Origin of the sequence: Curtobacterium sp. VKM Ac-2922 (genome assembly GCF_022815645.1) — a bacterium.
Classification (GTDB): domain Bacteria; phylum Actinomycetota; class Actinomycetes; order Actinomycetales; family Microbacteriaceae; genus Curtobacterium.
Map to the genome: position 1 here is coordinate 1 of NZ_JALGRO010000006.1, position 57,061 is coordinate 57,061.

Sequence of the window (57,061 nt, forward strand, 5' to 3'; positions counted from 1 at the left end):
GCGGGTGGTGGGTCGGGAAACCCGACCCCCCACGCGCGGTCCGACTTGCTGCGCGCGATCCGGCTGACTAGCCGATCGACAGCGCCGTCCACGACACGGGCGGCAGCTCGATCGTGACGGTGTCACCCTCGCGGCGAGCGCTGTCGTTCGTGCGCAGCCCCACGCGGGAGGTGTTCGACAGGTCGTTCACGGCGTGCAGGTCGTCGTCCCACACCCCCTCGGCGTGCACGTCGCCCGTGACGTCGAGCCCGGACAGGTCGATGGTGACCGTCGTGCTCTCGGAAGGGTGGCGGTTCACCAGGAACACCGCGGCCTTGCCGTCCTCGATCGTGGCGGCGGAGTCGACCACGGGGACCTGCCCGTAGGTGCCGCCGTCGACCGTGTCGCCCGACGCGATGACCTGCAGCGAGGTGCCGTGTGCCAGGCGCGACGTCAGCGAGAACGGGAAGAACGTGGTCTGGCGCCAGGCCTCGCCACCGGGCTCGGTCATGATCGGGCCGATGACGTTGACGAGCTGCGCGATCGACGCCGAGGCGACCCGGTCCGCGTGACGCAGGAGCGAGATGAGCAGGCCACCGACGACGACGGCGTCCGCGACGGTGTAGATGTCCTCGAGCAGGCGCGGCGCGACGGGCCACTCGTCGATCGTGAACTCCTTCTGCATCTCGTTCCACTTCGAGATGGACCACACGTTCCACTCGTCGAACGAGATGTCGATGCGCTTGTCCGACTTCTTGTGCGCCTGCACGTGGTCGGCGGCGGTGGTGACCGTGTCGATGAAGCGGTCCATGTTGACGCCCGAGGCCAGGAAGGTGGCCAGGTCGTCGCCCTCTTCGTAGTAGGCGTGCGCGGAGATGTAGTCGACGTCGTCGTACGCGTGCTCGAGCACGGTGCGCTCCCACTCGCCGAACGTCGGCATCGACGCACCGGAGGACCCGCAGATGACGAGCTCGAGGTCGGGCTGGATCTGCCGCATGCCCTTGGCGGTCATCGCCGCGAGCTTGCCGTAGTCGTCGGCGTTCTTGTGGCCGAGCTGCCACGGGCCGTCCATCTCGTTGCCGAGGCACCACATCGTGACGCCGAAGGGCTCGTCGCGGCCGTTGCGCTTGCGCTCCTCGGAGCGGGCGGTGCCGCCGGGGATGTTGGCGTACTCGAGCAGCTCGATGGCGGCTTCGGTGCCGCGGGTGCCCAGGTTGACGGCGAGCATCAGCTCGGAGTCGACCGAGTCGAGCCACTGCTGGAACTCGTGCAGGCCGACCTCGTTGGTCTCGGTGGAGTGCCAGGCCAGGTCGAGCCGGCGCGGGCGCTGGTCGACCGGGCCGACGCCGTCCTCCCACTTGTAGCCGGAGACGAAGTTGCCGCCGGGGTAGCGGATGGTGGTGACACCGAGCTCCTTGACGAGCTCGATGACGTCCTTGCGGAAGCCGTGTTCGTCGGCGGTGCTGTGCGTGGGCTCGTGGATGCCGTCGTAGACGTGTCGTCCGAGGTGCTCGACGAACCCGCCGAACAGCCGCCGGCGCACCGGCCCCACGGTGAAGGCGGCGTCGAGGACGAGGTGTGTGCGGGGCATGGATCTCCTTCGATCGGTCGTCGGGTGCCGCCGGGTGGGCCCAGCGGCGACTGCCGGGTCGGACCCGGCGGCTTCGGTGGCACCCCGTCACGAAAAGTGAGCGCTCACCTGACTGCAACGCTACCGGTATCCACACCGCGACGAAAGGGCTGGCGCACGGTGGACACGCGGGCTAATGTGAGCGCTCACGGGACACTGACCCAGGTGTCCCAGCCCGGCCCATCCCGATGGAGTGATGCCATGCCGAACCGACCCGTCCCACCCGTTGCGCAGCTGCGCGGCGCCGGCTTCTCCCGCAGGGGCCTGCTCGCCGCCGGTGCCGCGGCAGCCGCGGTCCTGCCGCTGGCCGCCTGCTCCAGCCCGATCTCCGCCGGCCTGGCCGGCAGTGCCCTCAACCCCGACACCCTCGTCTTCTGGAACCTGTTCGGCGGCGGCGACGGTCTTCGCATGCAGGAGATGGAACGCGGCTACGCCAAGCAGCACGGCGGGTCCAGCTCCCTGCAGGCGACGACGTTCGCCTGGGGCAACCCGTACTACTCCAAGGTCACGCTCGCCACCGTCGGCAACAAGCCGCCGGACGTCGCGATCTCGCACCTGACCCGCGCCAAGCCGCTGTGGGACGGCGACCTGCTCGACCCGATCACGTCCGAGGACCTGGCAGGCGTCGGACTGAGTGCCAGCGACTTCAACCAGAAGGCGTGGACGGCGCAGAAGACCGACGGCAAGAACATCTGTGTGCCGCTCGACACCCACCCGTTCGTGCTCTTCTACAACGTTGACGTCTGCCAGAAGGCGGGCCTGATCGACGGCGACGGCAACCTCAAGGACCTGACCGGTGTCGACGCGTTCGAGAGCGCCCTGGCCGCGGTCGCCAAGGTCACCGGCGGCACGGCCCTCAACGTCGCGAACGTCTCCGAGGTCGCCACCCCGTGGCGCTTCTTCTGGACGATGTACAACCAGATCAACGGTGCGACGCCGTTCATCAGCGACGGTGGCGCGAAGCTCACCGTGAACGAGGACGCCTACACCAAGGTCACCGACATGACCCAGAAGTGGGTGAAGAACGGCTGGCTCAACAAGGGCCTCGACTACGCCACGGCGCAGACGCTGATGTTCACCGGCAAGGCCGGGTTCTTCATGCAGGGCGAGTGGGAGATCAGCACGGCGCAGTCCATCAAGGGGCTGAAGTTCGGCATGGCGCCGATCCCGCAGCTCTTCGACAAGCCGGCCACCCAGGCCGACTCGCACACGTTCATCCTGCCCCGCAAGGACCGCACGCCGGAGCAGAAGAAGGCGGCGATGCTCTTCATCAAGCAGATGCTCGAGCAGAGCCTGACCTGGGCACAGGGCGGTCACGTCCCGGCGTACCTGCCGACGTACGACAGCTCGGCGTACAAGAACCTGACGCCGCAGTCGAACTACGCCTCGGCCGCCGAGAGCGCCGTGTTCGACGACGCCGCCTGGTACGGCGGGTCCGGCTCGACGTTCGAGAACACCGTCGGCGCGCAGCTCGCCCTCGTGCAACAGGGCAGCAGCTCCCCCGCCGCAGCCATGAGCGCGATCAAGTCGCAGCTGTCGACCTACCTCGACACCCCGAGCCCCCTGTGACCGGCGACCACGCGGTCCTGCACACCACGAACACCGTGAACACCCCGCGAAAGGCACGATGACGTGACCACAGCACCAGTCCTCGACCGCGCCTCGGACGCGGCCCTCGTCCCGGGCCGTCTGCGCACCTACCGGACCAGTCTCACGCGCGGCCAGGGTCGCAGCGGGTGGCTCTTCCTCGCCCCCTTCGGCCTGTTCTACGTGGCCTTCCTGCTCGGACCGACGGTCTGGATGATCGTCACGAGCTTCTTCAACACCTCGACCGTCCGCACCGGGCTCGGCAGCTTCGCCGGGTTCGCGAACTACACCGAGATGCTCAGCCGCGCGGACTTCTGGTCGTCGCTCTGGCACACGCTGCAGTTCACGCTCTACACGACGCCGCCGCTCGTGATCCTGGCCTTCGTGTTGGCCGTGCTGACGAACCGGATGAACCGCGGCCAGTGGTTCTTCCGCCTGGCGTTCTTCCTGCCGTTCATCCTGCCGTCCGCGACGATCTCGCTCATCTGGGTGTTCATCTTCACGCCCAGCACGGGCCTGTTCGCCAGCATCCAGTCGCTGCTCGGGATGACCCCGGGTGCCGGCGTGCTGGCCAGCCCGAACACCGCGATGATCGGCGTCGCACTCGCCACGGTCTGGTGGACGCTCGGGTTCAACTTCGTGCTGTACCTGGCTGGCCTGCAGGAGATCCCCCGCGAGCTGTACGAGGCCGCTGCCGTCGACGGCGCGTCGAACTGGCAGCAGATCAAGTCGATCACGCTCCCGCTGCTCGGCCGCACGACGACGCTGGTCATCCTGCTGCAGATCATCGCGAGCCTGAAGATCTTCGACCAGGTCTACCTGATGACGAACGGCGGTCCGGGCATCTCGACGCAGGTCTCGCTGCAGCTCATCACCGGTGTCGGGTTCACCGACAACCGTCTCGGTGCCGCATCGGCCGCGTCGGTGCTCCTGTTCATCGTGATCGTCGCGATCGCAGTCATCCGGCAGCTCGTCGAGCGCGCTGCCGCCAAGCGAGAGATCGGTGCCTGACATGACCACCACCGAGAGCATCACGACCGACCGCCAGAAGTACCGCTCCGGCGTCTCGTCGGCCGCGCCCACCAGCGCCGCCAAGATCGGCGTCAGTGGCCGGGGCTTCACGATCGCGTCGGGCATCATCCTGACGGTGTTCGCGATCATCTGGCTGATCCCGAGCCTGTTCGCGCTCAAGACGTCGTTGTCCGACAACGGTGTCGCGGCGCTCGGCGCCAACTCGATCCTGTCGAACTGGAACCCGACGCTGCACTCGTACGCGTCGCTGTTCCAGGCCGGCGACATCTGGAACTGGTACCTGGCCAGCGGCATCACGAGCGTCATCACGGCCGTGCTGACCGTGTTCTTCGCGTCGATGGCGGCCTTCGCCCTGAGCCGGCTGGTGTTCCGCGGCCGGAACGTCGCGTTCCTGCTGATCATCCTCGGGATCATGATCCCGACGCAGGTCCTGATCATCCCGATCTTCCAAGAGCTCAACTCCGTCAACCTGCTGAACACCTACTGGTCGGTCATCTTCCCGCAGGTGCCCGCCGTGATCGCGGTGTTCATCTTCAAGCAGTTCTTCGACGGCATCCCCCGCGAGCTCGAGGAAGCAGCCCGCATCGACGGCGCGAACATCTGGAAGATCTACTGGTCGGTGATCCTGCCGCTGTCGCGTCCGGTCATCGCCGCGGTGACGATCCTGACGTTCGTCGGCGTGTGGAACAACCTGCTGCTGCCGCTGTTCGTCCTGTCGAACCCGGACCTGATGACCATCCCGGTGGGTCTGGCGACGGTGCAGGGCAGCTTCGGCCAGCGCTACGCCGACATCCAGGCGGGTGCGCTGCTGGCGGCGCTGCCGCTGATCATCCTCTACCTGATCTTCCAGCGGCAGATCGTGGAGGGCGTGACGGGTTCCGGCCTCAAGGGCTGACCGGCCAGATCGACCGCCCTCGCAGGCTCGGTCGGCGCTGGCGTCGCGTGCCGCTGGCGCGTCACATCAGCGGAACGCGCGCGGGAGGCCCGGTGCCAGCTGGCACCGGGCCTCCCGTCCGTCTACGGTGCAGTCCGGGGGCGGTCCGCTCAGGCGAGGACGCGGGCCTTCTCCTGCTTCCAGAACCCGCTGAAGGTGATGCGTGACTTCGGCAGGCCGGAGCGGTGCAGGTGGCGACGGCCCTCGGTGGCCAGGGTCGACTCACCCACGACGAAGGCGTAGCCGCGGTCGTCGGACGGCGTGTGGCGGCGGAGTTCCTCGAGCGCAGCGGCACCAGGGGTCGCGTGCGGGTCCTGCCGGACGAGCCACGTCACGGTGACGCCGGCCGGAGCGTCGAGTTCGCGGATGTCACCGGCAGTCGGGACCTCTTGGATGATCCGCCCGACCGTGTCGCGTGGGAGTGAAGCCGCGATGCCCACGACGCCGGGCAGTCCGGTCTCCTCGGCGACGACCAGCACCTCGGTGGCGTCGTCCGGGCAGTCGAAGATGCACCCCTGGTCGAGGAAGGCGAGCTCGTCGCCCGGTCGTGCCGCACAGGCCCAGAGCGCGGCGCGGCCCTCGGGGGCGCCGTCGGCGTCGGTGTGCACCACGAACTCGATGTCGAGCTCGGCGGGGGTGGACCCGGTCGCGGGACGGAACGCGGCGACCGTGTAGTTCGCGCAGTGCGGGCGGACGTCCTCGGGGATGGCCAGGAACGGCGGCCACCACTTCGCGCCGTCGAGCTCGGGCAGGCGGAAGGTGTCCTGGTGCGGCAGCTGCAGGAACAGGCGGAACCAGTGGTCGAACCCGAGGTACCCGAACTCGTGCAGGTCGTCGCCGGTGACGGTGACGCGGTGCATCGACGGGGTTGCCCGCTCGGTCCGCAGCACGCGTGCACGGAAGAGCCGGGGGTTCGTGGGCATGAGCCGCGGGGTCTTCGCCATGAGGGAAGGCTAACCTAAGATGGTCCGCGTGCCACCCCCCGTTCCCGTCGTGACCGATGCCCGCTCCACGGTCGTCAGCGCTGCCGTCGGCTCGGTCGGCGTCCACCGCGCCACGCTCCGTCGCCGAGCGCTCCTCGTGGTTGCCATGGTGCTCGCATTGGCGGTCACGGTCGTCCTGAGCATGGTGCTCGGCAGCAACCAGATCGGCGCCGGGCGGGTGCTGGCCGGGCTGCTGCACACCGGCAGCAGCACCGACGAGGCGATCGTCTGGGGCTCCCGCGTCCCCCGGACGCTCATCGGTGCGACCGTCGGTGCCGCACTCGGTGTCGCCGGGCTGCTCATGCAGGGCCACACGCGCAACCCGCTCGCCGACCCCGGCCTGTTCGGGGTGTCGGCCGGCGCCGGACTGGCCGTCGTGCTCGGGGTCTACGTCTTCGGCATCACCAGCACGGGCGTCACGGTGTGGTTCGCCCTTGCCGGTGCCGTCGTGGCCAGCGTCGTCGTGTTCTCGGTGACGATCGCGGGCAGCGGGACCGCCAGCCCGGTGCCGCTCGCCCTCGCCGGTGCGGCCGTGTCCGCGCTGCTCGGCGCCGTGACGTCGTTCATCGTGCTCACCGACCAGGACTCGCTCGACGCCTACCGGCTGTGGGTCGTCGGGTCGCTGTCCGGCCGACAGCTCGACGTGCTCGGCGCGACGTGGCCGTTCCTGGTCGTCGGGCTCGTGCTTGCCGTCGCCAACGTGCGCGCCCTCGACGCTTTGGGCCTCGGCGCCGACCTGGCACGGGGCCTCGGCGAGAACCTGCTGGTCGCACGACTGGTCGGCCTGGGCGGCATCACGTTGCTGGCCGCCGGTGCGACCGCCGCCGCCGGCCCGATCGGTTTCGTCGGCCTGACCGTGCCGCACGTCGCCCGTGCCCTGGTCGGCACGGGGCACCGGTGGGCCCTCCCCGCGTCCGCACTGCTCGGCGCGGCACTGGTGCTGCTGGCCGACGTGATCGGGCGGCTGATCGGCGGGTTCGCCGAGGTCGAGGTCGGCATCGTGCTCGCCGTGATCGGCGGCCCGGTGTTCGTGGCCGTGGCACGTCGACGATCGCTGGTGGCGCTGTGAGCGGGCGGACGGGGGCGACCCGAGCGGCCGGGCCGACCACGGCGGACGTGCGGCCCGACGCAGCCGGACGCGGCGTGGCGCCCGGGGCGGCCTCGGCGCGCCAGGGCGTCCGGATCGGGCCCGTCGGACTCGCCTGGCGCCCACGCGTGTTCGGCATGACCATCGGCGCGGTCGTGGTCGCCCTGCTGCTCGTCGTGCTCGGCGTCGCCATCGGGTCGACGTGGATCACACCCGGCGTCGTCATCCGCTCGCTGCTCGGACTCGAGAGCGGTCCGGACGCCTTCATCGTCACCACGCTCCGGTTGCCCCGGGTCCTCACCGGCGCCCTGGTCGGCCTGACCCTGGCGGTCGCCGGCGCCTTGACACAGACCTTCACACGCAACCCGCTCGGGACGCCCGACATCATCGGGGTGACCTCCGGCGCGAGCGTCGGCGCCGTCGCCGCCGTGGTGCTGGGCGGTGGCAGCGCCTCGATCAGCGCGCTGGTGCTCGGCGGCGGGATCCCGGTGGCCGCGACCGTCGGCGCCCTGGTCGCGGCTGCGGTCGTGTACGGACTCGGGTGGCGCGGCGGTGTGCAGAGCTACCGACTGGTCCTGGTCGGCATCGGGGTCAGCGCCACCCTCGACGCGATGACCAGCTACCTGCTCGTGCGCGCGCAGATCACCCAGGCGACCGCGGCCTCGCAGTGGCTGGTCGGCAGCCTGTCGAGCACCTCGTGGTCGGCCTTCTGGCCACTGTTGCTCGTCGCAGCGGTGGCCGTCCCGATCGCCCTCGCGACGAGCGCCGCGCTCGGCATCGGCCAGCTCGGGGACGAGGTCGCGGTCGGCGTCGGACTGGGCATCCAGCGGCACCGGCTGCTCGTGATCGCCCTGGCCGTGGTGCTCACCGCCGCCGCCGTCGCCGCTGCGGGGCCGGTCGGGTTCGTCGCGTTCGTCGTGCCGCAGGTCGCGCTCCGGCTGGCCGGCACGAACCGCCCGCCGCTGCTGCTGTCCGCCGCACTCGGGGCCGTCCTGGTGCTCGGCGCCGACCTGCTCGCACGCTCGGCGTTCCCGTGGCAGGTGCCCGTCGGCATCGTCACGACCGTGATCGGTGCCCCCTACCTGATCTGGCTGCTCGTCCGTCACCGCAAGGAGATGTCCCGATGACCCCGCCCGCACCGGCCCACGCCCCGACCCTCGCGCCGCCCGCGACGACACCGGTCCTGCAGGCCCGCGGCCTGTCCGTCGGCTACGACCGCCACCCGGTACTCCGGGACCTCGACCTGTCGATCGAGCGCGGCACCGTCACGACCTTCCTCGGGGCGAACGGCTGCGGCAAGTCCACGTTGTTGAAGGCCTTCGGTCGTGTCCTCAAGCCCATCGTGGGCGAGGTCCACCTGGACGGCACCCCGATCCGCTCGCAGCCGAACCGCGCCGTCGCCCGGAAGCTCGCGATCCTGCCCCAGTCCCCCGTCGCGCCCGCCGGCACGAGCGTCCTCGACCTGGTGATGCGCGGACGGAACCCGCACCAGTCGTGGGCGAAGCCGTGGACCCCCGAGGACGCTGCCGTCGCCGAGGACGCGATCGCCGCCACCGGGCTGACCGACGTGGCCCACCGCGACGTCGCGAGCCTGTCCGGCGGCCAGCGGCAGCGCGCGTGGATCGCCCTGGTGCTCGCCCAGCACGCCGACACCCTGCTGCTCGACGAACCCACGACGTACCTCGACCTGGCGCACCAGCTCGAGGTGCTGCGGCTGGTGCGGCGGATCAACCGCGACCAGGGCTCGACGGTCGTGATGGTCCTGCACGACCTGACGCTCGCCGCCCGCTACTCGGACCGCCTGGTGGTGCTGCACGACGGCGGCGTCGCGGCCGACGGCGCACCGCGTGACGTCCTGACGCCCGAGGTCCTGGCCCGGGCGTTCGGCCTGCACGCCCGGGTCGTGCCGGATCCGGTGACGGGAGCGCCCATGGTCGTGCCCGAGGCGGACGAGCACGACCTCGATCACCTGTCCGGGCTCGCAGCCGACGCGGACTTAGGTTAGGCTCTCCTAACGTGAAGCTCCGATCCGTACTCCTGACCGCTGTGGCCGCGACGGCCCTCCTCCTGGCCGGCTGCTCGAGCACCGGGACGACCGGCTCGTCCGATGGTGGCGGCGGGTCCACGTCCGTGTCCGACGGCGCCTGGTCCTACAAGGACGCGACCGGCACCACCGTCAAGGTCGACCACACCCCCAAGCGCGTCGTGGTCCTCAACGACATCGCGCTGTCGTTCGTGCACTACGGCCTGCGCCCGGTCGGCACGTTCGGACAGCTGACCATGGCGTCGGACGCCCGCTTCAAGGGCCTCGACACCAAGGGCATCACGCAGCTCGGCACCGGGTACGGCGACATCGACCTCGAGCAGCTCGCGGCACTGAAGCCCGACCTGGTCGTCACCTCGGTCTACCCGACGGACTCGTCGGGCACCCTCGACCCGAAGGCACCGGGCTACGGCTTCAAGGACATCGAGCAGCAGAAGCAGATCGCGGCCATCGCCCCGATCGTCCAGGTCAAGTGGGGCGGTAAGGGCCTCGACGTCATCACGACCATCAGCAAGCTGGCCGAGTCCCTCGGGGCGAAGGAATCGACGGTGACCGCCGCCGAGAAGCGCTTCGACACCGCCAAGCAGAAGCTCACCGCGGCGGCGAAGCAGCAGGACCTGAAGGTCGTGTCGATGTACGCCGACGGTGACGGCGCCTACGTCACCCGCCCCTCCGACGAGCCGACGCTGCAGATGTACAGCGACTTCGGTGTCGACCTGGTCACCCCGAAGCCCAAGGGCTGGTACTGGGGCATCTACAGCTGGGAGAACGCGGGCCAGGTGCGCGGTGACGTGATCCTGCTGTCGCAGCAGGGCTACCAGGTCGCGGATCTCGAGAAGCAGCCGACCTTCGCCGACAACCCGGCCCTGGCCGCCGGCCAGGTCCACAGCTGGACGTTCCCGGCACTCGACTACACGTCGCAGGCGCAGTACATGACCGACCTGGCGGGCTGGCTGCAGGACAGCAAGAAGCTGTCCTGATCCGTCAGTCCTTGGGCAGCAACGGCGCCCAGAAGGCGTCCGGCCCGTCCGCGACGACCGCGTCGGCGTCGAAGCGGAAGCCGTAGTCACCGACGAACTCGGCCGCGCCGGCCACCTCGTCCTGCTCGTCGTCGCGGTCGTGTTCGAACAAGTACACACCGCGCCCCATCGGGACGCCGCTGTCGCTGATGATGGTCAGGTCCCAGCGCCCCGCCTCCGAACGCTCGATCCGGACGACGGCGGCCTGTGCAGCGGTGAAGTCAGCCATGCGGCGGAGCGTACGCCGCGGTGCTCCGGATCACCGCAGCCGCGACAGGTCACCGCAGCGCGGCGATCGCGGCCCGTGCCGCCGCGGCCACCAGGGCGTCGTCGGCGGTGGCGTCCGCCTGGTCCTTGCTCGTCATGACGACGACCACGACCGGCGCCCGTCCCGCCGGGTACACCACGGCGATGTCGTTCCGGACGCCGTACTCCCCCGTGCCGGTCTTGTCGGCGACGGGCCATGCGGGGTCGACACCCGCACGGACCGTCCCGGCGCCCGTGGTGTTGTCGAGCATCGTGTCCCGGAGGAGCGTGCGATCGGTGGCCCCGAGCGTCGTGCCCAGCAACACCTTCCGCAGGTCAGCGCCGAACTGCGCCGGCGTGGTCGTGTCCCGCGGGTCGCCCGGCGTCGCCTCGTTCAGGTCGGGTTCCAGGCGGTCGACGTTCGTCGTCCGGTCACCGGTCCCACGCAGGTACCGCTCGACCGCGTCCGGTCCGCCCACCCGCTCGACGAGCAGGTTCGCCGCGGTGTTGTCGCTGAACCGCATCGCCGCGTCGATGAGCTCGCGGACGGTCATCCCGGTGTGGACGAACCGGCTGGTGATCGGCGCGTAGGACAGCAGGTCGCTCCGGTCGTAGTGCACGACGGTGTCCAGGTCCGCGTCGGACGAGGCCGCCAGCACCGCGGCGACGATGAACGTCTTGTTCGTCGAGGCGAAGGCGAATCGCTCTCCTGCCCGGTACGCGACCTGACGACCGTTGCGGGTGTCGATCGCGGTGACGCCGAGCCGCGCGTGGTGCGCCTGCTCGAGCGCGGCGAACGAGCGCTGGATCGCGCGGTCCGCACTCGACGACGGCTCTCGCGCCGCGACGGACTCCGCTGACGTCGTTGCCGCCGGTCCCGCTGTCTCCCCGAACGGCACCTGCGTGACGACGACCGCTGCCGACGCCGCGGCGACGAGGACGACGGCCCCAGTGATGAGCCTGTTCCTGGTTCGCATGCGGCCAGCCTGCCCGTCACGCCCCATGTGCGCCTGGCCGACGAACTCGAACTCGCCGCTGACCGCGTGATCCGCTCGGGCACGCAGCTCAGTGCCGCACCGACTCCGCAAGCCGTCGGCAGGTCACCACGAAGGTCTGGGCGAGCCGGGTCTCCCCCACGCGAGCGCAGGTCGAGAGCGACTCGCGGAGGGCGAGCACGGTCAACGGCACCGCAAACGGGTCATCCACGGCCCAGGTCCGCCGCAGGTCGGGCACCAAGGCGGCATCGCGGGTCGACATCGCCGCAGACAGCACCGGATCCTCGTCGACGGTCTCGGTGACCCGCATGAGGTGCCGGCGCGGGTGTCCCCGCGTCCGCTCCAACCAGCCGAGGCTCTGTGCGACACCGCTCACCAGGTCCGCGAAGCCCGGCTGCCCGCCGATGCACCAGCCGGCCGCCTCGAGCACCCACTGCACGCCGAAGCGGAACGCGTCGACCTTCGCGGGGCAGTACCGGAAGAACGTGCGCTCGGTCGTGCCCGCGGCCTGCGCGATGTCGCGAGCGGTCGTCTTCGCGTATCCCTGCACCTGCACGAGACTGACCGCCGCCGCCTCGATCGCGCGCTCGGTCGCGATCCGGTTCCGGATCCGCGGCCCCGGATCGAACGACATCAGATGCCCTGCCGTGTGGTCATCGCCATGCCTTGCATCGTGACAGTCACTGACGGTTCGCAAGGGCGCGGAGATCGATCTGTGGACAGCGGCCGCTCCGCTCGCGGCATGACCGTCGAGGACGACATCGCTGCCCTGACGGCGGCGCCACACGCCGGCTCCCGTCCGGTGGGTGGGCGCGTCAGGAACGCGCCAGGCGCTCCACCGTCGCGTGCGCGCCGTCCGCCAGCAGGCCGTCGAGCGCCTCGCGGTACGCGGCGACGAACCGTTCGTCGTCGGCCAGGTCGCCGAACACCGCCCGGTTCTCGATGAAGGCCAGCCGGTCCGCGCGCTGCGTCAGCGCGATCCGGTTGAGCGAGTCGGCCAGCCGGTCGACGATCGTGATCGGTTCGCCGGACTCGTCGGTGCCCTCGGCGTACCGGGCCCACGACGCCACGATGCCGGCAGACAGCGCGACGGGACCGCCGGACGCCAGGTTCTCGCGGACCACGGGCAGCAGCCACTTCGGGATGCGGTCACTCGACTCGGCGCAGAGCCGGGCCAGGGTGTCGCGGACCTCGGGGTTCTGGAAGCGTTCGATGAGCGTGGCCTTGTAGTCGTCGAGGTCGATGCCGGGCACGGGCGTGAGCGTCGGCGTGCCCTCCTCGTCCATGTACCGCCGCAGGAACGTCGCGATCACGGGGTCCTGCGTGGCTTCGTGGGCGTAGCGGTACCCGGACAGGTACCCGAAGTAGCACAGGCCCTGGTGGCTCGCGTTGAGCAGCCGCAGCTTCATCAGCTCGTAGGGCTCGACGTCGTCGACGATCTGCACGTCGGCGTCCTGGTACGGCGGTCGTCCGGCGGGGTGGTCGTCCTCGAGCACCCACTGGAAGAACGGCTCCGCGACGACGGGCCAGGCGTCCTCGATGCCCAGGTCGTCGCGGACGGCCGCGCGGTCCTCGTCGGTCGTGACGGGCGTGATCCGGTCGACCATCGAGTTCGGGAAGCTGACGTGTTCGTCCATCCAGTCCGCGAAGGCCGCATCCTGCAGTCGGGCGTAGGCGGTGAACATCCTCCGGGCGACACGCCCGTTGCCCTGGATGTTGTCGCACGACATCACCGTGAAGGGCACCTGGCCGCTGTCACGACGACGCCGCAACGCCTCGACGACCAGCCCGAAGACGGTGTGCGGTGGCGCTTCCCCGCGCAGGTCCGCGGCGACACCGGGCTCGTCAGCGACGAACTCCCCCGTCACGTGGTCGAAGTTGTAGCCCCCCTCGGTGATGGTCAGACTGACGATCTTCGTGTCGGGCGAGGCCATCTTCGCGATCACGGCCTCGGGGTCGTCGACGGCCAGCAGGTAGTCGACGATGCTGCCGATGACGCGGGCGTCCCGAGTGCCGTCCGGGTGCTTCAGCACGAGCGTGTACAGGCCGCCCTGCGCCGCCATCGCCTCGGCCATCCGGCGGTCCTGCTCGAGGACACCCACGCCGCAGATCCCGAAGTCGCGGGCCTTCCCCTGCTGCAGCAGCCGGTCGATCACCATCGCCTGGTGCGCGCGGTGGAACCCACCGACACCGAAGTGCACGATGCCGGCGGTGATCCCGGCGCGGTCGTACGTCGGGACCGCGATGCCGGTCGCGGCGATCTCGTCGAGGGTGTCCGGGGACAGACGAACAGGCATCGGTACTCCTTCGTACGGGGTGTGCATGCAGAGCCAGTCAACCACGGCACCGATGTGCTGAACGGAGTTTCTGTGATCGGCCGACTGATCCGGGGGACGAGCCTGGACGTCTCCTGCGCCGTGTTGCACCGAGTGCATCGATGCACTTAGTGTTCCCGCCGTGACCCTGTCGATCGACCGCCGTGCTGCCCTCAAGGCGAAGCACCGTGCCGCGATCCTGCAGGCCGCGCGTGAGCTGGTCGACGAACGTCGTGGCCGGGGCTTCAGCGTCGACGAACTCGCCGCGCGCGCCGACGTAGCGCGCCGCACCGTGTTCAACCACTTCTCCTCGCTCGACGAGATCCTGCTCACCGTCTGCGAAGAGGTGCTGTCGGTGATCATCGACCGGTTCCTGGCCGACATGGCGAACACCCCCGTCGGCGACGGCACCCGTTCGGCGATGTTCGACGAGCTCGAGTCCGCCGCGCGCGGTGCCGACCTCGCGCCGGCGATCGTGCGGATGCAGATGGTCCTCGGCGAGCCCGACGAGGAGACCGACGCGAAGGCCGCCGTGCTGACACAGACCGCGTTCTCGCGCGTGTCGGACCGGCTGCGCGAAGAGGTCGTCCGCCGGCACCCGGCGGCCGATGCCCTCGACGCGGCATTGCTCGTGGAGTCGCTCATGAGCGGCATCGTCGTCATCGCCGAGCACTGGCTCACGACGACGGGCCCACGCCTCGACCAGGAAGCGCTCGACGACTGGGACGCCCTGCTCGCACGCCTCGTGCACAGCGTCCGCAGCGGCTACATGGCCGACCACGACACGCAGCACTAGACGCACCACCAGGGGTCCGCCGGCGTGCCCCACCCACATCGCACCACCTCTACGAAAGGAACGGGGCACCGCATGGCCGGTCTGCTCTACCGCCTCGGACGATTCTCCGCTCGGCGGCACTGGCTCGTGATCATCTCCTGGGTGGTCCTGTTGGGCATCGCGGGCGGCACCTACGCCCTCTTCGCCGGAACGATCTCCTCGTCGATCACCATCCCCGGCACGAAGACCAGCCAGGTGCAGGACGAGCTCGCGGACAAGTTCCCGAGCGCGAACGGCGGCACCGGCACGCTCGTGTTCACCACCAAGGACGGCAAGGCCTTCTCGAACACCCAGAAGACCGGGGTCGCCGACTTCCTGAAGGACATCGAGCAGCTCAAGGGCGTCAAGGGTGCGACGAGCGGGTTCGACACCCAGCAGCAGCTCGACGACCAGCGGCAGAAGCTCGTCGACGGCAAGCAGCAGATCGCGGACGGGCGGACGAAGATCGAGCAGGGTCAGGCCCAGCTCGACGCGCAGAAGCAGCAGCTCGAGGACGGCAAGACGAAGATCGCCGCCGCCCAGGCCCAGCTCGACGCGCAGAAGCAGCAGGCCGCGGCGGCCGGTGGCGCAGCAGCCTCGGGTGCCGCCGCGCAGGCGGCACAGGCGCAGCTGACCCAGGCCCAGGCGCAGATCGACGCGCAGCAGGCCCAGATCACGTCCGGCGAGCAGCAGCTCGCCGACGCGCAGAAGACGATCGACACGAACGCGCAGAAGCTCGACGACAACGAGACCGAGATCACGCAGGGCACGAAGCTGCTGGACCTGTCGAAGGACATCCGCTTCGTGTCGAAGAACGACAGCACGGTGATCGGGACCGTGCAGTTCACGAAGTCCACGTACGAGGTGCCGGCGTCCACGAAGACCGCGATCTCGGACAAGGCCGACGACGCGAAGATCGACGGCGTCGAGGTCTACGTGTCGAACGACATCGCCCAGGGCGTGCCGTCGATCCTCGGACCGGGCGAGATCGGCGGCGTGATCATCGCCGCGATCGTGCTCTTCCTGATGCTCCGCACGGTGATCGGCGCCGCGGTCCCGCTCGTCTCCGCCGTGCTCGGCGTCGGCGTCGCGTCCCTCGCAGCGCTGTCCTTCTCGAGCCTGGTCGAGTTCATCTCGGTCACGCCCGTGCTGGGGGTGATGTTGGGCCTGGCGGTCGGCATCGACTACTCGCTCTTCATCCTGAACCGCCACCGCACCCAGCTGAAGCAGGGCATGCGGGTGCACGAGTCCATCGGTCTGGCGAACGGCACCTCGGGCAACGCCGTGGTGTTCGCTGGGGCGACGGTCATCGTCGCGCTGCTCGCGCTCAACATCACCGGCATCCCGTTCCTGGGACTGATGGGCACCGTCGGTGCGGTCGCGGTGTTCTTCGCGATCTGCATCGCCACGTCCTTCACCCCGGCGCTGCTGTCGATCATCGGCATGCGGATCCTGCGCCGCAAGGAGCAGAAGAGCATCGGCAACACGGGCTCGACCCGGGTGCCGAACAAGCCGATGTCGACCTGGCGCGCGGTCATCACGCTCGTTGCGGGCATCGCGGTGCTCGGCACGATCGCCCTCCCCGCCACGCAGATGCGACTGGGCCTGCCGAGTGGCGCGTCCGAGGCCGTCGACTCCAGCCAGTACAAGGCGTACAAGGCGCTCGACAAGGAGTTCGGTGCCGGCCAGAACGGCCCGCTGCTCGTCGTGGCGACCCTGCCGAAGGCGATCGCGTCCGACGACGTCACGGCCACCGAGGTCACGATCGGCCAGGCCATCGCGAAGAACGCGGACGTCGACGCGGTCCTGCCGATCGGCGCCTCGAAGTCGCGCGAGGTCATCGCCTTCCAGGTCAAGCCGGACGGCGGCCCGGACAGCGTCTCGACCGAGAACCTGGTGAAGGACCTGCGCACGCAGGACGTCTCCGTGTCGGGCGGTTCCGCCACGCTCGGGGTCGCCGGCAACGCGTCGGCCAACATCGACGTGTCCGAGAAGCTGTCGAACGTGCTGCCGCTCTACCTGGCGGTGGTCGTCGGCCTGTCGCTGATCATCCTGATCATCGTGTTCCGGTCGTTCCTGGTGCCGATCACGGCCACGGCGGGCTTCATCCTGTCGGTGCTGGCGTCCTTCGGTGGCCTGACCGCCATCTACCAGTTCGGTTGGCTCGGCAGCGTGTTCGGGGTGCACGACCCCGCACCGATCCTGAGCTTCCTGCCCATCATCGAGATCGGCATCCTGTTCGGGCTCGCGATGGACTACCAGCTGTTCCTGGTGTCGGGCATGCGCGAGGCCTACGCCCACGGAGCCAGCGCGAAGGTGGCCGTCCAGCGCGGCCTGCACGCCGGTCGCGCGGTGGTCACGGCAGCGGCGATCATCATGATCTCGGTGTTCGCGGGCTTCATCTTCTCGGACTCGTCCACGATCAAGCCGATCGGGTTCGGGCTGGCGTTCGGTGTGCTGGTGGACGCGTTCGTCGTCCGCATGCTGCTGATCCCGGCGGCGATGCACCTGCTCGGCGAGAGCGCGTGGTGGTTCCCGAAGTGGCTGGACCGCATCGTGCCGGACGTCGACGTCGAGGGCGCCAAGCTCGAGCGGGCCCACCCGGGTGACGGACACGACCTGGCCCGCGAGTCGACCCACACGGGCACGCATGTGCTGCCGGTCGAACCGGACGCCACGACGCACGACTCGGGGCACCCGCCGGCGCACCGCGCGTAGCGCACCGCGCCCATCGCACCGCGCGGAGCGCACCGCGTCCGTCGCACCACCCTGGAGGCCCGGTGCCGGTCCCCGAGACCGGCACCGGGCCTCCCGTCCGTCGCCCACCCACGCCACGGTTCGTGCACGAACGGTACGCTGGCCGCATGGCCCAGACCGACCTCGACCCGCTCGCCCTCGACCGGCAGCTCTGCTTCGCCCTCGCCGCGACCAGCCGCAGCGTGATCGGGCTGTACCGCGACCTGCTCGAGCCGATGGGCCTGACGCACCCGCAGTACCTGGTGATGCTGGCGCTGTGGGAGCACGATCCCCGGTCCGTGCGCGAGATCGCCGGCAAGCTGCGTCTGGACTCGGCCACAATCAGCCCGCTGCTCAAGCGGTTGGAGGCTTCGGGCTACCTCCGCCGCACCCGCAGCACCACCGACGAACGACAGCTCGAGGTCAGCCTGACCACCGCCGGCCGCGCGCTCCGCGAGCGCGCCCGCGCGGTACCGGTGAAGATCGCCGAACGCCTGGGCTGGCCGCTCGCCCGACTCGAAGCCCTGAAGGACGAACTGACCGCACTCCTCGAACTCGTCGACACCGTGTGACTCGTTCGTGCAACAATGGTGAGTGCACGAACGAAAGGGAGAACCGTGGGACGCTTCGGCCGGTGGTACGAACGGTGGAACACGACGCTGATCGAGAAGATGGGCCCGTCGCAGATCGGGGCCGGGCATGCCGAGGGCGTCGACGACCGCACGGTGGACCGCGGCTGCCCGATCTGCCACAGGCCGTTGTCGCTGCACCAGGTCATCCGTCCCGAGGGCCAGGTCCGCTCGTCGACGCTCGTCTGCCCTCGCGACTGACCGATCTGCGCGCAGGCGGAATTGCACGCGGCAACAGTGCGTTCGGCCTGAGGTGAAGCTCTTCGAAACCACCTCCTTCGGCGCCCTGCAGCTGTCGAACCGCATCGTCATGGCCCCGCTCACCCGCACCCGCGCCGGCGAGCACGGCATCCCGAACGACCTGCTCGTCGAGCACTACCGCCAGCGCGCGGGCCTCGGCATGATCATCACCGAGGGCACCTGGCCCGTGCAGGAAGGCCGCTCCTACCCCGGGCAGCCCGGCATCGAGACGGACGAGCAGATCGCCGGGTGGCGCCGCGTCGCCGACGCCGTGCACGCCGAGGGCGGCACGATCGTCATGCAGCTCATGCACGGCGGCCGCGTCTCGCACCCGTCGATCTCCGACACCCCGCGCATCGTCGCCCCCTCCGCGATCGCCGCCCCCGGTCAGACGCACCTGGCCGACGGCTCGAAGGCCGACATGCCGGTCCCCCACCAGCTGACCACCGACGAGGTCGCCCAGGCCGTGCAGGGCTTCGCCCAGGCCGCCCGCAACGCGATCGCCGCCGGGCTCGACGGTGTCGAGGTCCACGGCGCCAACGGCTACCTGGTCCACGAGTTCATGTCCCCGGTGTCGAACACCCGCACCGACCAGTACGGCGGCTCCCCCGAGAACCGTGCGCGCTTCGCGATCGAGGTCACCACGGCCGTCGCCGAGGCCGTCGGAGCGGACCGCACCGGCATCCGCCTGTCGCCGGAGCACGGCATCCAGGGCGTCATCGAGGACGACGCGGCCGACGTCCGCGCGACCTACACCGCCGTCGCCGAGGGCCTCGCCCCGCTGGGTCTGGCGTTCGTCGACGTCCTGCACGCCGAGCCGACCGGTGACCTGGTGCAGCACGTCCGTCGCACCGCCCGCGCCCCGTTCATCGTGAACTCGGGCTTCTCGTCGCTGACCACCCGTGACGAGGCCATCGCACTCGTCGACGCCGACCAGGCCGACGCCGTCGCCGTGGGTCGCATGGCGATCGCGAACCCCGACCTGGCACACCGCTGGGAGCGCGACACCGAGCTGAACGAGCTGCGCCCGCAGTTCTTCTACGGCGCGACGGCCGAGGGCTACACGGACTACCCGACCCTCGCCGAGGTGCGCGCGATGGCGTAGCACCCGACCCCGGTCGGACGGGAGGCCCGTGGCGGATCCGCCACGGGCCTCCCGTCATGTCCGTGGCCGGTGCTCCGGCCGTGGCCGGGCCGCTACTGCGCGGCCGGCTCCTGCAGGCTCGGGCCGTCCTCGAGGAACACCGTCGGGTGGCCCGGCGTCGGCAGGTCGGGCTTCGTGTCGAGCTCGGCGTCCGCGGGGAGCGCACCGGTGTCGTCGCCGGTGGGCACCGGGTCGGTCGAAGGGGGCATCGCGAGGCTCCGTTCACGACGAGGGGCGTCCTGGCGCGCTGATGGTACCGCCGCCGGGCGGGCCGGCACCAGGCCGATCCGCCGAGCGCGGCTCGTGCGGCGGCTCGCGGCGACTCGTGGCGCCGAGTCTCGGCTCCGCGGACAGTCTGCGGGCCGGAACGCCCGGATGATGTCCGCCAGAGCGAGACTCGGCGCGCGCCGGGCCGGGCCGCGAACGGTGCGGACGGACACGCCCCCGGGAACGCCGAAGGCCCCGATGCGATGTGCATCGGGGCCTGCAGCGGTTCGGTGTCAGTCCGTCATCCTGAACTGACGGTACTGTGCGCTCGAAGGGACTCGAACCCCCAACCTTCTGATCCGTAGTCAGATGCTCTATCCATTGAGCTACGAGCGCATGGCTGCCGAAGCGGCCGTGGAAGACTCTACAACAGGTGCGGCCCGCAGCGCCAATCGTGCCGGGGTCGACGCCACGGACGGCGTGTCGCCCGGCTCGAGCGCGGTCAGACGGTGGCGAGCTCCTCGCCGAACACCTCGGCCAGGAACGCCTCGAGCGCCTGCCACGAGCGACGGTCGGCCGTCGCCTGGTACTGCGCACCGTTCTCGGGCGCGTCGGTCTCCGGCACGGCGAACGCGTGCATCGCACCCGCGTACGTCACGACCTGCCAGTCCAGATCGGGCACGGCGCGCATCTCGTCCTGCCAGGCCTGGACGGTCGAGTCGGGCACGACGGGGTCGACCCCGCCCGTGAGCACGAGCAACTTGGCCCGGATCGCCGCGGCATCGGACGGGTCGTGGGCGATCAGGCCGCCGTGGAACGAGACCGCCCCGACCAGGTCCGCGCCGGTACGGGCGAGCTCCAGCGCTGCGGACCCGCCGAAGCAGTACCCCATCACCACGACGCGGGAGTGGTCGACGTCGGGGTCGGCGCGCAGCCGGTCGAGCCCCGCCTGCACCCGGGCACGCATGAGCGGCAGGTCCTGGTAGTACGACCCGGCGACCTCGGCGGCGGTGTCGTCGCCCGGACGGACGCCCTCGCCGTAGACGTCGGCGCCGAAGGCCACGTACCCCAGGCGCGCGAGCATCGTCACGCGGGCCTCGACGTGCTCGTTCACCCCGTGCCAGTCGTGGATCACGAGCACGCCGGGGCGGGGCCCGGACACGGCGTGGTCCTTCGCCAGCACCCCGAGCAGCGCCGTGCCCTCGTGGTCGTAGCGGACGGGCTCGACACGGATGTCGGCTCCGGCGGGTTCGGGAACGGTCTGCAGGACGTCGTCGATCGTGGTCATGTCCCGGACGCTACGCCCGCTGCCCCGGACGGTGCCGGGACGACGGGTGGCGCGGGTGCGGAGCCGTTCAGCAGTCGATGTTGTCCCAGCCGTCGGGCCCCTCGGACCCGGCGGGGTAGTCGTCCAGGTCGACCTTGCCGGCCCGCCAGGCGGTCAGGAACGGCTCGACGACCTTCCAGCCCTGCACGGCGCTGTCGCCGCGGACCGACAGCGTCGCGTCGCCCTCGAGCACCCCGGCCAGGACCTCGCCGTAGGCGCTGAGCCGACCGGGGTTGAACGTGGTCTCGAGCACGGTGTGGTCGATCGTGTACGGGTCGCCCGGGCCGTTGACGTTGAGCTCGAGGTCCATCTTGTCGGGCGCGATCCAGATCCGCAGCCGGTCGGGGCGCTGCACGCCGGTCAGCCCGTCGGGCACGTGCGGGGAGTCCTTGAAGGTCACGACGATCTCGCGGCGCTGGGCACCGAGGGCCTTGCCGGACCGCAGCGTGAACGGCACGCCCGCCCAGCGCCAGTTCGCGATCTCCAGCCGGATCTGCGCGAGGGTCTCGGTGCCGATCGACGGGTCGACCCCGTCCTCGTCGACGTAGGACGGCATCGAGCGGTCACCCACGGTGCCGGCCGTGTACCGCGCGCGACGACCCGCGGTGAGCGGGTCGCCGCCCCACGGCCGGACGGCGCGCAGCACGAGTTCCTTCTGCGTGCGCAGGTCGTCGGCGTCGATCGACGCGGGTGCCTCCATCGCGACGACCGCCATCACCTGCAGCAGGTGGCTCTGGATCATGTCGACCAGGGCACCGGCCTTGTCGTAGTAGCGTGCGCGACCCTCGAGCCCCAGGGTCTCGTCGTAGACGATGTCGACGCGCTCGACGTGGGTGGACGACAGCAGCGGCTCGATGATGCGGTTCGCGAAGCGCAGCCCGAGCAGGTTCAGCACCGTCGAGCGGCCCAGGAAGTGGTCGACGCGGTGGATGCGCTCCTCGGGCAGGAACGAGTGCAGCAGGTCGTTGAGGTGTTCGGCGCTGGCGGCATCGGTGCCGAAGGGCTTCTCGAGCGCCAGACGGATGCCGGCGGGCAGGTCGAGGTCGGCCAGGACGGCGCAGCTCTTCTCGGTGACGGCGGGCGGCAGGGCGAAGTACACGGCCGGGTCGTGGTGGCAGTCGGCGAGCAGGGTCTTCAGGTCGTCGGCACTGGTGACGTCCGCCTTGCGGTAGCTCGAGGCGTCGACGACGTCCTGCAGGCGCTTCGACAGCGGCTTCGACCCCGAGGCGCCCTCGTCCTCCTCGTTCTTCGACGCCTGTGCGTTCTCGAACGCGTCGTGCACCAGCTGCTTCCAGTCGTCGGCCGCGATGTCCTCGACCCCGGCCCCGACGAGCTGCACGTCCCAGTCCTCCTTCACCTCCAGCAGCGTCGCGAGGCCCGGCAGCAGCAGGCGCTTGGACAGGTCGCCACTGGCACCGAGGATGAGGAGGGTGGTCTGGAGGCTCGACATGTCCCAGACCGTACCCACCGGTTCCGGTGCACGGACGGGTGGTTCCAATACTGTGGGCACCGTGACGGCGCACCGCGGGCGTCGGGACGCGAGGGAGCACCATGGCGACTGAGGACACCGGACGACGACTGCGTGTGGTCGTCGTCGGCACGGGCATGATCGCGGCGGTGCACGTGCGCGCCGCGAAGGCCGCCGGGGCTGAGGTGCTCGGGGTCCTCGGCCGGAACGCCGATCGCTCCGCGCAGGTCGCCGCCCAGCTCGACGTGCCCCGCGGGTACGCCGACCTGGACCAGGTGATCGCCGACGCACCCGACGTGGTGCACGTCTGCACACCGAACGACCAGCACCACCCCCAGGCCCTCGCCGTCATCCGCGCCGGCATCAACGTCGTGTGCGAGAAGCCGCTCGCGGTGTCGAGCGCGCAGGCCGCCGAGCTCGAGCGGGCCGCGGCGGACGCCGGCGTCGTCGCGACGGTGCCGTTCGTCTACCGCTTCCACCCGATGGTGCGCGAGGTCCGGTCGCGGATCACCGACGGCGACCTGGGCCGGGTGCTCGCGGTGCACGGCCACTACCTGCAGGACTGGATGCTCGACGAGGACTCGTCCTCGTGGCGGGTCGACGCCGGCGCCGGCGGGCTGTCCCGCGCGTTCGCCGACATCGGTTCGCACTGGTGCGACCTGGCCGAGTTCGTCACCGGCGAGCGCTTCGCGAGCGTCAGCGCCACCACGGACATCGTCTACCCGACCCGGCCGGCCGCCTCCGGCCCGTCGTTCTCGGGCTCGCCCGACCCGGACCCGATCGCCGACGCCGGCACCCGCGACGAGGTCACGACCGAGGACACCGCCGTCGCCACGTTCCGCACCGAGACCGGCCGGATCGGCAACGTCGTCGTCTCGCAGGTCGCCGCCGGACGGAAGAACCGGCTGTGGTTCGAGGTCGACGGCACACGCGGTTCGGCCGCCTTCGACCAGGAGCAGCCCGAGTCGGCCTGGTTCGGCAACGAGACCGGCGCCCAGATCGTGGTGCGGGACCCGTCGCAGGGCTCCCCCGACCAGCGGCGTCTGGCGACCGTGCCGGCCGGGCACCCGCAGGGCTACCTCGACGCGTTCGCCGCCTTCGTCGCGGACACCTACACCGCCGTCCGCACCGGGGTGGTCCCCGACGGTCTGCCGACCTTCGCCGACGGCGCCCGGTCAGCGCGCATCATCGACGCCGTCGTGGCGAGCGCGCGCTCGCGCGCGTGGGAGGACGTCGGCTGAGCCGACGGGTCGGACTGGAGGCCCGGCTGCCGTGACCGACGTCGGTCACGGCAGCCGGGCCTCCAGTCCGGTCATGTGAACAGCGCGTGACGTTCGCCGGGACCCCCTGGCGGGTTGTCTGTGGATCCTCGTAGGTTCGTTGCCGATGAACACGAAACCGACCTCCCGACGACGCGGCATCGCCGCCGGCGCCGCCCTGGCCACCGCTGGTGTCCTCGTCGCCCTGTCCCTGCCCACTGCCGCCGTCGCAGCCGACGGTGACACGACGATCGACATCTACGACGTCAACGACTTCCACGGACGCATCGCGCAGTCCCTGAGCAGCCCGACCCCGCGCGCCGGTGACGCCGCCGGTGCCGCGGTGCTCGCCGGGGCACTCGACGAGCTGCGCGGGACCGACCGCTCGACGTCGGCGTTCGTCAGCGCCGGGGACAACATCGGCGCCTCGACCTTCGAGTCCTTCGTGCAGCAGGACCAGCCGACGATCGACGTGCTCAACCAGATGGACCTGTCCGTCAGCGCGATCGGCAACCACGAGCTCGACGGTGGCCGCGCCGACCTGCAGGACCGCGTGATCGGGCCCGAGGGGGCGCGCAACGCGAAGTGGGACTACGTCTCCGCCAACATCATCGACCGGGCGACCGGCGAGCCCGCGTTCCAGCCGTACTCGATCCAGCAGATCAGCGGCAAGCGCATCGGGTTCATCGGCGCGACCGTCGACCTGACCGGGCTCGTCAGCCCAGCTGGCATCTCCACCCTGCAGATGGCCGACATCACCTCGTCGGTGAATGCGGTCGCCGACGAGCTCACCGACGGCAACGAGGCCAACGGCGAAGCTGACGCACTCGTGCTCCTGGTCCACGACGGCGCGGACACCGCGGCAGCGAGCGACCTCGACAACGGGTCGGCGTTCGCGAAGGCGGTGCACGGGGTCACCCCGAAGGTGTCCGCGATCCTGTCCGGACACACGCACCAGACCTACGTGCACAACGTCGTTCCCGACGGTGGCACGGTCCCCCGCCCGGTGATCCAGACCGGGTCGTACGGGCTTCAACCTGGGTCACCTGCGCATGACGGTCGCGGCCGACGGGTCCGTCGCCGCGACGGCCGAGAACCTCAGCCTGGTCGACGGCACGTACGCCCCGGACGCTGCCGTCGCCGCGACCGTGACGAGCGCCGTCGCCGCCGCCGAGGTCCGTGGGGCCGAGGTCATCGGGAAGACCGACGTCGACATGCGCCGCGCGGTGCAGACCGACGGCAGCGAGAACCGCGGGGGCGAGTCCACGCTCGGCAACTTCGTCGCCGAGGTCCAGCGCAGCGCCACCCAGGACCGTCAGGGCGCCCAGATCGCGTTCATGAACCCGGGCGGTCTGCGTGCCGACCTGGCCGGCGGCGACGTGACCTACAAGGAAGCGGCCGTCGTCCAGCCGTTCGCGAACACCCTGGTCGTGCTCGACCTGACCGGGGCGCAGGTCGAGCAGGCGCTCGAGCAGCAGTGGCAGCCCGCCGCCGCCAGCCGGCCGTTCCTGAAGCTCGGCTTGTCGAAGGGCTTCTCGTACGCCTACGACCCGACCGCCGCGGCCGGGTCGCGCATCACCTCGATGACGCTCGACGGCGCCCCGATCGACCCCGCGACGACGTACAAGGTCACGGTGAACTCGTTCCTGGCGTCGGGTGGCGACAACTTCACCGCGTTCGCCGGTGCCGCGGCCAAGCAGGACAGCGGCACGGTCGACCTCGAGGCGCAGGTGCAGTACTTCCGGACGAACCCCAGTGTCACCGTGGCCGACGACCAGCGTTCGGTGGGCGTCCAGATCACCCCGACGCCCGAGGGCGGTTTCCAGCCGGGCGACCCGATCGCCATGGAGCTGTCGTCGCTGGTCTTCAGCAGCGCGGCCGACCAGCCGACCACGGTGTCCGTCAGCGCTGGTGACCAGGTGCTCGCCACGGCGGACATCGACCCGACGGTCGTCGACACCACGGACGAGCAGGGCCGGGCATCGCTCCGGTTCACCGTGCCGACCGGCACCGACGCTCCGGCAGCCCGTGCGGCGGAGACCACGTTCGCCGCGCTGGCCGCCACCACGGACGCACCCCTGGTCGTGACCGTCGGTTCGACGCGCATCGTGCTCCCCGTGACGGTGCCCCTCGCTGCGGCCGTCGACCCGGGCACCGACCCGACCGACCCGGGCGACCCGGGCGACCCGGGTACCGACCCGGGCACGGGCCCCGTCGCCGGTGGCGGTGCTGATGCGGGCAGCGGCGGCGTCGTCGGTGCCGGCACGGGTGGCACCGCCGTGCGCGGCTCGGGCGACCTGGCCTACACGGGCACTGAGCTCGCCGCCCCGGCCCTGGTCGCCGGGCTGCTGCTGCTCGCCGGCATCACGGCGATGGTCGTCGCACGACGGCGGCGCACACGAATCTGACCGCACGTCGCCGGACGCCCCCGTCCACTCGCGACACCGTGGGAGGCCACGATGTCCGGGTGCGGCGGGGGCGTCCTGCGTCCGGGTGGGTTCGGCCGTCCGCTCCGGGCGTATCCGGTCCGCACCGATCCCTGTCGTTCTCCGGGTCCGACGGGTAATCTCGGCCCTGTCGCCCCCGCGACGCGCCACGCTGGGTCGCCTCTCTTCGCGAGCGGTGGTTCCGTTTCGCGTGACTCCGTGGCGCGGGTGTCCTCCGTCTCCAGGGAAACGACGGAGGGCACCCATCCCGAGGGCTCAGCCGCGCGCCTCCGCGCCGCGCGTCGCCGCCCGCTGTTCAACGCTCGCTGTTCGCCGCTCGCCACTCGCGGTGACCGGTCACGACACCCCGCGCACCACCCGCCGACCGGTCACCATCCGTCGCCTGCGGCAACGCCAACCGACAACCCACGACCACTCGGCGAACGCGAGCGGGGAGTCGTGACCAGCCAGACGGGGCGACGGCGACAGCGGCGACGACCACCGGACTGGAGGCGGTGCGAACGAACCGAACCGCGCCTCCCGTCCCGCCCGCGACCGGTCACGACACCCCGCGCGCCACCCGCCGACCGGTCACCATCCGTCGCCTGCGGCAACGCCAACCGACGACCCACGACCACTCGGCGAACGCGAGCGGGGAGTCGTGACCAGCCATACGGGGCGACGGCGCCCGCGGCTACCGGAAGAGCTGCTCGCCGATGTACGAACCTGCGCGGGGCGCCGGCGGCACCGCGAACACCGCGGACCCGATGTGCGCGATGTACTCGTTCAGCCGGTCGACCGCGCCGAGGCGCCGCTGGATCCGGGTGAAGTGGTCCGGGTCGGTCATGTACGCCGCGAAGAACAGCCCCGCGTCGAGCTGCCCGTACTGGTTCAGCCCGTCGGTGTAGTTGTAGCCGCGCCGCAGGATCTTCACCCCGCCGTTGTTCTCGTGCGCTGCCAGGGCCACGTGCGAGCGGGCGTCGATGGCGGTGTCGCCGTCCGACGCCGCCCCGGACCCCATCGCCGCGCGAGCGTGGAAGTCCGGCGTCGTGTGCTCCGTCCCGCCGGACAGCGGCGCACCCTCGACCTTGGTCCGGCCGAACACCCGCTGCTGGTCGCTCACGACGTCGGCGTCCCAGATCTCGATGTTCATCTGGATCTTCCGCACGACCTGGTAGGTCCCGCCGGCCATCCACCCGGCGGAGTCGTCGAGCCACACGAAGCGGTCGTACTCGTCGTCGGTGGTGATGTTGCGGGTGCCGTCCTTGAAGCCCATCAGGTTGCGCGGGGTCGTCTGCGACGGCCCGGCCGAGGCACGCCCGAACCCGAGCACGGTCCAGCGCACGGTCGCGGTGCCGCGCGCGATCCGGGCCAGGTCGCGCACGGCGTGGTACGCCACCTGCGGGTCGTCCGCGCACGCCTGCAGGGACAGGTCCCCGCCGGTCAGGCCGTCCTGCAGCCGGTCGCTCGGCAGTGCGGGGATGTCCTGCAACTGCGCCGGTCGGTGCGCGGCCAGCCCGAACCGGTCGTCGAACACCCCAGGGCCGAGTCCGACCGTGACGGTGAGCGACGCCGGGCCGAGGTCGAGCGCCTCGCCGGTGTCCGCGCCGACGCCGTTGCCGTGCGCCGGCTCGACGGACCCGACGGTCTTGCCGGCCTGCAGCTGTGCGATCGAGGCCGACCAGCGCGCGAGCAGCACCTGCAGGTCGGTCGTGGCCGAGGTCGACAGGTCGAACGTCATGAACACGCAGTAGCGCTGCGGGTCGGTGCGGATGCCGCCCTGGGGCTGGCGGGCAGCGGTGGCGTAGAAGGGGTGGCTCAGCGACAGGTCGATCGACTCGTCGCCGTTCGACGCCGCGCTGAACGGGTTGACGCCCGTGGCCGCGGTCGCACCCGCGACGCCCGCGACCGCGCCGACGCCGGCCCCGGCTGCCGCGAGGCCGGCGCCGAGCAGTCCCCGCCGCGAGAACTCGCTCACGCGGTGGCGACCTTCTCGGCCAGGCGGGACAGCGGGTCCTGCAGTGCCTGCACGCGCTGCGAGATCGCGTTCGCGTGCTCGGACTTGGTGGCGTCGGTCCAGCTGTCGAAGCCGCCCAGGTCGCTGGCGTTCCGGAAGCCGTCCATCATCGTGTTCGTCTGGTCGAACTGGGTGCTGATCTGCTTGGTCAGGGTCGGGTCGAGCTTGGTGAGCCCCGGCTTCAGGTACGCGAAGGCCTGGCGGGCGCCCTCGACGTTCGCGGCGAGGTCGACCAGGTCGATGTGGCTGTAGGCCTCTTCCTCGCCGGAGATCTTGTTCGACTGCACCTCTTCGAGCAGGCCGGCGGCGCCGTTCGCCAGGTCCTCGGGCTGGTAGTCGAGCGTCGGGACGAGCTTCGCGAGCAGCTGCACGTTCGTGGCCAGCTCGGACGCGGTCTTCTTCGTGTCGTCCGTGATCGCACCGTTGGCGAACAGGTCGCGCTCGACGGCGTGGAAGCCACTCCACCCGACGGCGGGGTCGAGGTTCGACGCGCGCATGTCGATCAGGTAGTCGAGGTTGCCGGCGTTGTCGGTGGCCTTGTAGCCCTTCTTGACGAAGCCGTCGACGTCGCTCTCGACGTGCTCGTAGTACGGACGGGCGTCGGCGTAGTCCTTCTTGGCCGCGTCCAGGTTGCCCGCCGCCACGTCCTTCTGCAACTGCTCGACCGCGGTGACCATGTCGGTGACCTGGCCGTCGACGTACGTCGCGTAGCCCTTCGCCCCCTGCTTCAGGAGCGAGGCCGCGCTGCTGTTCGCGGTCGAGGCGACCTTGCCGGTGACCGTGAAGTCGGTCATCTCGGTGTCGGCTCCGGGGCAGTACACCTGGTACTTCCCGCCGCCCAGCGTGCTGGTGAACGAGACCGCGGCCAGGCCGGGTGCCAGGTTCTCCTTCTCGCCGAAGATCCGCTGGTCCTGCAGCAGCTCGACCTCGGTGATCGCGGTCGAGGACTCGTTCTCCACCGTGAAGGTGACCGGGCCGGCGGGGACCTTGGTGGTCGACACGGCGCACTTGTCCGAGCCGTCGTTCGTCAGGGTGATCGACACGCGCGACACCTTGCCCGAGGTCGAGGCGTCGTCCGTCGCCGAGGACGGGTTCGCGGCACAGCCGGTCAGGGCCAGCGCGGTCACGACGCCGAGTGCGCCCAGGATGGTGAGGGGTCGGACGGTTCGCTCAACGAACGGCATGGGCGGTGCTCCTTGTCGGGTCCCCGGCGGGTGGTCCGCGGGCGGGGACGGGTACGGGGTCGTGGTGCGCGGGTGCCGTCAGACGACGACGGTCACGCAGGGCGAGGGCGAGCTGGGCCGCTGCGGCGATGCCCAGGGCGATCGGCAGCCAGGCGCTCCAGAGCGCGAGTTCGGCGGAACGCGTGGCGGCGGCGGCGACGGCCGTGGCCGTGCGCTGCACGCGCGCGTCCGGCACCGCGAAGGCGGTGCGGGCGATCGACGTGGTGCGTGCGGACGGGAGGCCTCCACCACGCAGCGTCAGCACCGAGCGTTGGGTGCTGGTCGCGTCCAGGACACCGCCACCGGCGGTCCACAGGGTGGTCGTCGTCGAGACCGACCAGCCGGCCCGGAACGGGCCGGGGTTCGTCGAGGGTGAGATACCGACGGGCACGCGGCCGAAGATCCCGACCAGGTCGTCGAGCGTCAGCGAGGCGGGCTGGCCGCCGGCACCGTCGTCGGTGGTCGTGCGCCACCGGTCGGCGGTGATCCCGGCGCGGGTGACGGTGCGGTGGGTCGATGCCGGGAAGTCGACCCGGGCCTCCCGGCCGTTGCCGCGGGTGCGCAGGACCGCAGCCTGCCCGTGGACCTCGGCCGACACCGAGGTCTGGTCCCCGGTGGCCGGCACGGTCGACGGCACGTGCACGCCGCCGGTCGGGACGGCGAGCGCCAGCACGGCTGCGGCGACGGCGAGGACGGCTGCGACGCTCCCCCGGACCACGGGCACCCGGGCGGGGGCCGGTCGCCAGGCGCGCGGCCACAGCGAGATGGCCAGGACGGGGACGACGTACAGGACCCAGCCGAGGACCTCGATCACGCGGGGGTCCGGTGGGATGCCGAGCACGCCGGTGACCAGGGCGCCTTGCACGGATCCGTTCGGGGCGAGCCAGCTCAGGTCGACGGTGCGCTGCTGGCCGATGACGATCCAGCCGGCCTCGTGCGCACGGCGCAGGACGGTCAGCACCAGCCCGCCGGCGACGAAGACCAGGAAGACGCCCGTGCCGGTGAAGAACTTCGCCAGGTTCATCCGGACGCCACCGGTGTAGATGCCGTAGCCGACGGCGACCGCTCCGGCGATGCCGACGACGGCGCCGAGCGCTGCCAGTCCGGTGTCGGTGGACGCCTGGAAGGTGGCGAGCAGGAAGACCGAGGTCTCGAAGCCCTCCTTGAGGACGGCGAGGAAGGCCATGCCCGCCAGTGCCCAGGCGGTGCCGCGGCCGAGCGCCTCGGTCGCACTCGCCTCGAGCTCCTTCGTCAGGTGCCGCGCGTGCGTGCGCATCCAGACGATCATCCCGGTGACGAAGACGACGGCGACGATGCCGATGACCGCCTCCATCCCCTCTTGCTGAGCCTGGGGCAGCGCCTGCTCGACGGCCTGCAGTCCGAAGCCGACGGCGATGCTCAGTGCGACGGCGATGCCGACTCCGAGCCACATCGGCGCCAGGGGCACGCGGTTGCGACGCAGGAACGCGGCGATGATGCCGACGATGAGCGTGGCTTCGAGGCCTTCGCGGAGGCCGATGACGAGGGTGGCAAGCATGACGTAGGCAAGGCTAGCCTTACTTCCGGCTTCCCGTCGACCCGGTCGGCGTGGGGTTTGATGGTTCTCATGAACCTGCTCTCGGCGGACGGACTCGCCGCCGTCACGAACGTGCTCGACCTGGCCGGGGTGTTCGCGTCCGCGCTGCTGGGCGGCGCCGTGGCCCGGTCGATGGGACTGGACCTGTTCGGGTTCGTGGTCGTCGGGTTCGTCTCCGGCCTGGGCGGCGGCATGCTCCGCGACGTCCTGCTGCAGAACGGGCCGCCCGTCGCCCTGACCGACCCGCTGTACGTGCCGGTCGCCGTCGCCGGAGCGCTGGTCGCGTTCTTCGTGTCGTTCTCCGAACGCGGCTGGGACCGCCTGTTCACGTTCCTCGACGCCGCCGTCATCGGGTTCTGGGCAGTGGTCGGCGTGCAGCGCACCGTCGACGCCGGGCTCGAGTGGCCGGCCGCGATCATCATGGGCACCATCACGGCCGTCGGCGGTGGGGTCGGCCGCGACCTGCTGCTGCGCCGCGTGCCGGCCGTGTTCGGCGGCAACGCGCTGTACGCCTCGGTCGCGGTCGCCGCCTCGACGGTGATGGTCATCGCCTCGGCGCTCGGGTCCCCCACGATCGGCATCGTCGCCGCGGTCGTGCTGTCCCTGGTGCTGCGCTGGGGTGCTGTGCGCTGGGGGTGGGGCCTGCCGAACGGGCGCGACTGGCAGCCGCAGTCGACCCTGGCATCGCTGCTGCGCCGGGGCCGCGGGCTGCGGCCCGATGCCGTGCGGCTGCTGCGCCGAGGTCGCGGACCGCGGCCCGATGCCGTGCGGCTGCTCCGCCGACCCGGGCGTCGACGCGGACCGGGCAGCGTGCACACCGACGACGACCACTGACGCGCCCGGGCGGTGTCCCGATCGCGTCGCGGACCTTCCACGCGCCCGGCCCGACGCCTATCATCGAGACCGCCGGGTATCGAGATGCCCGGCGCACCTCATCCCGACGTCGCCCTTCGTGCACGGCGTGTTGCGAGCACCAGGGCCCGGGACGACACCGACGCGACCCGAATGCGGCGGTACCGGCCGGAACGACACGGGGTGTGCAGCCACTGGGGGCTCCACCGCACCGCGCGTGGTCAGACGCGCGGCGCGGCAGGTTCCCGGTGGCGCACCGCAACCACCAGGATGACGGGGCACCCCCATCACCACGCCTGTCCCACGGCTCGGCCACCGTGTCAGGGACACCCATCTGAAGCAGGACCAGATGCGCGACGCCGACTCCCCGGACGACACCCCGCCGACCGGGCCCACCTCGACCGGGCCCACCTCGACCGGCCCGACCTCGACCAGGACGCCGCGGGCCGAGGTCCGGGAACGTCTGCTCGCTGCCGGTGCCGCGACCTTCGCCGAGCTCGGCGTGCACGAGGCTCGACTGGACGACGTGGCCGCCCGGGCCGGCTTCAGCAAGGGCGCCGTCTACTCGAACTTCTCGTCGAAGGAGGACCTGGTCGCGCAGGTCATGCAGCGTGCGACCAACCTGGTGCTCGGCGCACTCGACGACCTGGTCGACCCCGACGTCACCGCGACCGACATCGGTGACGTCGTGCGCACGGCCTTCGGTCGGCACGACCAGCGCGAACAGTTCGCGCTGCTGTCCGAGTTCCGCGGCTACGCGACGCGCCACCCGGAGTTCATGCCCGAGTTCGTCCGGCAGCGCCGCGTGCTGCAGGACGGCGTCGAACGACTCGTCAGCCTGTGGTTCGGCGCGCATCCCGAGGTGGACCCCGGGATGCCGCTCGACGTCCTCTCGCAGGCGCTGATCGCGACGAACGTCGGCCTGGTGTTCGACACCCCCGCGCTCGACGCGGTCGATCCCGGCGAGGTCGTGGCAGCCCTCGTCGAAGCCGTCATCCGCCGGCGCTGACGCTGCCGCGAACCGCGCACGGTGCTGCGTGCGCGAACCGCGCACGGCGCTCCGTGCGAGGTTGACCGCCCCGTGCAGGCGATCAGCCTCGCACCGAGCCACCACGTGCGCACGGGGACGCAACCTCGCACCGTGCTCACCACGACAGCACGCCGCCGACCTCGCACCGTGCGCACCGCGGACCGCGGACCGCGCTACGACTGGGCCGTCCGGCGCCGCCGCCCCTCGTGCGACCAGGCCGACGAGGGCGTCAGGCTCGGCGGCAGCAGGCGCGACCGCACGCGCACCGGCAGGGTGACGGACGCGTCCAGGGCGACCCGCGCCGTGCGGAGGACCGCGACCAACCGATCGCCGTCGACGGAACCGGCGGCGGCGTAGCGCTCCTGGTCGATCGCGTCAACGACCGTCTCCAGGTGGCCGACCACCTCTGTCGGCACCGTCGTCCGGAGTCGGCCGAGCACCGCCCTGGCCGTCCGGGCGACCGCGGCGGCGTCACCCGGTGGTGCGAGCCCAGGCGCGTACCCGTGGTCGGCGACGTCGTCGAGCAGCTCGCGCCACGCGGTGACCGCTGGGGAACGCCCGGAGGCCACCTCGCTCAGTCGCACGCGACGGCGGACACCACGGACGAACGCCGGGGCGACGAGCACGGCCAGGGCGATGAGGATCCCGACGAGCAGCCCCCACGGGCCGTTGCCCCCGCCGGTGGACGTGGCGGCGCCGGCCTCGGCCGAGGCGCTCGGGGTCGGCGTGGCCGTCGTGGACGGTGTGGCCTGGTCGGGCGCGGGCAGCGGCGTCTCGGGGGCGGCAGCGGTGGGCGTCGCCGTCGGCTGCGGATCGGTGGTGGCGGCCGCGTCCGAGTCCGGCGTCGGCTCGAACGCGACCCACCCGGCACCCTTGATGTACAGCTCGGGCCACGAGTGCAGCTGCCGGTTGGACACCATGTACTCGCCGTCCTGGGCGGTGCCGCCGGCACGGTAGCCGACCGCGATCCGCGAGGGGATGCCGAGCGACCGGGCCATCACCGCCATGGCGGACGAGAAGTGCACGCAGTACCCCTGGCGTACCTGCAGGAACTTCGCGACCACGTCCATGCTGTCGCCGTCGTACCCCTGCTCGACGGGCGCGGTCTCGGAGTAGGTGAACAGGTCGCTGCGGAACCACTGCTCCAGCGCTCGGGCCTGTTCGTACTGCGTCGCCGCCCCACCGGCGACCCGCGTGGCGGCCGCGGAGATGCTCTTCGGCAGGTCCTTCGGCAGCTGTCGGTCGGTACGGAGCTCGGCGGTCGAGGGCGTCTGGTAGCCGCGACCCTCGAAGCTGCCGAGCCGCCCGGACGCGTCGACCGCGTCCAGGTAGGCGTTGGCGAAGGTGGACGACCCGTACACCTGGTAGGTGGCGCCGCGACGGGTGGCCGGTCCCGTCGACCGCACCGTGCTCGAGTCCCCCATCCACCGCCACTGGTCCAGCTCGAGGTTCGTGGACTGCGACTGGATCGACACGGCGCCGGCGGGCACCGGCAGGTAGTTGCTCGACAGCCCGGTGATGCGGACGGTCACGTCGCCCCGACTGGCCAGCCGTGGGTTGACGCCGACGGCGTACCGCGGCTGGTCGGCAGTCGGGGCGTTGCTGACGTCCGTCACGGTCGGCACCCAGTCACCGGACCCGAAGTCGTCGAGGTCGGCGAGCTTGAGGTACTCCGGCTGCCCGTCCGAGGTGCGGTAGCGGAACACCTCGAGTTCGTTGGGTCGCCGCAGGTCCTGCCCGAGGTTCAGCAGCGTGCCGGGGCGTCCGGGCTGGATGGGCGACTGGATCGCTCCCGTGACGCCCGACAACCAGCTCGCGTTCAACGGCACGATCGACGGCAGCCCGACGGCGACCACCAGGGCGATCGCACCGACCACCGTCGCGGGCAGTGCGCGTTGCACGGGCCGGACCGACAACCACAGCAGCGCCAGGAACGCCAGGCCGGTCGCGACCACGAGCCCGGTGCTCGCCGGGGTCCCGGTGACGACACCGGGGACGATGAGGATGACGAGCGCGGGTGCCGCGGCGAGCGCTGCCGCCGGCGCGACGGTCGCCAGGAAGATCGACGCCGCGGCCACCCACGCGATCGCGACGGTCACGACCAGGCGGATGGCATCCGTCTGCGGCAGCGGGGCGGGGTTCAACCGGATGGCGGCGATGGTCTGGCCGAGTGCGCCGTTGCCGTCGATCCACCCGAGCGGCTGGATGTCGTTCACGAGCGCCGCGGCGCACGAGCAGGCGATGAGCGTCGCGACGAGGGCGACGAAGCGGACGCCGGGCGGTCGTCGGCGCACCGTCAGGACGACGCCGACCAGCACGACCACGATCGCGACCGCCGAGGTCCACCACGCGACGCCCTGCACGAGCGGCCGGAACGCCAGCGCGGCGATCAGCACGGGGACCGGGGCGAGGGCGACGACCCAGGGCGAGGGGCCGCGGACCACGTCGTCACGTTCGAGGATCTCGCGGACGTCGGCGCGGCGCTCCCCCGCGGTCGCGGTCGTCATCGCACGGCTCCGGTCCCGGCGACGGGGACGACGAGGGTGCGCCATCCGCCACGGTCGAGGATGCCCCGCACCACCGGGTCCGGCGGCACGATGGTCGCCAGGATGCCCCGGCTGGACCCGCTGGTCGAGGAGACGAGTTCGGCGGCCTGCTCGGCGGTGCAGTGCCCGGTCACGACGGCGGTCATGCCGTGCACGTCGCGACCGCGGACCTCGGGCAGGACGGCGGTCACTGCGCGCGCGTCGCTGCGGACGTGCACGTCGGCCAGCCCGACCAGCACGTCGGTCAGTCCGCCCGCGTCGCCGGTGTGCCGGGTCGCTCCGCCCACGTCGTCGGTGACGAGCACCACGCGCGAGGTCCGTGCTGCCAGCGCCCTGGCCACGCTGGCGGCGACGACCACCGCGTGCTCGAAGGCCGCGTCGCCGCCCAGGTCGCTGAGTTCGGCCAGGTCGTCCCGCCCGAGCTGCTGGTACGACTCGCGGCGCAGGTCGAGCGCGATCACCGCTTCGGGGGGTTGCGCCTGGGTGGTCTGCCGGACGTGCAGTTCGCCGCGCCGGGCACTCTGCGCCCAGTGCACCCGACGGATCGGGTCGCCCGGTCGGTAGGGCCGGAGTTCGCTGTCGTCGGCGGACCCGCCCTGCCCGACGCGACCTTCGTCGGCGGAGACCGCACCTGCCAGTGCGCCGGTGTCCATCGCCGACAACGGGGTCGACGACGGGACGACGACGACCTCTTCCGGGATCACGACCGGGCGGTCGATGCGGAGCAGGCCGAAGGGGTCCTCGACACGGATGGTCACGGGGCCGATCGTGGTGCGGCCGCGGTGCATCGCCAGGGCCTCGACGTCGAACACGGCGGGCGGCAGGTTCGGCCCGACCTCGACGTACGCCTGTGCGTCGCTCACGCTGGCGAAGGCGTCGTCGAGCTGTTCGCGCACCAGCAACGTCGATCGAGGTCCGAGCGCCAGGGTCGTGCCCCGCAGGGTGATCCGCTCGCGGTAGACCTCGCCGACCTGCACCATCGCGCGGGGCGCCACCCGTGATCCGCGCAGGGGCGCGGCGACCAGGAACGCCATCGCGAACCCGAGCACCACGAGCACGAGCAGCAGCAGCCCGGCCGACACGGCGACGCTCGTCGTGGCGACGAGTCCGCCGCACACCAGGCCGACGCCGACGGCGATGACCGTCCAGCCGCGCGCGGTCGGCCGTGGGAACGGCGTCCGACGCAGCATCGCGGTTCCCCGGCGGGTCAGCCGCGCCAGCGTCGAGCGGGCAGCACCCGCACGACGCAACAACGGCAGGCGCACCGGTGACCCGGACATCAGGAGCGCACGGGCGCCGCGGTGAACGGCACAGCGGTCTCGGCGACGACGCGCACGACGATCTCGCGTGCGGTGTCCTCGGCCGAACCACCCAGACCACGGGCAACGGGGACCAGGCGGTGCGCCAGCACGATCGGCGCCAGCTCGGCGACGTCGTCCGGGGTGACGAACGGGCGCCCCAGCAGTGCAGCGTGTGCGCGGGTGGCCTGCGCCAGGTGCAGCGTGGCACGGGGGCTCGCGCCGAGCACCAGGTCGGGGTGCGAGCGGGTGGCGCGGACGATCGCGATGACGTACGCCTCGACGTCCGGAGCGATGTGCACCTGCCGGACGGCCTGCATCATGCCCCGCAGCGACTCGACGTCGACCACGGGTCGGACCGACTCGAGCGGGTCACGGCTGCCGCGCGCGGTGAGCATGCGCCGTTCCGCCTCGACGCTGGGGTACCCCATCGCGATGCGCGCCATGAACCGGTCGCGCTGGGCCTCGGGCAGCGGGTACGTGCCCTCCATGTCGACCGGGTTCTGCGTCGCGACGATCATGAACGGCGACTCGAGCGGCCGGGTGACACCGTCGACCGTGACCTGCGACTCGGCCATGGCCTCGAGCAGCGCGGACTGGGTCTTCGGGCTGGTCCGGTTGATCTCGTCGCCGATGACGACGTTCGCGAAGACCGGACCGGGCGAGAACCGGAAGGTGCCCGAGGACTGGTCGAAGATGTTCACACCGGTGACGTCGGACGGCAGCATGTCCGAGGTGAACTGGATGCGGTTCACCGATCCGCCGACGGACGCGCCGAGGGCCTTCGCCAGCACGGTCTTGCCGACGCCGGGCACGTCCTCGACGAGCAGGTGTCCCTCGGCGAGCATGACCGTCAGCGCCGTGCGGATGGCGTCGGTCTTGCCGTCCACCACCGTCGCGACTGCGGACATGATCGCCGCACCGGCGTCACGGACCCGGTCGATGGGGAAGGCGAGGTCGGGGGCTTCCGGCACGCAGGTCTCCTCGGTTCGATGTCCGCGCATGCTACATCGGGCCGGTGACAGCACCCGGAGGATGTGTCACCGATGTGCCGTCCGGACCACGGCAGTCGGACTGGAGGCCCGATGTCGGTGCGTAGACCGGCTCACCGGCACCGCGCCTCCCGTCCGTGACGCGGGGTCGCGACCACGCAGTCGCGACCGGACGCGTCCGCTCAGTCGCGTCCGGACGGAACGGCCAGGGCCGCGTCCGCGGCCAGCAGGACGCGTGCTGCTGCGGCGACGCCCTCCTCGCGTCCGAGCTCGGTGTCCTCGTGCTCGATGTTCACCCACATGTCCGGGTCGACCTCGCGCAGGGCACGGAGGAACTCGGTCCACCACGCCTGGTCGTGGCCCTTGCCGAGGGCGACGAAGTCCCACGCGGACGGCGCGGGCCACTCGTTCGCCCACTCGTCACCTCCGAGGTTCGTCCGCGGCTCGCTCGGGGCCAGCCGGCGGAAGGAGTTGTCGAGCACGCCGTTGATCGCGGCGTGCGGGTTGATCCGGACGTCCTTGGCTGCGGCGTGGAACACGAGCGGCCCGAGGTCCCGGACGACGGCGATCGGGTCCATCTGCTGCCAGAACAGGTGCGACGCGTCGAGCTCGACGCCGACGTTGGTCAGTCCGCCCCGCTCGACGAGCTCACGGATCGACGCCGGGTTGAAGACGAGGTTCTGCGGGTGGAGTTCGAGCGCGACCTTGACGCCGTGCTCCTGGGCGAGGACGTCGATCTCCTGCCAGAACGGCACCGCGACGCTCCACTGGTGTTCCAGGACGTCCAGGGCAGCCGAGTTCCACGCGTTCACGATCCAGTTCGGCCGGGTGCCGCCGGGCTCCCCCGCGGGCAGGCCGGACATCGTCACCACCCGGTCCTGGCCCAGGCGCGCCGCCAGCTGGATCGACCGTCGGACGTCCTCGGCGTGGGCGGCGCCGATCACGGGGTCGGGGTGCAGCGGGTTGCCGTTGCAGTTGAGCCCCGCGATCGACACCCCTGTGCCGTCGAACTGCGCCAGGTAGTCGTCGCGCGCCCGGTCGTCCGTCAGGATGCGGTCGATGTCGGGGACGTGCACCGGGGGCAGGAAGCCGCCGGTGTTCAGTTCGATGCCGGTCAGGCCGTTGTCGGCGATCACGCGGAGCGCGTCGGCGAGGGGGCGGTCGTGCAGGATCGCGTCGTACAGGCCGAGCTTCATGCGTGCTGCTCCTCGGCGATGACCACGTCGGGGCTCCCGGCGCTCGTGCCGATCCGGAAGGACGCCCCGTCCGCCGCGGCAGACCGTGCCACCGCGTCCAGGACCTCCATGTTGTGCAGACCGTCCACGAAGGTGGCGTTGGCAGGCAGCGGGTCGGCTGCGCCCACGACCTCGTCGAGGAAGGCCCGTGCCTGGTACTCGAACATCTGGTTCTGGCCCCAGCCGACCCCGGGGGCGTCCATCGCCATGCCACCGGCGACGTAGGGATGGTCGGGGCCGAGGACGACCTGCCGGTACCCGCCCACGCGCGACCCGTCCGCCTGCAGCGCCAGCCCGATCTCGGACGGCCGTTCCTGGTCCCACCGTGCGGCCCCCCGCTCGCAGAACACCTCGACGATCAGGCCGTTCGGGTGCCCGGAGGCCACACGGGACGCCTCGAGTGAACCGACCGCCGCGCCGTCACCGAAGCTGGCGGCGAACGTGGCGTAGTCGTCGTTCTCGACCGCGGCGATTTCCCCCGTGACCTCGGCGTGCTGCCCGCGCAGGGCGTGCCGCGCGGCCACGGGGCGCTCGGTGATCGTCGTGGTGAACAGTCCGCCGCGGACGCTCCGGACGTCGCCGGCCAGGAACTCGGCGACGTACACCAGGTGCGATCCGACGTCGGCGAGCGCACCGGTGCCGGGTGCTCCGGCGAAGCGCCATGAGAACGGGACGCCCGGCGAGGCGCCGTAGTCGGTCCAGTAGCGGCCCGAGACGTGCAACACCCGGCCGAGGGTGCCGTCCGCGACGAGTTCGCGGATCGCCGCCAGTCCGGGTGCGCGACGGTAGGTGAAGCCCACGCGGGCGACCTGGCCGCGCGCTGCTGCCTGGTCGGCGGCGGTGACCATGGCCCGGGCGTCCTCGAGCGAGTCCGACAGCGGCTTCTCGCACAGAACGTGCTTGCCCGCCGCCAGCAGCCCCTCGACGATCTCGCGGTGCAGTCGGTTCGAGACGACGACGCTCACCAAGTCGATGTCGTCGGCCGCGGCGATCGCCCGCCAGTCGGTGTCGTGGCGCTCGTACCCGAACCGTGCCGCTACCCGGGCGGCGAGCGGCTCGTCGACGTCGCCAACCGAGACCAGGCGAACGGGCGGCAGTGTCGGGCCGAACAGGGTCGGGGCATTGCGCCAGGCCGCCATGTGGGCCTTGCCCGCCATGCCTGCGCCGATGACGGCGGCTCCGATGCTGGTGGTCGTGGTCGGCATGCTGTGCACCTCGTCGTGATCGCGTCCCAGATGCTCTGGAACGTTCCAGAGCGGATGCGTAGACTGTAGCCCGACCACCCCATGTCCTGTCAAGGAGTCCGCGTGACCGATCGGCGACCACCGACGATCATCGACGTCGCCGCCCGCGCCGGGGTGTCGAAGTCGCTCGTCTCGATGGTGATGCGGGACGACCCTGGGGTGTCCGATGCGCGCCGCGCTGCCGTGCTGTCCGCAGCGGCCGACCTGGGCTACCGACCCAACCGTGCCGCGGCGATCCTCGCGGGGACACGCACCCGGACGATCGGGGTCGTCGTCGACGACTTCCGGAACCCCTGGTACGTCCCGATGCTCGACGGCATCCGCAAGGCCCTCGAACCGCACGGCCTGCGACTGACCCTGGCCGACGCGACGACCAACGCCCACCTGGCATCGTCGCCGTTCGACGACCTCGTGTCGCTCCGCGTCGACGGGATCGTGCTCGCCGCCGAGAGCTCCCCCGACCTCGACGTCCCCGATGCGACCCCGGTCGTCGTCGCCGGCGTGCGCGCGCTCGCCCCGCTCGGCGTCGACGTGGTGGCCTCGGACGAAGCCGCCGGCGCCCGCCTGGCGATCGAGCACCTCCTCGACCTGGGGCACCGCTCCGTCGCACACCTGAGCGGGACGGGAGGCTCCGCCGCGGCCCGGCGCGTCGCCGCCGTCGACCGGATGATCGCCGCAGACATCGCACCCGTCGTGGTCGGTGAGGGCGCCACCTCCGAACAGGCGGGACACCAGGCCGCGATCGCGGTGCTGACCCGGCATCCGTCCGTGACGGGGATCTTCGCCGCGAACGACGTCATGGCGATGGGCGCGATCGCAGCCGCCCGGTCCCTCGGCCTGCGCGTCCCCGAGGACGTGTCCGTGGTGGGCCACGACGAGACCCCGCTCGCCGCGTCGCCGCTGGTGGACCTCACCACGGTGGACCCGCACAACGTCGAGGTCGGCCGATGTGCCGCCGAACGGCTCGTCGCACTGATCGGGACCGGCGTGCACCCACCGGCGACGATGACCCTGGTGCCGCCGGAGCTCGTGGTGCGGGGGACGACGGCGCCGCCGCAGTGAGGGGCCGGCGTGCGCGGTGCGGCGGTGGCGCGCCGGTCGACGCGGTGCGGCGTCGGCAGCATGGTGCGAGGCAACAGGCTCGCACCACGCCGTCAGCCCGGCACGCACTTCCGAGCTCCCGCCACCGTCGCCTGATCGGTGACCAGCAGACGGACTGGAGGCCCGATGCCGGTGCGCAGACCGGCTCACCGGCACCGGGCCTCCAGTCCGGAGCACGCCGGGATCGCGCCCCCGCACGCGCGTCGCACCCCGTCTCATCGGGGCGCGACGCCCGCCACGGGGCGCGACGCGCGCCGCGACCGGTACCCGGGCGACGCGCAGTCGACCGGACTACTGTCCACGTCAGGTGACCCTGACCCCCGGCCGCTGGAACGATCTCTCGTCCGATGCCGACCGGAAGCAACCATGCTGGTTTCACCCGCCCTCCCGTGCACTGAACCCGACCCGAGGTGTCCCCGATGACGCTGCTGGACGGTGTGCTCTGGGTCGAGGTCGACGAGAGCCACTGGGAGGGATCCTCGGGGCAGCAGCTCGTCGGCGTCGTCTCGTGGCGGGACGGTTACGTGCTGCGGTCCACCGGCGGCGAGGTCAACGGGACCCACAGCACGCTCGACAGCGCGAAGGCGCAGCTCGAGGGCTGGATCCGCTGGTTGGACTCCACCAGCACGGACTGACGCGCGACCCCGGTACGGACGAAGCCCCTCTGGCGACCAGAGGGGCTTCGTCGTGCGTGGTGCCGTGTCGTGAACGAGTTCGTGCGGAGACGGAGGGATTTGAACCCTCGGTCCCCAAAAGGGGACTCCACCTTAGCAGGGTGGTGCACTCGGCCGGACTATGCGACGTCTCCATGCGCCCTTGCGAGCGCGCTCCCCACCATACAGGAGGACGCGGTCACTCTCGACCCGTCCGCGCACCGCGCTTCGTGGATGGTCCCCTGAAGTGGGGACACGTTCCCCTTGTCCCGACGTACCCCGGGTCGTAGGGTCGTCGAGACGCGACGATCACGTTCCGGGGTTCGTCCCCCTTGTCGCGACACAGCACCCAGCGTCGCTCCCCGGCCTGGGACCGGCTCGCCCGATGGATCGGTGCCCGCCGAGGAGCGACTCCGCGGGGGCGCGGCTCCGGCCGCGTCCCCGCTTCTGCGTGTGCGGCCCGGCCGGCCGGCCCGGCCCGCCGAGACTCGGTCAGGCGGACACTGTGCGGCGTGCGGAAGGCGCAATGTGTCCGCCAGGCCGAGACTCGGCGCAGCCGCGCCGCAGCCGAAGCCGCGCCGCACCTACGAGCCGAAGGCCTTTGAGCACGTCTGCTGGGCGGCGGACTGCCCCTGTAGCCCGTCGATGGTGTCCGACGTCGCCGGTGTCGACGGGGCGGCGGTCGCCGGGGCGGGCGTCGACGGCGCAGGCGTTGCCGGGGCAGCGGGCGCCGCCGGCGTGGTCGCAGCACCGGCCGGCGTCGACGGTGCCGCCTCGGACCCGATGCCCGTGCTGCCCGCACCGAGCGAGAACGACTGGTCGGCCTTGATCTTGGCGAACAGCTCGTCGGCCAGGTACTTCGTCGGCTGCACCTTGCCGGCGTAGACCCCCGTGCCGCCGGTGTCGCCCGGGTACTGCACGAAGTTCACCTTGTCGAGCGGCAGGTCCTGCAGCGCCCGACCCATCTGCACCATCGTCCCGATGTCGTTCAGGCTCTGCGAGAGCTGCATGTTGGACGCTGCGGCACGCGCGAGCTTGTAGAGCGTGGTCGGCGAGGTCAACGTGTCGTTCGACTTCACCGTACGCAGCAGCGACGACAGGAACACCTGCTGCGAGCTGATCCGGCCGAGGTCCGACCCGTCGCCCACGCCGTGCCGGGTCCGCAGGAACTCGAGCGCCTGCTCCCCCTGCAGCGTCGTCGTGCCCGCGGGCAGGTCGAGGCCGGTGTAGCGGTCCTTGATCGGCGACGCGACACACACGGGCACGCCGCCGATGGCGTTCGACATCTCGATCACGCCGTTGAACGACACCGCCGCCGAGTACTGCACGTCCAGCCCGGTCAGCCCCTGCACCGTCTGCACCACGCAGTTCAGCCCGCCCTCACCCCAGGCGTCGTTGATCGGCTGTGCCGCCATCGCTGGCGTCGACCCGGAACCGTCGGGCTTCTGGCACGCCGGGATCGGCGTGACCAGGTCGCGCGGGATGCTCACCGCGGTCGCATTGGTGTGGTCGGCGGACACGTGCAGCAGGATGTTGACGTCGTTCAGGGTCGCATCACGTTCGCCGTACTGGGTGCCCTGCGCCGGCTCGTTGTCGGTCCCGACGACGAGCATGTTGAACCCGCCCTTGTACGCATCGAGCTGCGGCGCGTCGGCCTTCGCGGTCGCGACGGGCTGCCCCTGGATCGCGACGCCCTCGCCCAGGTCGTCCGTGACCTGCTTCGCCGCGATCGCCGCGACCGAGGCCGTGCTGACGAGCGCGACCGCGACCACGCCGGACAGCACCTTGGCGGCGGTCCCGAAGGGGCTGCGCCGTGGCAGGCGTCCGTGTCGGGCGATCCCGGCCGCTCGGTTCAGGCGGTGGGATCGGTCACGGACGTCGTTCACGGGCACTCCTGTCGTCGGCGGACACGATGACGGAAGGCGTCCTGCTCGCCTCCGTCGGGACCCACGCGCGGGCCGCTTGGGCCGCACCGTGGGGACGGCAACCGGACAAGGGTGCCACAGGAACGCCTGGCGATCCCGTGTGACTTGCGGCGTGGATCCTCCGGGTGCGCGGCTCAGCCGGCCGCGACCGCGCAGGTCTTCTGCCGCGCGGTCTGGCCCGTCACGCCGGACATCTGCTGGGTGGTCGCCGACGGGGACGGGCCCACGTCGGACCCGGATCCCCGCTCTGGACTGGAGGCTCCGCCCTTCTGGTCCGCGCTGCTCCCGGTTGCCGAGCCCCCACCGGCACCACCGCCGGTCGCGTCCGTCGCGCCACGTCCGGTCGCACCCGCATCGAGCCTGAACGGACGGTCAGCGCGGACGGCACCCATCAGCCGCTGCGCCGTCGCCTGGTCGGGGACGACCTTGCCCGGGAAGGCCGGGTCGGTGACGCTGCCCGGGTACTGCACGAAGGTGATGTGGTCGAGCCCGATGCCGTCGAAGGCCCTGGCCATGTCGACCATCGTCGCGGGCTTCGCGAGCGAGGTGGACAGCGTGATGTTCTTCGATGCCGCCTTCGCCAGGCCGTAGAGCTCGGTGGGGTCCCGCAGCGTCCCCTCGCTCTTGACCTTGCGCAGCAGCGACGACAGGAACTGCTGCAGGCTCGAGATCCGCGACAGGTCGCTGCCGTCCCCGACGCCGTGCCGATCCCGCAGGAACGCCAGGGCCGTCGCACCGGACACGGTGTGCTCGCCGGCGGACAGCTGCAGCCCGGTGTACGGGTCGTCGACCGCGTCCGTGACGCAGACGGGCACCCCGCCGACAGCATCCGACATCCGGATGACGCCTGCGAAGCTGACCTGCGCCGCGAAGGGAACCTGCATGTCGGTCACGTGTTCGATCGTCGACGCGACGCAGTCCATCCCGCCGCGTCCGTACGCCTGGTTGAGCGGGGTGTTCGTCACGGCGGGACTGTCACCGCACGCGGGCTGGTCGACGATCAGGTCGCGCGGGAAGCTGACCGCCACGGCCTGGGTGTGGTCGGCGGACACGTGCAGCAGGACGTTGGAGTCGTTGAGCGTGGCGCCACGGTCGCCGTAGGCCTGCCCCTGGGACGGGTCGTTGTCGGCGCCGATCGCCAGGACGTTGAACGCGCCGTCCGTCGAGCCGGCCCCGCCGATGTCCACCGCGCCCTGCTGGAACCCGTGCCCGACGTCGTACGCGGCGTAGGCGGAGAGTGAGGTGGCGCTGACCACGACCACCGCGGCCGTCATCCCGACGATCGTCGCGAGGCGTCGCAGGCCGAGCTGGCCGCCACCGCGCCCGTGACGGGCTCCGCTGACGCGGTACCCCGGGCCGGACACGACGGCGGGTCGACGACGCGCATCGATCAGGTCGTCGAACGCGGCGACACCGTCCCGCGCGCCTGATCTCGCTCGTGCGGACGAGGTCTGGTTGCGGTGCGGACCGTCGGGGTCGGTCACGGGCGGGCTCCCTCCGAGTGACCTCGGGGCCGCTCGCGGGGACCATACGCGACCCGGGCCCGCACGCTCGGCAACCCGGGCGGCGCGGCGTGCCCTGTTCGGGGGGCAGTCACGGACGCAGCGATGACGGTGATCGGAAGCGTGTGCCGATCTGGCCCGCCCGCCGGGTCGGTCAGGGTCCGCTCATGCCGACTCCACCGTGCGAAACCGGTCGGGCAGGGCGATCAGGCACTCCCCGAGCTCGCGCACCAGGCGCCTGCAGAGCACCAGGTCGTCCTGGACCGCGGCATCACGGGCACGGTCGACCAGGTCGAGTCGCTGTCGGCGGTCCACGACCGCGTCGATGCCGTTCGCCAGGGCCACGTCGTCGGTGTAGAAGACGTCGAGGACGGGGCGCTGCGCGGCGAGCAGATCGGCGCACACGGACGAGCCGGTGCGGCGGAGCAGCCAAGCAGCCAGTTCGACGAAGGCGCCGGCTTCGGACAGGCAGTCGCGGAGCCACGCCGGGTCGAATCGTTCGGTCGTCGCCCCGACGGACGTCGTCGGCTCGACGAGCAGCGAACACCCCAGGCGGATGCGCTCCTTCATCTGCTCGATCGACCAGTGTGCGATGACGACACCGACGTACCGTTGCACTGACACCAGGCGCAGCGACTCGAGCGGCACCAGTGCTTCGCGCACGGGTGTGCGCGAGACCCGCATGTCGTCGGCCAGGGCATCGAGCCGCAGTCGCTGACCCCGCCGGTACTCGCCCCGCAGGATCCGCTCGAGCAGCCGCAGGAACACGGCGTCCCGCAGCAGGCTGCGCGGGACGCCCAGCCCGTCACGTTCTCGCGGACCGACCACAGCTGTCGCCAGCCCTTCACCGAACCCCATGCCGCCAGCGTCATGTGTCGATCCCGCGCCCGCCCCGGTGGGACGCCGATCCGTGGACGTCCGTGCCGCTGGGTGTCCTGTGGAGGACTGGACACCCGCCGATCGCCCGAGGCCGTCGGCCTGCGCGATCACCCCGTCTCGCATCACTGCACTCCCGCTGTCGTGACCCCCGGCGGGGGTCGATGCAGTGACTGTGGCAGGCGCGGACGTCAGCCGCTAAACATTCCGTATTTCGGTGATCAGCGCTTGGCGTCTTCCTTCTTGACGATGACGGACAGCGGCTGGGTGACGTCCTCCAGGCCCTTGCGGGCAGCGTCCACGCCGAAGATCAACGCCACGACGCCGCCGATGATCATGATCCCGGCGCCGAGCAGGTAGCCCCAGAACAGCGGCTCGCGCGAGGTCCCGTCGCCGATGAGCGCGCCGTAGACGAGCGGAGCGACGGCGCCGAAGATCTGCGCCAGCGCGAAGAAGTACGAGATCGCCTGCGACCGGAGCTCGAGCGGGAAGATCTCGCTGACGGTCAGGTACGCACTCGACGCACCGGCCGAGGCGAAGAAGAACGAGACGCACCAGAAGAGCACCTGCACGGTGGCGCTGATCGCGTCGGCCTGGAACAGGAACGCGGACACGGCGAGCACCAGACCCGAGATCAGGTACGTCGAGAAGATCATCTGCCGACGGCCCCATGTGTCGAACAGCCGCCCGAGCAGCAGCGGGCCGAGCAGGTTGCCGATCGCGAACGGGAAGAAGTACACGGCGGTCTCGGACGTCTTCAGCCCGAAGAAGTTCGTGAGCACCAGGGCGTACGTGAAGAAGATCGCGTTGTACAGGAACGCCTGCGTGATCATCATCGTCGCGCCGACGAGCGTCCGGGTCGGGTACTGCTGGAACAGGACCCTCACGATCGTCGAGAACCGGACGTTGTCCATCGGGGTGACGGTCATCGCCTTGGACTCGTCGACGGGTTCGAGGGGGTGGCCGGACTCCCGCTCGACCTCGGCCTCGATCCGCGAGACCGTCGCCTCGGCCTCGTCCTGCCGGCCGTGCGTCATCAGCCAGCGCGGACTCTCGGGGATGTGCCGCCGCAGGAAGATGATCGCGATGCCGAGCACCGGGCCGAGGAAGAAGCCGATACGCCAGCCGATGTTCTCGGAGAAGATCGACGTGTCGAGCAGGTAGATGTTGGCGAACGCGCCGAGCGCCGCGCCACCCCAGTACGTGCCGTTGATGGCGATGTCGACGTGCCCGCGGTACTTCGCCGGGATCAGCTCGTCGATCGCGGAGTTGATGGCCGCGTACTCGCCGCCGATGCCCAACCCGGCGACGAACCGGAACGCCGCGAGGAACCAGAAGTCCTGCGCGAAGCCGGCGATGCCGGAGCCGATCAGGTAGATCGCCAGGGTCAGGATGAAGAGCTTGCGTCGGCCGAGTCGGTCCGACATGCGGCCGAACACGATGGCACCGACCACCTGGCCGACCAGGTAGAAGGTCCCGAGGTAGGTGACCTGCTGCGCCGACAGGTCCAGGTCGGCCTGGAAGCCCGCGTTCGAGACGATCTGGATCTCGAGTCCGTCCAGGATCCACGAGATGCCCAGGCCGACGATGACGCTCCAGTGGAACTTCGTCCACGGCAGTCGGTCCATCCTGGCCGGGACGAGGCTCCTGACCTGTCCGTCCTGCAACCCGTTCGCGGTCGTCATCGCGTCGCCCTCCTGACCCGCCGGACACCTTCCGGTCCGGCACAGATGGAGAACGTACGCCCGGATCGCCGCGGTGGTTCGCGGTCGGAACGACATGGGCCGGCAGCCGCGTGGAGTGGACCGACGCGGAGCCGGATCCCCCTATCCGATCCGGCTCCGTCGCCGGTGTCGGGTCGACGGCGCAAGCGCGACCGGTCAGACCCTGCGCACGATCATCGCGGCTGCGGCGCAGCGAGACAAGTGCCGCCGTGGAACGGAACGTGAACGTGACCAGGTCCGGACACCAGGCTCGTGGCGGGCCCGCCACGAGCCTCCTGTCCGGCGCTGCTCGCCCTGGGCGAACAGGTGGACTGGTTCGTCGGTGGACCGGCGTAGCGTCGATCACGTGACCCGACCCTCCATCAGAACGGTCGGCGAGCTCCGCACCTCTGGACACGTCCAGAAGACGGTCCGCGCCGAGATCCGCGACAACCTGCTCACCGCCCTGCGCCAGGGCACCGATCCGTGGCCCGGCCTGCACGGCTTCGCGACCACTGTCATCCCGCAGCTCGAACGTGCCCTGATCGCCGGACACGACGTCGTGCTGCTCGGCGAGCGCGGGCAGGGCAAGACCCGCCTGCTGCGCACGCTGCAGGGCCTGCTCGACGAGTGGACGCCGGTCATCGCCGGCTCCGAGCTCGGCGAGCACCCGTACGAACCGATCACCACCGCCAGCATCCGTCGGGCGCAGGAACTCGGCGAGGCGATGCCGATCGAGTGGTGGCACCGTGACGGCCGCTACGTCGAGAAGCTGGCGACGCCGGACACCTCGGTCGCCGACCTGATCGGCGACGTCGACCCGATGAAGGTCGCCGAAGGCCGCAGCCTGGGCGACCCGGAGACCATCCACTTCGGGCTGATCCCCCGGGCACACCGCGGCATCGTGGCGATCAACGAGCTCCCCGACCTGGCCGAACGCATCCAGGTCGCCATGCTCAACGTGATGGAAGAGCGCGACGTGCAGATCCGCGGTTACGTGCTGCGGCTGCCGCTCGACGTGCTCGTCGTCGCCAGCGCGAACCCCGAGGACTACACGAACCGCGGCCGGATCATCACCCCGCTCAAGGACCGCTTCGGCGCCGAGATCCGCACGCACTACCCGATCGAGCTCGACGACGAGATCGCCGTCATCCGGCAGGAAGCGCAGTTGAGCGCCGAGGTGCCGGATCCCCTGGTCGAGATCCTCGCCCGCTTCACCCGGGCGCTCCGCGAGTCCAGCGCGGTCGACCAGCGCAGCGGCGTCAGCGCGCGCTTCTCGATCGCGGGCGCCGAGACGGTGTCCGCCGCTGCCGTGCACCGCGCGGCACGCCAGGGCGAACCCGAGGCCGTGGCCCGTCCGATCGACCTCGAGACCGCGGTCGACGTCCTGGGCGGCAAGATCGAGTTCGAGTCCGGCGAGGAAGACCGGGCGGACGAGGTCCTCGAGCACCTGCTCCGCACCGCCACCGCCGAGACGGTCCGTGCCCGGCTGCGCGGGATCGACCTGGCCCAGCTCATCGAGGCGCTCGACGGCGGCACGATGGTCACGACGGGCGAGCAGGTGTCCGCTCGGGCGTTCTTGGAGGGCCTGCCGTCACTCGGCGAGTCCGACCTGTACGACCGGATCTGCGAACGTCTGGGCGCGACGAACGACGGCGAGCGTGCCGGCGCGATCGAGCTCGCCCTCGAGGGCCTGTTCCTGGCGCGCAAGATCAGCAAGGAGTCCGGCGGAGGCGAAGCCGTCTATGGCTAGTCGGCAGAACCGTCGGCTGTCCCGCGACACCCGCTACGGCCGGTACGAGGGCGGCCCGGACCCCCTGGCGCCGCCCGCCGACCTGTCCGAGGCGCTCGACGCCATCGGTCAGGACGTCATGGCGGGGTACTCCCCCGAGCGCGCGATGCGGGAGTTCCTGCGTCGCGGCGGTCGCGACCAGCGCGGGCTCGACGACCTGGCACGCCGCGTCGCCGAGAAGCGTCGCGAGCTCACCGCGAAGAACAACCTCGACGGCACGCTGCAGCAGGTCAAGCAGCTGCTCGACGAGGCCTTGCTCGCCGAACGTGGCGAGCTGGCCCGCAACGTCGCGATGGAGGACGGCGACCGGGCCCTGGCCGAGATGCAGCTCGACAGCCTGCCGCCGTCGCCCGCCGCAGCGGTGCGCGAGCTCGGCTCCTACGACTGGACGAGCCCCACGGCGCGCCAGAAGTACGACGAGATCAAGGACCTGCTCGGCCGCGAGATGCTCGACCAGCGGTTCGCGGGCATGAAGCAGGCGCTCGAGAACGCCTCGGACGACGACCGCGCCGACGTGCAGGCGATGATGCAGGACCTCAACCAGCTGCTCGAGGACCACCGCGCCGGCACCGACTCACAAGAGCAGTTCGACGAGTTCATGGCCAAGCACGGCGAGTACTTCCCGTCGGACCCGCAGAACGTCGACGAACTGCTCGACGACCTGGCAGCCCGGTCCGCCGCTGCGCAGCGCATGCGGAACTCGATGACGCAGCAGCAGCGCGACGAACTCGACGCACTCGCGCAGCAGGCGTTCGGATCCCCCGACCTGATGGGTGCGCTGAACCAGCTCGACGGCAACCTGCGGGCCCTGCGCCCCGGCGAGGACTGGGGTGGTTCCGAACGCATGGAGGGCGACCAGGGTCTGGGGCTCGGCGACGGCACCGGGGTCTTCCAGGACATCGCCGACCTCGACTCGCTGGCCGAACAGCTCGCGCAGTCCAGCCCCGGCTCCGACCTCGACGACCTCGACCTCGACGCCCTGGCCCAGCAGCTCGGTGCCGACGCCGCGGTCGACGCCCGCACGCTGCAGCAGCTCGAGAAGGCCCTGCGGAACTCCGGCACCATGCGCCGGGGTGCCGACGGGCAGGTCAAGCTCACGCCGAAGGCCATGCGGCAGCTCGGCAAGAGCCTGCTGAAGGACGTCGCGCAGAAGATGTCCGGTCGCCAGGGTGCGCGTGACCTGCGGCGCTCCGGCGCGGCGGGCGAACCGTCCGGCGCCACGCGGCAGTGGGCGTTCGGCGACACCGAGCCGTGGGACATCCCCCGGACCGTCACGAACGCGGTGACCCGCACGGCGGCGACCGGTCGCACGGGGGCGGGCGTCCGGCTGACCGTCGAGGACGTCGAGGTGCAGGAGACCGAGGCCCGCACCCAGGCCGTGGTCGCCCTGCTCGTGGACACGTCGTTCTCGATGGCGATGGAGGACCGCTGGGTCCCCATGAAGCGCACGGCCCTGGCCCTGCACACGCTCATCTCGACCCGGTTCCGCGGCGACGACCTGCAGCTCATCGCGTTCGGTCGCGAGGCCGAGGTGATGGACGTCGAGCAGCTGGTCGGGCTCGACGCGATGTGGGACAAGGGGACCAACCTGCATCACGCGCTGCTGCTGGCGAACCGGCACTTCCGGAAGCACCCGACGGCACAGCCCGTCCTGCTCATCGTCACCGACGGCGAGCCCACGTCGCACCTCGAGCCGAACGGGCAGGTGTTCTTCAGCTACCCGCCCGACCCGATGACGGTCGCGCTGAGCGTCCGCGAACTCGAGAACGCGCACCGGCTCGGCGCGCAGACGACGTTCTTCCGGCTCGGCGACGATCCGGGGCTGGCCCGGTTCATCGACGGGATGGCCCGGCGGGTGGACGGCACGGTCACCGCCCCCGAGAACGACGACCTGGGGGTCGCCGTGGTCGGGTCGTACCTCGGGTCACGGCGCCCGGGCGCGCTGTTCCAGGACGACGACTGGGGCGGGTTCGGCCGGTTCGGCTGACGGACCGGTCCTGATGGCGGACGTCAGAACAGCGGCCAGGGAACCGCCGAGCCGTACCCGGCCGGTGGCGGGAAGGTACCGACGGCCGCCAGGGCGGCGCAGCGCGCCTCGAGGTTGTCGATCTCGTCGACGGTCAGGTGCTCGGTCAGCGCCTCGCCCAGATCGCCGTGGAGTGCCGCGGTGACGCGGTCGATGCCCGCGAGTTCGTCGTCGGTGAGCGGCTCACCGACCCAGCCCCACAGCACCGTCCGGAGCTTGTGCTCGACGTGGAAGGTCAGCCCGTGGTCGACGCCGTAGCGGTGCCCGTCCGGCATCGCCAGGACGTGGCCGCCCTTGCGGTCGGCGTTGTTGACGACCACGTCGAAGACGGCCATCCGTCGCAGCGCCGCGGTGTCCTCGTGCACCAGGGTGACGGGCCGGTCGTGCTCGTCGATCGCCTCGAGCACGGTCTTCCGGCCGTCCTGGTCGGCCTGCTCCGTGGGGACGACGTCCACCGCGTCCTGCTCGGGGTCGACGTCCTGCCATCGCTGGACCATGCCGCGGCCGAGCGGGCCGTCGCCCAGCCACGTCGGCGGGACCACGTGCCACCCGAAGGCCTCGGAGACCAGGAACGCCGACACCTCGCGGCCGGCCAGGGTGCCGTCGGGGAAGTCCCACAGCGGCTTCTCGCCCGCGACGGGCTTGTACACGACCTCGTGCCCGTCGAGCTCGGCCAGGAAGGTGGCGTTCGACGCCTCGCGGATGCGGGCGACCAGCTGCATGCCGCTTGCGTCGGGGGCTGCGCTCATGCGGCGCCGGGTGGACGACCGGCGGCCACGACCTCGCGCGTGCGTTCGACGAAGGCCCGGGCCGTGCCGACGGGGATCTTCACCTGCAGCAGCTCGGCGGGCTCGGGGATCTCGACGACCGCCTCGATCTCGCCGTCGACGTCCTGCTCTTCGGCGACGATCTCGACCTCGTCGTCGATCGGGTACGCCTCGATGACCACCTGCGCGGTCGCGGGGTCGAATCCCAGGCTGAGCGCACCCGCGCGGAACTCGGGCTCGACCGGCTGGTCCAGCGGGTCGACGTCGTACAGCTCGCGCGGGACGGACGGCGGGACGCTGAAGCGGTTGTCCTCGACCGTGGCGACCTCGTCCAGCAGCTCGTCGAGCTTCTCGGCCAGCACGGCGGACTGTTCCTTCTCGAGCGCGACGCTCACCACACGGCGGCCGTCGCGGGCCTGCAGGTAGAAGGAGCGCTCACCGGGGCGCCCGATGGTGCCGACGACGAGACGGTCCGGCCAGTCGAAGCCGTGGACGATGGTGGGCATACCCGCATTGTAGGAGCGGGCGGCTGCGTCCGTTCAGGAACTCGGGCTGCCCGGGCCGGGTTCCGCACCGTCCGCGGGCGGCTGGTTGCCGGCACCGCCGCCGACCGCCGCGTCCCCGCTGGGTGCCGGCGCCGTCGCCAGCCAGGAGAGGTCGCCGGACTCGGTGTTCGTGGAGACGACCTCGGGGCGGTGCTCGCCGTACCGCACGACCGACACCGATGCCGGTCCGACCGTGATCCGCTGGAACAGGTCCAGGTGCATGCCGAGCGCGTCGGCCAGGATCGCCTTGATGATGTCGCCGTGGCTGACCGCGACCCAGACCGCGTTCGCGCCGTGCTCGGCCTGGATCTGGGCGTCGATGCGCCGGATGGCCGCCACCGCCCGCGACTGCATGGTCTGCATCGACTCGCCGCCGGGGAACACCACGGCGCTCGGGTTCGACTGGACCACGCGCCACAGCGGCTCCTTCGCCAGGTCGCTGAGCTTCCGGTTCTGCCACTCGCCGTAGTCGGCCTCGGTGATCGCCCGCTCGATGCGCTGCTCGGGCTCGCCGTGCTGGAAGGCCGTGATCGCCCGCGCGGTCTGTCGGCAGCGTTCGAGGGGGCTCGACACCACGGCGACCACGGGCACCTCGGCGATCCGTTCCGCTGTCCGCGCCGCCTGTTGCTTGCCGACGCTGTCGAGGGCGACGCCCGCAGTACGGCCGGCCAGCAGCCCCGTCGCGTTCGCGGTGGTGCGTCCGTGGCGGACGAGCAGGACGGTGGACATGGACCGATCCTATTCACGCGTGCTCAGGAGGGATTCGCCGCGCACCCAGGCTGAACTGCATACTTGAGGTGATGGATGCCGTGTTCTCCCTGTTCCGACGCTACCCCTCTGCGGGTCGTTTCCTCGTCGTCGGCGGCATCGGCTTCCTCATCACGATGGTGATCAACTACGGGTTGAAGCTGTTCGTCATCCCCCAGCACCCCGTCACCGCGTTGGTCGTCGGGACCGTCGTCGCGACGGTCGTGTCGTACTGGATGAACAAGAAGTGGTCGTTCGGCGACCGCGGTGGCCTGCACACGGGGATCGAGATGCTGTACTTCGTGATCGTCAGTGTGATCGGCATCGGCCTCAACTCGGCACCGCTGTGGGTCTCGCGGTACGTCTTCGGACTCGAGGTCCCGCACGTCAGCCTGGCCACGCAGGAGATCGCCGACTTCGTCAGCGGCCCGGTGATCGGGACGCTGATCGCGATGGTGTTCCGGTACTGGGCGATGAGCAAGTGGGTCTTCGTCCAGCGCGCCGAGGTCTGACCCGGTGAACGACGAACCAGCGCTCGTCCCGGAGTTGCTGGTGACGGACCTGGACGTCAGCCTGCGGTTCTGGATCGACGCGTGCGGCTTCACGATCCGCTACGACCGGCCCGAGGAACGGTTCGCGTACCTGCAACTCGGGTCGGCGCACCTCATGCTCGAGCAGGCCGGTGTCGGCCGCAACTGGGTCACCGGGCCGCTGGAACGACCGCTCGGGCGCGGCATGAACCTGCAGGTCACCGTGCCCGACAGCGACACGATCGCCGCGGCGCTCGACCGGTCCGGCACCGCGCTCTTCATGACGCCCGAGACCACGTGGTACCGGACGGGCGACTCCGAGGTCGGGGTCCGCCAGTTCCTGGTGACCGACCCGGACGGGTACCTCATCCGATTCCAGTCGCGAGTGGCTCGCCGACCGGTCTGATCCGGCAGGATGGTCGGGTGCTGGTCTCGATCGTCTACATGAGTCGTGCCGTCGCCGAGTTCGACGACGCCACGATGACCGAACTGCTGCACGGGTCGCGGCTGCGCAACGAAGCACTGGGCGTCTCCGGGCTGCTCGTGGCCAAGGGGGGTCGGTTCATGCAGCTGCTCGAGGGTCCGGCATGGAGCGTCGACGACCGGTACGCCGCGATCGCTCGCGACCCGAAGCACACCGATCTGACCTCGCTCATCCGCGAGGAGATCCCGGAGCGGCGCTTCGACGGGTGGTCGATGGCGTACCACAGCCTGGACGACCACGACCTGGCGTCCGAGGACGGTTTCAGCCCGTTCCTGCGCGGCGGGATGGACTTCCCGCCGTCGTTCGACCGCACCAGCGCGGCGTGGCTGCTGAAGTGGTTCCGCGATCGCGAGCTGCGCGACGTCTGACGATCAGCCCGCGAAGGTCGATCGCACCACCCGAAGCAGGCGCTCCTGGTGGGCACGCTCCGCGACACCGAGCACCATCACCTGCCACATCGTGGCGACCGCGGGCAGCAGGTCTGCGCGCCCCGTCCGCACGTTCGACACGAGCTGCACGCCGGTGAAGTACGGCACGAGCGTCGCACCGAGGGCCTCGGCCGGCACGTCGCCACGGACCTCGCCGCTGGCGAGGGCCAGCCGGAAGACGTCCACGACGCCGGCGATCCACTGCTCGTAGAAGCTCGCAGTCTGCTGCGCGAGCACACCGTGCTCCAACGAGATGCGGATGCCGGCGCGGACGACGACGTCGGTCATCAGCAGGTCAGCGACCCCTCGCGAGGCCCGGATCAAGGTCACGAGCGGCGAGGGGTCGGCGGTGTCCAGCGCCTGGAACGTCCTGGCGTTCTGCTCGTCGATCACCGCCAGCGCCAGCGCGTGCTTGGTCGGGAACCACCGGTGGAGGGTGCCCTGTGGGACACCTGCCGCCCGCGCGATCCCAGCGATGCTCGCCGTCGCGTAACGGTCTCGGGCGAACGCGACGGCAGCGGCGTCGACGATCAGCGCTCGACGACCCTGGTCCGGGTACATCCGACCGGTCAGGCCTGGTCGGCGCGGATGAAGTCGGCGATCGGCGTGCTGCCGCTGTTGAAGCGGTAGGTGCTGCCGGCAGTGCCACCTGACTCGAGCACGTCGGCGATCACGTGGGCGACGTCGCCGCGGGCGACCTTCGCTCCCGTGCCGTCCCAGTCGACGGCGCCGGTGGGCTCGTCGTCCGTCAGCGTGCTCGGCGCCACGATCGTCCACTCGAGCCCGGAGTCACGGACCACCGCGTCGGCGATCATCTTGGACTGGGCGTAGGCGAAGAAGTCGTCGTCCTGGGGCACACCGTGGTCGAGCTCGGAGCCGGACCACGAGACCATCACGTACCGCTCGACGCCGGCGCGGGCCGTGGCCTGGACGGACAGCACTGCGGCGTCGCGGTCGATCGCCCAGGTACGGTCCACGGAGCCCCCGCCGGCACCGGCCGACCAGAGCACGGCGTCCTTGCCACGGACCAGGTCCTCGAACCCCGACAGGGTCAGCTGCTGGATGTCCGCGACGGTTGCCTGTCCACCGTGCTGGGCGATCTCGTCGGCCTGTTCGGGCTTGCGGATGACGGACGTGACGTGGTGGCCGCGCTCGGTGAGGATGCGCGTCGCGAGGAGTGCGACCTTGCCGTGGCCGCCGAAGATGATGATGTCGCTCATTGCAACGACGCTACCCGTCGGCCCTCCACGGCGGATGTCCGGACGGGTTGTTGCTTCGAATTCGCAGCAGTGCTACGGTGTCACTCAGTGCTTCGAACTCGAAGCACAATCGAGAGGACAGAACCATGCGTGCAGTGCAGTTCCACGACTTCGGCGGACCCGAGGTCCTCCAGCTGGTCGAGCGCGACCAGCCCACCCCCGGCACCGGGCAGGTGCGCGTGCGCGTCGCCGCCTCCGCCTACAACGCGGCCGACGGCGGCATGCGCGGCGGGTTCCTGCCGATCCCTGTCCAGCTGCCGCACGTGCCCGGCTACGACGTGTCCGGCACCGTCGACGCGCTCGGCGACGGCGTCGACGGGCTGTCGGTCGGCGACGCCGTGATCGGGTTCCTGCCGATGGAGCGCGACGGCGGCGCTGCCGAGTACGTCCTGGCCCCGGCCGACACCCTGGTGTCCGCACCGACGACACTCCCGCTGGCGGATGCCGCGGCACTGCCCTCCGTCGCGCTGACGGCGTGGCAGGCACTCTTCGACGAAGGGCACCTGCAGGCGGGGCAGCGCGTGCTGATCGTCGGCGCCGGTGGCGTCGTCGGAAAGTACGCGATCCAGCTCGCAGCCCGCGGCGGCGCGACCGTCATCGCGACGGCCA

The 57,061-nt window shown here is 71.2% G+C and carries 51 protein-coding genes and 2 tRNA genes (1 of these 53 cut by a window edge); 24 read left to right on the forward strand and 29 right to left on the reverse strand.

The window, feature by feature from the left end; genetic code table 11:
- Nucleotides 1–67: 67 nt before the first annotated feature.
- Nucleotides 68–1,570 (reverse strand): alpha-N-arabinofuranosidase, encoded by a 1,503-nt coding sequence (locus tag MT346_RS08340; RefSeq protein ID WP_243562436.1) that lies wholly within the window; start codon nt 1,568–1,570, stop codon nt 68–70.
- A gap of 240 nt (nt 1,571–1,810) precedes the next feature.
- Between MT346_RS08340 and MT346_RS08345 the strand changes: the two genes are divergently transcribed.
- The 3 genes from MT346_RS08345 to MT346_RS08355 all read left to right on the forward strand — a co-directional run bounded on the left by MT346_RS08345 (nt 1,811) and on the right by MT346_RS08355 (nt 5,123).
- Nucleotides 1,811–3,178 carry an extracellular solute-binding protein gene (locus tag MT346_RS08345; RefSeq protein ID WP_243562438.1) on the forward strand — a complete coding sequence of 456 codons (1,368 nt, stop codon included), beginning with the start codon at nt 1,811–1,813 and terminating at the stop codon, nt 3,176–3,178.
- Nucleotides 3,179–3,241: 63 nt separating this feature from the next.
- Nucleotides 3,242–4,207 (forward strand): carbohydrate ABC transporter permease, encoded by a 966-nt coding sequence (locus tag MT346_RS08350; RefSeq protein WP_243562439.1) that lies wholly within the window; start codon nt 3,242–3,244, stop codon nt 4,205–4,207.
- Nucleotide 4,208: 1 nt separating this feature from the next.
- Nucleotides 4,209–5,123: a carbohydrate ABC transporter permease gene (locus MT346_RS08355; protein ID WP_243562440.1), complete on the forward strand. Its 915-nt coding sequence runs from the start codon at nt 4,209–4,211 to the stop codon at nt 5,121–5,123.
- Nucleotides 5,124–5,272: 149 nt separating this feature from the next.
- Here the strand turns inward: MT346_RS08355 and MT346_RS08360 are convergent, their stop codons facing one another.
- Nucleotides 5,273–6,106 carry a siderophore-interacting protein gene (locus tag MT346_RS08360; RefSeq protein ID WP_243562442.1) on the reverse strand — a complete coding sequence of 278 codons (834 nt, stop codon included), beginning with the start codon at nt 6,104–6,106 and terminating at the stop codon, nt 5,273–5,275.
- Between the two features lie 28 nt (nt 6,107–6,134).
- Between MT346_RS08360 and MT346_RS08365 the strand changes: the two genes are divergently transcribed.
- Genes MT346_RS08365 through MT346_RS08380 form a run of 4 tightly spaced genes read left to right on the forward strand, consistent with a single transcriptional unit; the run spans nt 6,135 to nt 10,256 of the window.
- Nucleotides 6,135–7,214 (forward strand): iron ABC transporter permease, encoded by a 1,080-nt coding sequence (locus MT346_RS08365; RefSeq protein WP_243562444.1) that lies wholly within the window; start codon nt 6,135–6,137, stop codon nt 7,212–7,214.
- A 47-nt stretch (nt 7,215–7,261) separates the two neighbouring features.
- Complete coding sequence (locus tag MT346_RS08370; RefSeq protein ID WP_243562445.1) at nt 7,262–8,359, forward strand: iron chelate uptake ABC transporter family permease subunit; 1,098 nt, start codon at nt 7,262–7,264, stop codon at nt 8,357–8,359.
- Nucleotides 8,356–9,237: an ABC transporter ATP-binding protein gene (locus MT346_RS08375; protein ID WP_243562447.1), complete on the forward strand. Its 882-nt coding sequence runs from the start codon at nt 8,356–8,358 to the stop codon at nt 9,235–9,237. Before MT346_RS08370 ends, MT346_RS08375 begins: the two co-directional genes overlap by 4 nt.
- A gap of 11 nt (nt 9,238–9,248) precedes the next feature.
- Entirely contained in the window at nt 9,249–10,256 is a 1,008-nt protein-coding gene (locus MT346_RS08380; RefSeq protein WP_243562450.1) for an ABC transporter substrate-binding protein, read from the forward strand.
- A 4-nt stretch (nt 10,257–10,260) separates the two neighbouring features.
- On the opposite strand, the gene MT346_RS08385 is transcribed toward MT346_RS08380, so the two are convergent.
- The 4 genes from MT346_RS08385 to MT346_RS08400 form a co-directional block, all read right to left on the reverse strand.
- Nucleotides 10,261–10,524, reverse strand: a complete 264-nt coding sequence (locus tag MT346_RS08385; RefSeq protein WP_243562452.1) for a hypothetical protein — start codon at nt 10,522–10,524, stop codon at nt 10,261–10,263.
- Nucleotides 10,525–10,573: 49 nt separating this feature from the next.
- A complete protein-coding gene (gene bla, locus MT346_RS08390; protein ID WP_243562454.1) occupies nt 10,574–11,518 on the reverse strand; it encodes a class A beta-lactamase in 945 nt (314 codons plus the stop codon).
- An 88-nt stretch (nt 11,519–11,606) separates the two neighbouring features.
- Complete coding sequence (locus MT346_RS08395; RefSeq protein WP_243562456.1) at nt 11,607–12,323, reverse strand: TetR family transcriptional regulator; 717 nt, start codon at nt 12,321–12,323, stop codon at nt 11,607–11,609.
- A 28-nt stretch (nt 12,324–12,351) separates the two neighbouring features.
- The gene (locus MT346_RS08400; RefSeq protein ID WP_243562458.1) at nt 12,352–13,833 is read right to left on the reverse strand and encodes a mannitol dehydrogenase family protein; all 1,482 of its coding nucleotides are present in this window, start codon (nt 13,831–13,833) and stop codon (nt 12,352–12,354) included.
- A 160-nt stretch (nt 13,834–13,993) separates the two neighbouring features.
- Between MT346_RS08400 and MT346_RS08405 the strand changes: the two genes are divergently transcribed.
- The 5 genes from MT346_RS08405 to MT346_RS08425 all read left to right on the forward strand — a co-directional run bounded on the left by MT346_RS08405 (nt 13,994) and on the right by MT346_RS08425 (nt 19,375).
- The gene (locus MT346_RS08405; protein WP_243562459.1) at nt 13,994–14,647 is read left to right on the forward strand and encodes a TetR/AcrR family transcriptional regulator; all 654 of its coding nucleotides are present in this window, start codon (nt 13,994–13,996) and stop codon (nt 14,645–14,647) included.
- Nucleotides 14,648–14,719: 72 nt separating this feature from the next.
- Nucleotides 14,720–17,383, forward strand: coding sequence for an MMPL family transporter (locus MT346_RS08410; protein ID WP_243562460.1), 2,664 nt, complete (start codon nt 14,720–14,722; stop codon nt 17,381–17,383).
- 146 nt (nt 17,384–17,529) lie between these two features.
- Nucleotides 17,530–17,973: a MarR family winged helix-turn-helix transcriptional regulator gene (locus MT346_RS08415; protein ID WP_243562461.1), complete on the forward strand. Its 444-nt coding sequence runs from the start codon at nt 17,530–17,532 to the stop codon at nt 17,971–17,973.
- A gap of 45 nt (nt 17,974–18,018) precedes the next feature.
- A complete protein-coding gene (locus MT346_RS08420; RefSeq protein WP_243562463.1) occupies nt 18,019–18,231 on the forward strand; it encodes a hypothetical protein in 213 nt (70 codons plus the stop codon).
- 52 nt (nt 18,232–18,283) lie between these two features.
- A complete protein-coding gene (locus MT346_RS08425) occupies nt 18,284–19,375 on the forward strand; it encodes an alkene reductase (RefSeq protein ID WP_243562464.1) in 1,092 nt (363 codons plus the stop codon).
- A gap of 92 nt (nt 19,376–19,467) precedes the next feature.
- Here MT346_RS08425 and MT346_RS08430 read toward each other — a convergent pair whose 3' ends face one another.
- The 4 genes from MT346_RS08430 to MT346_RS08445 form a co-directional block, all read right to left on the reverse strand.
- Nucleotides 19,468–19,623, reverse strand: coding sequence for a hypothetical protein (locus tag MT346_RS08430; protein ID WP_243562465.1), 156 nt, complete (start codon nt 19,621–19,623; stop codon nt 19,468–19,470).
- Between the two features lie 321 nt (nt 19,624–19,944).
- Nucleotides 19,945–20,017, reverse strand: a tRNA-Arg gene (locus MT346_RS08435).
- A 106-nt stretch (nt 20,018–20,123) separates the two neighbouring features.
- Nucleotides 20,124–20,909, reverse strand: a complete 786-nt coding sequence (locus MT346_RS08440) for a dienelactone hydrolase family protein (protein WP_243562467.1) — start codon at nt 20,907–20,909, stop codon at nt 20,124–20,126.
- A gap of 67 nt (nt 20,910–20,976) precedes the next feature.
- The gene (locus tag MT346_RS08445) at nt 20,977–22,398 is read right to left on the reverse strand and encodes a glucose-6-phosphate dehydrogenase (RefSeq protein WP_243562468.1); all 1,422 of its coding nucleotides are present in this window, start codon (nt 22,396–22,398) and stop codon (nt 20,977–20,979) included.
- A 101-nt stretch (nt 22,399–22,499) separates the two neighbouring features.
- On the opposite strand from MT346_RS08445, the gene MT346_RS08450 reads away from it, so the two are divergent.
- Nucleotides 22,500–23,657: a Gfo/Idh/MocA family protein gene (locus MT346_RS08450; RefSeq protein ID WP_243562469.1), complete on the forward strand. Its 1,158-nt coding sequence runs from the start codon at nt 22,500–22,502 to the stop codon at nt 23,655–23,657.
- Between the two features lie 276 nt (nt 23,658–23,933).
- On the opposite strand, the gene MT346_RS08455 is transcribed toward MT346_RS08450, so the two are convergent.
- Nucleotides 23,934–24,155, reverse strand: a complete 222-nt coding sequence (locus tag MT346_RS08455; RefSeq protein WP_243562471.1) for a hypothetical protein — start codon at nt 24,153–24,155, stop codon at nt 23,934–23,936.
- Nucleotides 24,156–24,727: 572 nt separating this feature from the next.
- Here MT346_RS08455 and MT346_RS08460 point away from each other — a divergent pair.
- On the forward strand, nt 24,728–26,083 hold the full coding sequence (locus MT346_RS08460; RefSeq protein ID WP_243562472.1) for a 5'-nucleotidase C-terminal domain-containing protein: 1,356 nt from the start codon (nt 24,728–24,730) through the stop codon (nt 26,081–26,083).
- A gap of 712 nt (nt 26,084–26,795) precedes the next feature.
- On the opposite strand, the gene MT346_RS08465 is transcribed toward MT346_RS08460, so the two are convergent.
- The 3 genes from MT346_RS08465 to efeU are packed head-to-tail and all read right to left on the reverse strand — an operon-like array spanning nt 26,796 to nt 30,878.
- On the reverse strand, nt 26,796–28,079 hold the full coding sequence (locus MT346_RS08465) for a Dyp-type peroxidase (protein ID WP_243562475.1): 1,284 nt from the start codon (nt 28,077–28,079) through the stop codon (nt 26,796–26,798).
- A complete protein-coding gene (efeO, locus tag MT346_RS08470; protein WP_243562476.1) occupies nt 28,076–29,302 on the reverse strand; it encodes an iron uptake system protein EfeO in 1,227 nt (408 codons plus the stop codon). Before efeO ends, MT346_RS08465 begins: the two co-directional genes overlap by 4 nt.
- Complete coding sequence (efeU, locus tag MT346_RS08475; protein ID WP_243562478.1) at nt 29,289–30,878, reverse strand: iron uptake transporter permease EfeU; 1,590 nt, start codon at nt 30,876–30,878, stop codon at nt 29,289–29,291. The genes efeO and efeU overlap by 14 nt, the downstream gene beginning before the upstream one ends.
- A 69-nt stretch (nt 30,879–30,947) precedes the next feature.
- Here efeU and MT346_RS08480 point away from each other — a divergent pair, with 69 nt between their 5' ends.
- Both MT346_RS08480 and MT346_RS08485 read left to right on the forward strand, forming a co-directional pair.
- Complete coding sequence (locus tag MT346_RS08480) at nt 30,948–31,751, forward strand: trimeric intracellular cation channel family protein (RefSeq protein ID WP_243562480.1); 804 nt, start codon at nt 30,948–30,950, stop codon at nt 31,749–31,751.
- A gap of 367 nt (nt 31,752–32,118) precedes the next feature.
- On the forward strand, nt 32,119–32,778 hold the full coding sequence (locus MT346_RS08485) for a TetR/AcrR family transcriptional regulator (RefSeq protein WP_243562483.1): 660 nt from the start codon (nt 32,119–32,121) through the stop codon (nt 32,776–32,778).
- A gap of 194 nt (nt 32,779–32,972) precedes the next feature.
- Here the strand turns inward: MT346_RS08485 and MT346_RS08490 are convergent, their stop codons facing one another.
- The 5 genes from MT346_RS08490 to MT346_RS08510 form a co-directional block, all read right to left on the reverse strand.
- Nucleotides 32,973–35,306: a DUF3488 and transglutaminase-like domain-containing protein gene (locus tag MT346_RS08490; protein ID WP_243562485.1), complete on the reverse strand. Its 2,334-nt coding sequence runs from the start codon at nt 35,304–35,306 to the stop codon at nt 32,973–32,975.
- Nucleotides 35,303–36,625: a DUF58 domain-containing protein gene (locus MT346_RS08495; RefSeq protein WP_243562486.1), complete on the reverse strand. Its 1,323-nt coding sequence runs from the start codon at nt 36,623–36,625 to the stop codon at nt 35,303–35,305. Before MT346_RS08495 ends, MT346_RS08490 begins: the two co-directional genes overlap by 4 nt.
- Nucleotides 36,625–37,647, reverse strand: a complete 1,023-nt coding sequence (locus MT346_RS08500; RefSeq protein ID WP_374202518.1) for an AAA family ATPase — start codon at nt 37,645–37,647, stop codon at nt 36,625–36,627. Before MT346_RS08500 ends, MT346_RS08495 begins: the two co-directional genes overlap by 1 nt.
- Nucleotides 37,648–37,817: 170 nt before the next feature.
- Nucleotides 37,818–38,831, reverse strand: a complete 1,014-nt coding sequence (locus MT346_RS08505) for a sugar phosphate isomerase/epimerase (protein WP_243562488.1) — start codon at nt 38,829–38,831, stop codon at nt 37,818–37,820.
- The gene (locus tag MT346_RS08510) at nt 38,828–40,075 is read right to left on the reverse strand and encodes a Gfo/Idh/MocA family protein (RefSeq protein ID WP_243562490.1); all 1,248 of its coding nucleotides are present in this window, start codon (nt 40,073–40,075) and stop codon (nt 38,828–38,830) included. The genes MT346_RS08505 and MT346_RS08510 overlap by 4 nt, the downstream gene beginning before the upstream one ends.
- Nucleotides 40,076–40,177: 102 nt before the next feature.
- On the opposite strand from MT346_RS08510, the gene MT346_RS08515 reads away from it, so the two are divergent.
- Together MT346_RS08515 and MT346_RS08520 are read left to right on the forward strand one after the other, a co-directional pair.
- Nucleotides 40,178–41,176, forward strand: a complete 999-nt coding sequence (locus MT346_RS08515; RefSeq protein ID WP_243562492.1) for a LacI family DNA-binding transcriptional regulator — start codon at nt 40,178–40,180, stop codon at nt 41,174–41,176.
- Nucleotides 41,177–41,634: 458 nt separating this feature from the next.
- Nucleotides 41,635–41,850 carry a hypothetical protein gene (locus MT346_RS08520; RefSeq protein ID WP_243562494.1) on the forward strand — a complete coding sequence of 72 codons (216 nt, stop codon included), beginning with the start codon at nt 41,635–41,637 and terminating at the stop codon, nt 41,848–41,850.
- Nucleotides 41,851–41,934: 84 nt separating this feature from the next.
- Here the strand turns inward: MT346_RS08520 and MT346_RS08525 are convergent.
- The 5 genes from MT346_RS08525 to MT346_RS08545 all read right to left on the reverse strand — a co-directional run bounded on the left by MT346_RS08525 (nt 41,935) and on the right by MT346_RS08545 (nt 47,856).
- A tRNA-Ser gene (locus MT346_RS08525) sits at nt 41,935–42,023 on the reverse strand.
- 429 nt (nt 42,024–42,452) lie between these two features.
- Nucleotides 42,453–43,754: an LCP family protein gene (locus MT346_RS08530; protein ID WP_243562496.1), complete on the reverse strand. Its 1,302-nt coding sequence runs from the start codon at nt 43,752–43,754 to the stop codon at nt 42,453–42,455.
- A gap of 173 nt (nt 43,755–43,927) precedes the next feature.
- The gene (locus tag MT346_RS08535) at nt 43,928–45,277 is read right to left on the reverse strand and encodes an LCP family protein (protein WP_243562498.1); all 1,350 of its coding nucleotides are present in this window, start codon (nt 45,275–45,277) and stop codon (nt 43,928–43,930) included.
- A gap of 183 nt (nt 45,278–45,460) precedes the next feature.
- A complete protein-coding gene (locus MT346_RS08540; protein WP_243562501.1) occupies nt 45,461–46,153 on the reverse strand; it encodes a GntR family transcriptional regulator in 693 nt (230 codons plus the stop codon).
- Between the two features lie 239 nt (nt 46,154–46,392).
- The gene (locus tag MT346_RS08545) at nt 46,393–47,856 is read right to left on the reverse strand and encodes an MFS transporter (RefSeq protein WP_243562502.1); all 1,464 of its coding nucleotides are present in this window, start codon (nt 47,854–47,856) and stop codon (nt 46,393–46,395) included.
- A 385-nt stretch (nt 47,857–48,241) separates the two neighbouring features.
- On the opposite strand from MT346_RS08545, the gene MT346_RS08550 reads away from it, so the two are divergent.
- A complete protein-coding gene (locus MT346_RS08550) occupies nt 48,242–49,627 on the forward strand; it encodes a sigma 54-interacting transcriptional regulator (protein WP_243562505.1) in 1,386 nt (461 codons plus the stop codon).
- Nucleotides 49,620–51,653: a VWA domain-containing protein gene (locus MT346_RS08555; RefSeq protein WP_243562507.1), complete on the forward strand. Its 2,034-nt coding sequence runs from the start codon at nt 49,620–49,622 to the stop codon at nt 51,651–51,653. Before MT346_RS08550 ends, MT346_RS08555 begins: the two co-directional genes overlap by 8 nt.
- Nucleotides 51,654–51,676: 23 nt before the next feature.
- Here the strand turns inward: MT346_RS08555 and MT346_RS08560 are convergent, their stop codons facing one another.
- Genes MT346_RS08560 through MT346_RS08570 form a run of 3 tightly spaced genes read right to left on the reverse strand, consistent with a single transcriptional unit; the run spans nt 51,677 to nt 53,733 of the window.
- A complete protein-coding gene (locus MT346_RS08560; RefSeq protein WP_243562508.1) occupies nt 51,677–52,441 on the reverse strand; it encodes an SCO1664 family protein in 765 nt (254 codons plus the stop codon).
- Complete coding sequence (locus tag MT346_RS08565; RefSeq protein WP_243562510.1) at nt 52,438–52,965, reverse strand: DUF3090 domain-containing protein; 528 nt, start codon at nt 52,963–52,965, stop codon at nt 52,438–52,440. Before MT346_RS08565 ends, MT346_RS08560 begins: the two co-directional genes overlap by 4 nt.
- Before the next feature lie 33 nt (nt 52,966–52,998).
- On the reverse strand, nt 52,999–53,733 hold the full coding sequence (locus tag MT346_RS08570; RefSeq protein WP_243562512.1) for an MSMEG_4193 family putative phosphomutase: 735 nt from the start codon (nt 53,731–53,733) through the stop codon (nt 52,999–53,001).
- Nucleotides 53,734–53,804: 71 nt separating this feature from the next.
- On the opposite strand from MT346_RS08570, the gene MT346_RS08575 reads away from it, so the two are divergent.
- Genes MT346_RS08575 through MT346_RS08585 form a run of 3 tightly spaced genes read left to right on the forward strand, consistent with a single transcriptional unit; the run spans nt 53,805 to nt 55,133 of the window.
- Nucleotides 53,805–54,263 (forward strand): GtrA family protein, encoded by a 459-nt coding sequence (locus MT346_RS08575; protein WP_243562514.1) that lies wholly within the window; start codon nt 53,805–53,807, stop codon nt 54,261–54,263.
- Between the two features lie 4 nt (nt 54,264–54,267).
- A complete protein-coding gene (locus MT346_RS08580) occupies nt 54,268–54,687 on the forward strand; it encodes a VOC family protein (RefSeq protein WP_243562516.1) in 420 nt (139 codons plus the stop codon).
- Nucleotides 54,688–54,704: 17 nt separating this feature from the next.
- Complete coding sequence (locus tag MT346_RS08585) at nt 54,705–55,133, forward strand: BLUF domain-containing protein (protein ID WP_243562517.1); 429 nt, start codon at nt 54,705–54,707, stop codon at nt 55,131–55,133.
- A gap of 3 nt (nt 55,134–55,136) precedes the next feature.
- On the opposite strand, the gene MT346_RS08590 is transcribed toward MT346_RS08585, so the two are convergent.
- Both MT346_RS08590 and MT346_RS08595 read right to left on the reverse strand, forming a co-directional pair.
- On the reverse strand, nt 55,137–55,754 hold the full coding sequence (locus MT346_RS08590; protein WP_243562521.1) for a TetR/AcrR family transcriptional regulator: 618 nt from the start codon (nt 55,752–55,754) through the stop codon (nt 55,137–55,139).
- Between the two features lie 8 nt (nt 55,755–55,762).
- Entirely contained in the window at nt 55,763–56,413 is a 651-nt protein-coding gene (locus MT346_RS08595; protein ID WP_243562524.1) for an NAD(P)H-binding protein, read from the reverse strand.
- A 125-nt stretch (nt 56,414–56,538) separates the two neighbouring features.
- Between MT346_RS08595 and MT346_RS08600 the strand changes: the two genes are divergently transcribed.
- Nucleotides 56,539–57,061: the 5' portion of an NADP-dependent oxidoreductase gene (locus tag MT346_RS08600; protein WP_243562527.1), read on the forward strand. 407 nt of this gene lie beyond the right edge of the window; 523 of the gene's 930 nt are visible here — the first part of the coding sequence; it begins with the start codon at nt 56,539–56,541; the stop codon falls past the right edge of the window.

Bases quoted from the DNA above. Each gene is read 5' to 3' on its own strand.
- MT346_RS08340 (WP_243562436.1), bottom strand. From the start codon at position 1,570: ATGCCCCGCACACACCTCGTCCTCGACGCCGCCTTCACCGTGGGGCCG.
- MT346_RS08345 (WP_243562438.1), top strand. From the start codon at position 1,811: ATGCCGAACCGACCCGTCCCACCCGTTGCGCAGCTGCGCGGCGCCGGC.
- MT346_RS08355 (WP_243562440.1), top strand. From the start codon at position 4,209: ATGACCACCACCGAGAGCATCACGACCGACCGCCAGAAGTACCGCTCC.
- MT346_RS08360 (WP_243562442.1), bottom strand. From the start codon at position 6,106: ATGGCGAAGACCCCGCGGCTCATGCCCACGAACCCCCGGCTCTTCCGT.
- MT346_RS08375 (WP_243562447.1), top strand. From the start codon at position 8,356: ATGACCCCGCCCGCACCGGCCCACGCCCCGACCCTCGCGCCGCCCGCG.
- MT346_RS08385 (WP_243562452.1), bottom strand. From the start codon at position 10,524: ATGGCTGACTTCACCGCTGCACAGGCCGCCGTCGTCCGGATCGAGCGT.
- bla (WP_243562454.1), bottom strand. From the start codon at position 11,518: ATGCGAACCAGGAACAGGCTCATCACTGGGGCCGTCGTCCTCGTCGCC.
- MT346_RS08400 (WP_243562458.1), bottom strand. From the start codon at position 13,833: ATGCCTGTTCGTCTGTCCCCGGACACCCTCGACGAGATCGCCGCGACC.
- MT346_RS08410 (WP_243562460.1), top strand. From the start codon at position 14,720: ATGGCCGGTCTGCTCTACCGCCTCGGACGATTCTCCGCTCGGCGGCAC.
- MT346_RS08415 (WP_243562461.1), top strand. From the start codon at position 17,530: ATGGCCCAGACCGACCTCGACCCGCTCGCCCTCGACCGGCAGCTCTGC.
- MT346_RS08430 (WP_243562465.1), bottom strand. From the start codon at position 19,623: ATGCCCCCTTCGACCGACCCGGTGCCCACCGGCGACGACACCGGTGCG.
- MT346_RS08440 (WP_243562467.1), bottom strand. From the start codon at position 20,909: ATGACCACGATCGACGACGTCCTGCAGACCGTTCCCGAACCCGCCGGA.
- MT346_RS08445 (WP_243562468.1), bottom strand. From the start codon at position 22,398: ATGTCGAGCCTCCAGACCACCCTCCTCATCCTCGGTGCCAGTGGCGAC.
- MT346_RS08450 (WP_243562469.1), top strand. From the start codon at position 22,500: ATGGCGACTGAGGACACCGGACGACGACTGCGTGTGGTCGTCGTCGGC.
- MT346_RS08460 (WP_243562472.1), top strand. From the start codon at position 24,728: ATGACGGTCGCGGCCGACGGGTCCGTCGCCGCGACGGCCGAGAACCTC.
- efeO (WP_243562476.1), bottom strand. From the start codon at position 29,302: ATGCCGTTCGTTGAGCGAACCGTCCGACCCCTCACCATCCTGGGCGCA.
- efeU (WP_243562478.1), bottom strand. From the start codon at position 30,878: ATGCTTGCCACCCTCGTCATCGGCCTCCGCGAAGGCCTCGAAGCCACG.
- MT346_RS08480 (WP_243562480.1), top strand. From the start codon at position 30,948: ATGAACCTGCTCTCGGCGGACGGACTCGCCGCCGTCACGAACGTGCTC.
- MT346_RS08485 (WP_243562483.1), top strand. From the start codon at position 32,119: ATGCGCGACGCCGACTCCCCGGACGACACCCCGCCGACCGGGCCCACC.
- MT346_RS08490 (WP_243562485.1), bottom strand. From the start codon at position 35,306: ATGACGACCGCGACCGCGGGGGAGCGCCGCGCCGACGTCCGCGAGATC.
- MT346_RS08495 (WP_243562486.1), bottom strand. From the start codon at position 36,625: ATGTCCGGGTCACCGGTGCGCCTGCCGTTGTTGCGTCGTGCGGGTGCT.
- MT346_RS08500 (WP_374202518.1), bottom strand. From the start codon at position 37,647: ATGCGCGGACATCGAACCGAGGAGACCTGCGTGCCGGAAGCCCCCGAC.
- MT346_RS08505 (WP_243562488.1), bottom strand. From the start codon at position 38,831: ATGAAGCTCGGCCTGTACGACGCGATCCTGCACGACCGCCCCCTCGCC.
- MT346_RS08510 (WP_243562490.1), bottom strand. From the start codon at position 40,075: ATGCCGACCACGACCACCAGCATCGGAGCCGCCGTCATCGGCGCAGGC.
- MT346_RS08520 (WP_243562494.1), top strand. From the start codon at position 41,635: ATGACGCTGCTGGACGGTGTGCTCTGGGTCGAGGTCGACGAGAGCCAC.
- MT346_RS08540 (WP_243562501.1), bottom strand. From the start codon at position 46,153: ATGGGGTTCGGTGAAGGGCTGGCGACAGCTGTGGTCGGTCCGCGAGAA.
- MT346_RS08545 (WP_243562502.1), bottom strand. From the start codon at position 47,856: ATGACGACCGCGAACGGGTTGCAGGACGGACAGGTCAGGAGCCTCGTC.
- MT346_RS08555 (WP_243562507.1), top strand. From the start codon at position 49,620: ATGGCTAGTCGGCAGAACCGTCGGCTGTCCCGCGACACCCGCTACGGC.
- MT346_RS08560 (WP_243562508.1), bottom strand. From the start codon at position 52,441: ATGAGCGCAGCCCCCGACGCAAGCGGCATGCAGCTGGTCGCCCGCATC.
- MT346_RS08565 (WP_243562510.1), bottom strand. From the start codon at position 52,965: ATGCCCACCATCGTCCACGGCTTCGACTGGCCGGACCGTCTCGTCGTC.
- MT346_RS08570 (WP_243562512.1), bottom strand. From the start codon at position 53,733: ATGTCCACCGTCCTGCTCGTCCGCCACGGACGCACCACCGCGAACGCG.
- MT346_RS08575 (WP_243562514.1), top strand. From the start codon at position 53,805: ATGGATGCCGTGTTCTCCCTGTTCCGACGCTACCCCTCTGCGGGTCGT.
- MT346_RS08590 (WP_243562521.1), bottom strand. From the start codon at position 55,754: ATGTACCCGGACCAGGGTCGTCGAGCGCTGATCGTCGACGCCGCTGCC.
- MT346_RS08595 (WP_243562524.1), bottom strand. From the start codon at position 56,413: ATGAGCGACATCATCATCTTCGGCGGCCACGGCAAGGTCGCACTCCTC.